The sequence below is a fragment of the Streptomyces sp. NPDC001634 genome (assembly GCF_040298185.1).
Classification (GTDB): Bacteria; Actinomycetota; Actinomycetes; order Streptomycetales; family Streptomycetaceae; genus Streptomyces.
This window is the reverse complement of sequence record NZ_JBEOZU010000058.1, coordinates 1-55,708: the sequence shown is the minus strand read 5'-3', so window position 1 is coordinate 55,708 and position 55,708 is coordinate 1. Positions and strand designations below refer to the sequence as shown.

Genomic DNA, 55,708 nt, shown 5'->3' with positions numbered 1-55,708 from the left:
GGTGGTCGGGCTGCCGAACAGCAGCGGCTCGTCGCGGCGGTTGGTGATCGCGGAGGTCCAGGTAAGTGCCCAGGACCGGGATGCGAGGTCGACGTCGTGCACCTCGATACGGCGCTCCTCGTCGGCCCACAGCTCTCCGGTGTACGGGTGCCAGGTGAGCCGCTCGGCGATGACCGCGCCCGCGCCGTCCGCGCCGATCTCGTCGAACGCGACGTGCGCCATCGAGCCGACGCGTTCCGGGATGGCGAGATACCCCTCGCCGTGCACATAGGTGTTGCCGCCCCACACGTTCTGCCCGGACAGGTGGGAGGCCGTCAGCTGCAGGCCCTTGTGCCAGCGGTGGTCGTTGGGCCGGTAGTCGGTGACGACGTCGCCGACAAGCGTCCGGACGGGGTGCAGATACGGCTTGGGGGCCTCCCAGGCCGCCTCGGGGCCGTAGACGTAGCTGAACAGTTCGAGACCGGTGGTCGGTTCGGTGAGCGTGATGCGGTCGCCGTGCGCGTGCACGATGCGCAAGGTCCCGGTCATGCGGAAGCCTCCTCGCTCTGCGCCGCCGCGGACGCCTCGGTCACCACGGGCGCCCAGCCGGGCGCCCCTCCGTGCAGGGCCGTGTAGTACGGGTCGCCGGGGCCGATCTCCCCGGCGCGGACGGTCGTGTCGGTGAACGCGGACTTGTACAGGGCGGTGATCAGCTCCAGGCTGGTGCGCCCGTCGGCGCCGCTGCTGCGCGGCCGCTCACCGGCGCGCATGCTCGCGACCAGCTCGCGCAGCTGCTCCAGGTGTGAACTGGGCACGTCCGCACCGAAGTCCCGCCAGGCCGCGACCTCGTCCTCGGGGACGCCGGGGGCGGGTGTGATGCGCCAGTTGTCGTTGCTGTGGCCGTACAGATGCGTCAGTTCGACGGTGGCGCGCTCGCAGTCGATGCGGATGCGGCTGACCTCGTCCGGACTGAGCACGCTGTTCACGACCGTGGCCAGCGCGCCGTTCTCGAACCGTACGAGTGCCGTCGAGACATCCTCGGTCTCCACGTCGTGCACCAGGCGCCCGGCCATGGCCCGCACCTCGCTCCACGGTCCCAGCAGATCCAGCAGGAGATCCATCTGGTGGATGCCGTGGCCCATGGCGGGTCCGCCGCCCTCGGTCCCCCAGCGGCCGCGCCAGGGCACGGCGTAGTAGGCGGCGTTGCGGTACCAGGTGGTCTGGCAGTGGGCCACCAGCGGACGGCCCATGGCCTGCTCGGTGAGCAGCCGCCGCACATGCCGGGAGCCGGAGCCGAAGCGGTGCTGGAAGACGATCGCCGCGTACGGGCCGCCGTCGGTGCCCTCCTCCGCCTCGACGGCGTCGAAGTCGGCCAGCGTCGGCACCGGGGGCTTCTCGCACCACACCCAGGCACCGGCCCGCAGCGCTGCGACGGTCTGCTGCCGGTGCAGGGTGGGCGGGGTGCAGATGCTGACCAGGTCCGGCCGCTGTTCCTCCAGCATGCGCTGGAGGTCGGTGTACGGGTGCGGGATGCCGGCCTCCGCGCAGTACTCCTTGACGGCGGCGGCGTCGATGTCGACGGCGGCGACGATCTCGGTCTCCCCCTCCTCGGCGAGCTGGGCGAGCGCGGGGAAATGGGAGCCGCGCGCGATGGCGCCCGTGCCCACGAGGGCGGCCCTGATACGACGGCCGGCGAACCTGGGCGCAGTGCGGTCCGGGTGCAGGGCCGGCTTCGGGGTCGTGTTCTTGCGGTCTGTGGGCATGAACGTGATCAGTGCTCCATCGGACGTGACGTCAGACGTTGGCCAACGCGTGTTGACTCCGGAGAAACCGGGGGCAGCAAGCGCTTTCCCTCTGCTGCAACGTAAGCGGCGCTCGAGGGGCCGGTCAACACCACGGACGCGGCCGTTCCACGAGGTGGACGCGGACCACGGTGCAGAGCGACACCCCCAGCCACCCCAAGCGTCGGTAAAGCCCCGGTGATGGCAACGTCAACCCGGGGCGCTACGCTGCCACCCAACACCACTGATCACCGGCTGCACCTGGCACGCCGCGGCCCGGCACGGAGCCCGCGGTGCTGATCTACTTCCGCAAGGACATCGCGAACATCCTCTCGGCCTGGTTCCGCTCCTTGTTCGACAAGAAGATGCGACAGGACCACAACGCGCAGATGGGCCGGCTGGTGATCGTCGGCTCGATACCCATCGGCGTTCCCGGCGTGACCCTGAAGAACCAGATCGAGGGGCCGTTCCGGGATCTGCGAGTCACGGCGACGACGCTGATCGTCATGGGCGTGATCCTGGGCGTCGCCGACCGGCTCGCGGCGCGCGACGAGACGGGCGGCCGGCACCGGGCACCGAAGCAGCGCAAGACGCTCCAGGACCTGAACGTGAAGGACGGCCTGATCTACGGCGTCTCCCAGGCGATGGCCCTGGTCCCCGGCGTCTCCCGCTCCGGCGCGACGATCAGCGGCGGTCTCTTCCTGGGCTACCGGCGCGAGGCCGCGGCCCGCTACTCCTTCCTGCTTGCCGTTCCGGCGGTGCTGGCCTCGGGCGCGTTCGAACTCAAGGACGCCGCCGAGACGGGGCATGTGAGCTGGGGGCCCACTCTCTGGTACCGCATCGCACTCGGAGTGGCGTTGATCGCCCTGGTCGGCGTGGGCGTTCTGAGTCCGCACGCGGGTGAATCCGGGGGCTGAAGCGGGGTGTTTACCTCCTCCTTCCGCTGTCCGGATCCAGGAGCACTCCCCTGGTTCAAGGCAGGCTTCCGCCGGTGACCGCCCCCCGGCCCGGCGTCCTCCGCCGCGTCCCAGCCAGGTACCATCACCGCGTGAACACCTACTGGCACGTCGTTCTGCCGCCGCTCGGCGCCTGACCGGGCGCAGACACCGGCAGTTTGATCCCGGCCCCGACCGACCCGCAGAGGCGGTCAGGGGTTCTTGTCGTGCGCCCGTTTCGGATCGAGTCCCAGACGCATTCGACGACGGAAGATCACGACTGTGCCTAACCGCACCTCCCCGTTGCCTCCTGCGCGCCCGGCAGCTGCCGGCTCGCACCGTTCACGCACCGCTTTCCTCAACGGCCCGGCGCCCATCCTCACCTCGGCCGTGCTGTGGGGTACGACCGGGACCGCCAGTTCCCTGGCACCCGCCGATGCACCCGCGGCGGCCATCGGCTGCGCCGGTCTCACCCTCGGCGGCATCCTGTTGTTCCTCACCTCCCGCGGCGCCCGTTCACTGCCCGCCGCCTGCACGCGCCGCGAGCGTTGGCTGCTCGTCCTGGGGGCGCCGGCGGTCGCCGGGTATCCGGTCACCTTCTACCCGGCAGTGGCTCGCACCGGTGTGGCCGTGGCCACCGTGATCGCGCTGGGCAGCGCGCCGGTCTTCGCCGGGCTGCTGGCCTGGATCACCGGACGCGCCCGGCCGACCGCCGTCTGGGTCGGCGCCACCGCGGCCGCCGTGCTGGGCTGCGCGCTTCTGGTGCTGGGCCCCGGGCTCACCGGGCATGCCACGCCGGTGGACCTGACAGGCGTCGCGCTCGCCGCGCTCGCAGGACTGTCGTACGCCGCGTACTCGCTGATCGGCGGCAGGCTCATCACGCAAGGGCACCCTTCCGACGCGGTGATGGGCGTGCTGTTCGGCGCGGCCGGACTGCTTGTCCTGCCGCTCGTGCTGTTCCTCGACATGCACTGGCTGGCCGCCGCCCGCGGCGCGGCCGTGGCTGTGTACCTGGCCCTGTTCACCGTCTGTCTGGCCTACCGGCTCTTCGGGCACGGACTGCGCCGCACCCCGGCGTCGATGGCCACGTCACTGACCCTGGCCGAGCCCGCCGTTGCAGCGGTCCTCGGGGTCACCGTCCTCGGCGAACGCCTTCCCGCCGCCTCCTGGTGCGGACTGGCCGTCCTCGCTCTGGGCCTGGTCCTGCTGACCGCCCCTGTCGGCGCCCGGAACCGGGGGCGCTAGCCACCGGGACTCCTCCGGTCCGGTAGCGGGCATCCCGGGACCGGACCCCTCTCCCCCTTGACTCGAACCGCGTCCGCGGTCGGCCGGCGGGCATCTCTCACCTCACCTTGAACATGGAAACCGGTCGGTTTACTCTGCTGGAAACCGATCGGTTTCCCCCTTCGGTCACCCCCTTCGGTCACCCTCCCCATGCCCTCCGGGCACATGAACAGAGAGGCTCCGCCATGACCAGCTCACTGCTCACCGCCGAGAACCAGCACGTCGAGGTCAACGGTGCGCAGATCGCCTACCGCGAGATCGGATCCGCCGCCGGCGTCCCGCTCGTGCTGCTGAGCCGCTTCCGCGCCAGCATCGACGACTGGGACCCGCAGGTCATCGACCGTCTCGCGGCCGAGCGGCGCGTCATCGTCTTCGACAACACCGGCATCGGGTTCAGCGGCGGCGATGTCCAGCCCACGGTCCGCAGGATGAGCGAGGTCGCCATCGGCTTCGTCGAGGCGCTGGGCCTGAGCGAGATCGACCTCCTCGGCTTCTCCATGGGCGGCTTCGTCGCCCAGCGGTTCACCCTGACCCGCCCGGACCTGGTCCGCCACCTCGTCCTGGTCGGCACCGGCGCCGGCGGCGGCGAAGGCGCCGTCGCCCCCACGTCGGACAACCTGCCCTACATGGCCGCCCCGCAGGCCTCGACGGAGGGCTTCCAGGCCCTGTTCTTCACCCCGGACGAAGTGGGGCGGAAGGCATCGCAGACCTACTGGGACAACATCCACAACACCCGCCGCCTCCCGGAGTCGGACGTCCAGCTGGAGGCCGCCAAGGTCCAGCTCGGCGCGATCGCGGCGTACGCCGGCGGTGACGACGCGACCCTGCCGGAACTGGAGCAGATCAAGCAGCCGGTACTCGTCGTCAACGGCAACGACGACACCATGGTCCCGACGCCGAACTCCTACCTCCTCGCCCAGAAGATCCCCAACGCCGAGCTGATCCTCTACCCCCACTCCGGCCACGGTTCCCTCTTCCAGTACCCCGAGACCTTCACCCGCGACGTCCTCACCTTCCTCCGTGCACAGGAGGACGGTGGCCTGCGCTGACCGACCGAGCGGTGCTCCCGCATACGGGCCGCCTCAGGCTTCGGGGAAGGCGAGGGCCCACGGTTCCGGTTCGATCGCGAGTCCGTTGGCGACGTACGCGATCGTCCGGTACCAGCCGGCCAGCACCAGCAGTTCCAGTGCCCTGACTTCGCCGAGGTGGGCACGGAGACCGGCCCAGGTCGCGTCGCTCAGCCCCGAGGTGGCATGGAGTTCGTCGACGGCCCGCAGCAGGGCCGTCTGCCGGGGTGACCAGGCCGGATCGTCGGCGGCGCCAGTAGCGGTGAGAGTGATCTGCTCCGGGGTGAGTCCGGCGTTCTCGGCGTACGTGGCCATGTGCACGCCCCACTCGTATGCGCACCCGCAGCGCGCGGTGACCCTGGCGATGACAAGTTCGCGGTCGGCGTCGTCCAGCAGACCGTGGACGAGCAGCCCCGCGCCCAATGCCCGCATACGGGAGGCCAGTTCGGGGTGACGCTGCAGCACCTTGAAGAGCATCAGGGGTTCCAGGGCGACCCCGGGCGGCATCCATCGGTGCAGTGCACGATCGGTGTCCGGGGCGTAGGGCGGCACGATGCCGTCGATGCGCTGTTTCATGGGTGGCACTCTTGCGCTTCTGAAATCGAAGCGCAAGAGTGGGAGCAGCAAGAAGTCAGGAGGAGGTACGCAAGTGACGACCGAACCGGGGACACCCGGACCCCGGACCCCGGACGGCGATCCGCCCCTACCCGGCCGCCCGGTGCGCGGTTCGGTCACGGGTCGCCCCGTCATGGCCGCGCTGGACCTCCTGGGCCGGCGCTGGACGCTGCGCGTGATCTGGGAACTCCACCGGCACGGAGCCCCGATCGGCTTCCGCGAACTCCAGCGCCGCTGCGACGACATGTCCTCGAGTGTCCTGTCCGCCCGCCTCAAGGATCTGCGCACCGCCGGCCTGGCGACGCCGACTTCCGAGTCGGCCTGGCATCTCACCGCCCTCGGCGACGACCTGGTCATGGCCCTGCGCCCGCTCCTGGACTGGTCCCAGACCTGGGCCGAGTGTCAAGGGGTCGGCGAGGAACCCGCACTCGATCGGGCGACGAAATCCTCCAACTCCCGTTCACAGAATCGACCGTGACCAACCACATACTGCGCGCGTAGCCGCGCGGTAGCGCGCTGTCAGTCCTTGCCCCTAGGCTTGTCCGCATGTCCCCCGATTCCATGAGCCCTGGTTCCGCGCGGTCTGCCGACGATTTAAACGAGCGGATTCGCGCGCTGTGGCTGCGCGCGGGCGGCTCCCTGTCGGCTCAGGAACGCGCCGAGTACGAGCTGTTGGTCGTGGAGTGGGCGGCGGCGATACGCAGCGAGGTCATCGAGGCGGCCTGATCGCGGTCCCACGACCGCCTGGCCGTCGGCCCCAAGGGCCGGTCACCACGGCCCCGTTCGCCGCCGCCCCGTTCGCCGCGGCGATCTCCTCGGCCCGACCGGCGCGGCACAACGAAATCGCGGCAGCCGCCCGCTCGGCGCGGCCCGGGCCGCCCATCGCCTCGTGAATCCCGGCGCCGATCACGCCGGGGCGACCATGTCGACGCGGCCACCGTCGAGGCCCGGTTCCTTGGCGGCAGACCGTCAGGGCGTCCACCGCCTCCTCCCGGCAGCCGGATGCGACGCGGACCGCCCGGCGGTGGTGGCCTCCACCGGCGTCAGCATGTACCTCACCAAGGACGCGAACACCGCCACGCTGCGTCGGCTCGCCTCGCTCGCCCCGGGCTCCACGCTCGCCATGACGTTCATGCCTCCGTTGGAGCTCCTCGAAGAGGAGGACCGCGCCGGACGCCAGGCCTCGGAGCAAGGCGGCCAGGCGGCCGGGACACCCTTTGTCAGCTTCTTCACCCCGTCGGACGTGCCGGCGCCGGCCCGCACCGCAGGATTCAGGAACGCCCGTGTCGGCGGCGATGCTCAACCGGCGCTACTTCGCAGGCAGGACCGATGGCCTTCGCACGTCGCACGGGGAGGAGCTTCTGATGGCGACCACCTGACGCTCCTCGCCCACCGCGCCCGGACGTCGCGGCCGCGCGAGCAACGATCCCAGCGGGCCGAAACCCCCTGCACACCTCTTGGCTGTGCAACCCCCGTCCCCAACACTGAGCCGATGACCCAGCGCGTGGAGCTCGCTACTGTGATGGACAGGCTGGCCGTCGACGGACTCGTCACCGAGTACGCGGTGGCCGTCGACGACGGCGACTGGGAGGCGTACCGACTGCTGTTCACGGCGGACGGACGCGCCGACTACCGCTCGGCGGGTGGGATCGAGGGTGATGCCGGGCAGGTCGCCGGGTGGCTGGAACAGACCATGCGGCTGTTTCCGATGCGCCAGCATCTGATCGTCAACCGGCGCGTACGCTTCGGCGCCCTGGCGCAGGACGTCGGTGACACGGCCCGGGTCCAGGCCGACTATGTCAATCCGATGCGGTTCTCGGGGCAGGACGGCGGCATGTCAGAGCCGGACTTCGTCTGCGGCGGCCGGTACGCGTTCGCGTTCCTGCGCACGGACCAGGGCTGGCGGCTGCGGGAAGTGGTCGTCCGGGAGAAGTGGCGCCGGACGCCCCACCCGCCCCGGCAGGACGCGGCCACCTGAGCGCGCTCCCTCCCCGCACGCCCCCACGCCCTCTGTCGGAGATCTTCCCCGGCGCGCACACTGGAGACATGGCAGGGGAGGGATGCGCCGTATGAGGATGCCCAGCGACTGGCTCACCTCCCGCTGGTGGCGCGGAGCCGCCGCCGTACTGGCGGGTGCGCTGCCGGTGTTCGCCTTCCCCGCTCCGTCCTGGTGGTGGTTCGCGTACATCGCGCTGGTCCCGTGGATCCTGCTGGTGCGTTCCGCCCCGACCGGAAAGCAGGCCGCGTACGACGGCTGGCTCGGCGGGTTCGGCTTCATGGTGGCCGTGCACCACTGGCTGCTGCCGAGCCTGAACGTGTTCTTGTTCGTCATCGCGGCGCTGCTCGGCGCGCTGTGGGCGCCCTGGGGCTGGCTGGTGCGGCACTTCCTGGCCGACGTGCCCTCACCGCGGCGCTTCGGCGCCGCCCTCCTCGTACTGCCCTCCGGCTGGCTGATGGTCGAACTCGTCCGCTCCTGGCAGGGACTCGGCGGCCCCTGGGCCCTGCTCGGGTCGAGCCAGTGGCAGGTGCAGCCCGCACTGCGGCTGACCTCGGTCGGCGGGGTGTGGCTGCTGAGCTTCCTGGTCGTGGGCGTGAACGTCGCCCTCGCCATGCTCGTGTCGGTGCGCGCGGTGCGCGTCCCTGCCGTGGCGGGCCTCGTCGCCACCGCCGCCGCGACCTCGGCGGCCTGGGTCTGGGCGCCGCGCCCCGACGTCGACGGGCGGGTGCGGATCGCGGTCGTCCAGCCCGGGATCGTCGACGGCACGGACAGCGGCATGAAACGCTTCGACCGCGAGGAGCAGCTGACCCGCGGGCTCGCCGGGCAGAACCTCGACCTGGTCGTCTGGGGTGAGAGCAGCATCGGCTACGACCTCGCGCAGCGGCCCGATCTGGCCGACCGGGTCGCGGCGCTGTCCCGGCTGGTGAAGGCCGACATACTCGTCAATGTCGACGCGCGCCGCTCCGACCGCCCCGGCATCTACAAGAGTTCCGTGCTCATCGGCCCGCACGGCCCGACGGGGGAGCGCTACGACAAGATGCGGCTCGTCCCGTTCGGCGAGTACATACCGGCACGGTCCGTGCTCGGCTGGGCCACCTCCGTGGGGAAGGCGGCCGGCGAGGACCGCAGGCGTGGCACCGAGCAGGTGGTCATGAACGTGGGGCACGGGCTCCGCGTCGGCCCGATGGTCTGCTTCGAGTCCGCATTCCCGGACATGAGCCGCCATCTGGCCGAGGACGGTGCCGAGGTGCTGCTCGCCCAGTCGTCGACGTCGACGTTCCAGCACAGCTGGGCGCCGGAGCAGCACGCCTCGCTGGCCGCGCTGCGTGCCGCGGAGACCGGCCGCCCGATGGTGCACGCCACGCTGACCGGTGTCTCCGCCGTCTACGGCCCGACCGGCGAGCGCATCGGCTCCTGGCTGGGGACCGACAGGAGCACGTCGGCGGTGTACGACATCCCGCTCGCCCACGGGGTCACGCCGTACGTCCGCTACGGCGACTGGCCGCTGGACGCAGCCCTGCTGATACTGGCCGGGCTGTGTGCGGCCGAGGGCTTCCGGGCCGTCAGAGTGCGACGGGGCGCTCCTGCACCGCAGCTACCACCCGCTCGCACAGTTCGTGAGTCGCCAGTGCGTCACGGGCGCTGAGCACCTTGCCCGCGCGGACCGCGTCGAGGAAGGCCATCGTAGCCTGCTCGATGCCGCGCTGCCGGGCCACCGACACCCAGTCTCCGCGCCGGCGCACGGTCGGCTGACCCTTGTGGTCGATGATCTCGGCGAGGTTGAGCACCTGCCGTTTGGTGTCCTGCCCGGAGACCTCCAGGATCTCCTCGGCCGAACCGCTCAGCCGGTTCATCACGCCGAGCGCGGTGAATCCGTCACCGGCCAGCTGGAGCACCACGTGGTGCAGCAGCCCGCCCTCGACCCGGGCCCGGACCGTCACGTCGTCGATCGGGCCGGGCACGAGGAACCGCAGAGTGTCGACTACGTGGATGAAGTCGTCGAGGATCATCGTGCGCGGTTCTTCGGGCAGTCCGATGCGGTTCTTCTGCATCAGGATGAGATCGCGCGGATGGTCGGCGCACTGTACGTACCCCGGTGCGTACCGCCGGTTGAAGCCGACCGCCAGAGAGATGTTCCGCTCCTCGGCGAGCCGCACCAGCCGTTCGGAGTCGGCGAGTTCGTAGGCCAGGGGCTTGTCGACGTACGTCGGTACACCTGCATCCAGGAGCCTGGTGACGATCTCGGGGTGGGCAGTGGTGGGCGCGTGTACGAAGGCTGCGTCGAGGTCCTGGGCGAGGAGCGCGTCCAGGCCGACATGCCGCTGCTCCCGGGAAAGGTGAAGGCTGTCGGAGACGCGGTGGAGTGTGGCGGGCGTCCGTGTCTGAAGGTGCAGTTCGATCCCCGGCTGCAGTGCGAGCACCGGCAGATAGGCCTTCTGCGCGATGTCGCCGAGTCCGATGCAGCCGACCTTCACGGGGTCTCCTAGCGGTTGCCGACGGATGCCTCATCGGAAGCATACGGCCGATGCGGCGGCCGCCAGTCGGCGATGCCGTCGAAGCCGCGCAGGAACAGCGCGGGTCCCGCCTTCGACAGAGCGGCCATCGAGGTGTTGCGTACGGCGATCCCGACGCGGTTGCTCATCATGTTGAGCCGGGCGATCCTCACGGCCTGGCGGGCGATGGCCGTCGTACGGGGCAGCCGGGCCGCCGTGTAGGCGGTGAGGTCGTCGCAATGGTGAGCGAGCACGATCGCGTCCTCGATGGCCTGGTTGCCGCCCTGGCCGAGCGTCGGCGGCATGGCGTGCGCGGCGTCGCCGACCAGGGCGACCCGGCCGCGGTGGTGGGCGGGGAGCGGTTCGGCGATGTGGTGGACGTCGTGGCGCAGGACGTCCTCGGGGCGAGCGGCGGCGAGGGCGGCAGGGATCGGTTCGTGCCAGTCGCCGAAGCGCCGTACGAGTTCGGCCTTCTCGTCGTCCGGCGCATGCTGCCCCGCGGGCACGACGGCTGCGGCGTACGCGTAGATCCGGCCGTCCTTGAGCCGGTGCGTGCCCCAGATGCGGCCCCTGCCCCAGGTCTCGTGGGCGGCGAATTCGACGCCGGGCACGGGGATCACGACCCGCCAGGTGGTGAATCCGGAGTAGACGGGCCCCGCGTGGCCGGGGAACAGCGTCCGGCGTACACCGGAGCGGATGCCGTCGGCGGCCACGACCAGATCGGCCTCCAGCTCGCCGTCCGGGGTGGTCACACGGGCCGGGCGGCGGGCGTCGCCCGGGTCGGCGAGGGTCGCGGCGGCGGTCGTACGGATGGAGTCCGACGGGATTCGGGCGGCCAGGCTGTTGATGAGGGTGGCCCGGTGCAGCAGGACGAGCGGCCCGCCGAAGCGCTCGGCCGCGGCGGCGGCGCTGGTGCGGGAGAGCCAACGGCCGGACGGGGTGCGCAGGCCGCCGTCCCCTTGCCAGGCGGCGAGGTCGCGGATCTCGTCGCCGATGCCGATGACGTCCAGGGCGCGCAGGGCGTTCGGGGCGAGGGAGATCGCCGCGCCGACCGGCTTCAGGGAGCGGGCCCGCTCGAGCACGGTGACCCGCAGGCCGCGCAGATGGAGGGCCGTGGCCGCGGTGAGGCCTCCGATGCCGCCGCCGATGACGACGGCGTGTGACGACTGTGCCATGGCTCCTCCTGGGCGCGCCGGTGCTCGACCACCAATCACTACATATGTAGTGAGGCGATGCGGCGACTGTACTACGGATGTAGTTGCACGGGTAGGTTGACCTCCATGTCCGCACGTTCCACCGGCTCCTCTCGCGCCGAACTCATCGCCGACACCGCCCTGGCCCTGCTCGCCGAGCGCGGTATGCGCGGGCTGACGCACCGGGCGGTCGACGAGGCGGCGGGGCTGCCCCAGGGCTCTACCTCGAACCTCGCACGGACACGCCTGGCGCTGCTGGAGCTCGCGGTGCGACGCCTCGCCGACCGGGAGGCACGAGTGCTTGCGCTGCACGAGATGCCCGCCCCCGAGGGCGGGCTGGGCGCACTCGTGGACGGTCTGGCCCTGGCGACCCATCGCTCCTTGACCCGCAACCGCGAACTGACCCTCGCCCGCTACGAGTTGGCTCTGGAGGCGACCCGTCGGCCCGAGCTGCGGCAGTACTTCGACGCGGCCGGCGCCCGCTTCCGGGACCAGCTCACCGCGCTGGTCACGGCCGTGGGTTCGACCGATCCGGCCCGGCATGTGCTGTCGCTGGTGGCCTGGGCCGATGGGCTGATGTTCTCGTGCGTGGCCGGCTCCTTCACCACGGAGGTGCCCACCCTGGACAAGGTGCGCAGCAGCCTGCGGGAGCTGCTCGACGGAATGCTGGGCGGCTGAGCGGTCGCCGTCGAAACCGCTGGTGGCGATGAGCGGGATGGGCCAGGATGCGGACATGACTGTCGATCGCCGTGAACCCGCCCAGAACGCCGACGAACGCGCCATGCTCGAAGGCTGGCTCGACTACCACCGACAGACGCTCGCGTGGAAGTGCCAGGGCCTCACCGACGCCCAGCTCAGGACCGCCTCGGTGGAGCCGTCCGAGCTCTCCCTGATGGGACTCGTGCGGCACATGGCGGAGGTGGAGCGGGGCTGGTTCCGCAAGGTCCTGGTCGGTGACGACCCGGGGCCGATCTACTACAGCGACGAGGACCGGGACGGTGAGTTCCACCTCACCGAGGCCGACACCTGGGAGGAGGCGTACACCACCTGGCAGGCGGAGATCGAGACGGCCCGGCGCCACTCCGCCGGCTTCGGCCTGGACGACCTCTCCCGGGGCCCGAGCAGGTTCGCCGAGGAGCCCTACAGCCTGCGCTGGATCTACACCCACATGATCGAGGAGTACGCCCGGCACAACGGCCATGCGGATCTGATCCGCGAGCGGATCGACGGGGCCACGGGAGACTGACGTCACCTGCGGCGGGCCCGCGCCCTCCGCACGGGGGCGGAGATCACCCGTGCGGGGCATCCTCCGCCTGTCCCCTCCCCAAAACGGGCCGGAGCCAGCAGAGTTGCGCGGGTGCATCGAACGACGACCGCAACGCTCCTGGTCACCGTGGCCGTCTCGGCCCTCACAGGCTGTGTGACCATCCGGCACCCGGCCGTGCCCGGACCGCCGCCCGCCCCCTCACGGCCCCCGGCACCACGAGCGGACGGCAGCAGCGAACCCCGTGTCGTCCAGGCTCCGGCGCGGGAGGCACTGGAGATGGTCCAGCCCTCCGACCGCCCGTCGCCGTCCGCCGCCGCCCGGCGGCATACCCCTCGGCCCGCCAGCACGGGGTGGCCGGCAGCCCCGCACCGCCCGCCCGCGGCCCCGCACCCGAAACCGGGTCGGCCCGCCCCGCGCATCGAGGTGCCGCCGACCGTCCCCGAGGTGTTCCCCAGGAACGCGGAGGTGTGCGCGCTCGGCCGCACATACGGAGGGTGGAAACCGGACAGCCCCGAGGCGACCATCTGCCGGAGCACCTACGGGCGGTGAGCCCGCGGCTCGTACGACCCACGGAGGCAGAACCGGAGCGTTTCCCTGAGCCGGAGCCGCTGTCCCCGCGCCCCGGCCTCCGGGGCCGCCGCCCGGCATCCGCAGACCCCCGCCGAAGCCGGCGTCCCACCGCCGCCGAGCCCCTCAGGGCCGCTGTCTTGGCGGCCCCAGTGTCTCGCCGCCCGGTCCGTCGAAGGGACCGGGCTCGGGGGCGCCGCCCATCGGGCCCTCCGCCGCGAGCCGGCGTTCCAGGCGGCCGATCGCCGCTCTGATGCCGTCGCCGTAGTCGTTGGCACCAAGGGCACCGACCGCGCCGCGTGCCCGGCCCAGATGGACGCGGGCCGCCTCGCAGCGGCCGAGCTTCACATAGTCGGCGGCCAGGCTGAGGTGCAGCGACGGGTAGAACGCGCGTACCGCGAGCGCTCCGTCGTGCTCGGTGAGGCGCTCGCCGGTGAGTTCCTCGGCGGCCGACAACGCTCTGAGGTCCCAGGCGAGTTCGTCCACCGGGTCGTCCTGTGTGTCCGCCATGTAGTGCGCCAGGGTGCAGCGGTGCAGCGGGTCGCCGTCCTCACCGATCTCCGCCCACAGCCGCAGGAAGCGGTCCCGGGCCTCCTCGCGGTCGCCGCCGTGGTGCAGCATCACGACCTGACCGATCCGGGTCATGAAGGCGTCCGGCGCCGCCTGCTCCTGTCGCTTCGCCACCGTGTCCTCCACGATCGTCGCCCTCCCCCACTCTCGGCTTCGCTCGAGCGGAGGTACCCCCATCCACGACGCTAACCGCCCCCACCGACAATCGGGCTCAGGCGGCTCCGTACGGCGCTGGGCCAAGACGGTGACGGCGCGCGGCAACCGGTGGCCGGCGGGGGTGGGGACGGACCACGGCCCGGCCCCACCCCGGATCTCACCCCAGGTTCGGAATCGTCCAGTCGATCGGCTCGTGCCCCTGCTGGGCCACGGCCTCGTTGATCTGTGTGAAGGGGCGCGATCCGAAGAACTTCTTCGCGGACAGCGGCGAGGGATGTGCGCCCTTCACGACGACGTGCCGCGACTCGTCGATCAGCGGCAGCTTCTTCTGCGCGTAGTTCCCCCAGAGCACGAACACCGCCGGGTCCGGCCGGCCGGCGACGGCCCGGATCACCGCGTCCGTGAACTTCTCCCAGCCCTTGCCCTTGTGCGAGTTCGGCTCACCCGCGCGCACCGTCAGCACCGCGTTGAGCAGCAGCACGCCCTGCTCGGCCCACGGCATCAGATAGCCGTTGTCCGGGATCGGTGTGCCCAGTTCCTCCTGCATCTCCTTGTAGATGTTCCGCAGCGAGGGCGGGGTCTTCACACCGGGCCGCACGGAGAAGCACAGGCCGTGTCCCTGGCCCTCGCCGTGGTACGGGTCCTGGCCGAGGATGAGCACCTTGACCTTCTCGTACGGCGTGGCGTCGAGGGCGGCGAAGACCTCTTCACGCGGAGGGTAGACGGGACCCTTGGCGCGCTCGTCCTCGACGAACTCCGTGAGCTCCTTGAAATAGGGCTGCTGCAGTTCGTCGCCCAGAACGCCCCGCCAGGACTCCGGCAGCATGGCGATGTCGGTCACGTCAACTTCCTCCGATGTGCGGTCACTTCCAGGTCTCAGAACCTACAGGCGACCACTGACAACCGGCTCCCGAACCCTTTCCGGCGCCGGGGCTACCAGCTGGTCTTGCGCGACAGCTGCCACAGCATCATGATCGTCGACGGGTCCAGCGCGCGCTCCCCGCCGGAGATGTCCTCGCTCGCCGCGAGGAACTGCTTGCCCTGCCACAGCGGCAGCAGCCGGGCGTCGTCGACCAGGATCTGCTGGGCCTGTTCGAACTCCTTGACCACGTTGGCGCGGTCGCTCTCACGCCGGGACTGCGGCAGCAGCACACCGGTGATCTCCGGCGACTGGTAGGGCGTGCCGAGGGCGTTCTGCTGGCCCACGAAGGGGGCGATGTAGTTGTCGGGGTCCGGGAAGTCGGGGAACCACCCACGGCCGAACACCGGGTACTCGCCCTTCTGGTAGCCCTCCACGTACGTCTTCCAGGGACGGCTCTTGAGGGTGACCCGGAAGAGGCCGGAGTCCTCGAGCTGACGCTTGAGCTCCTGGAACTCCGGGCCGGTCTCGGAGCCGTACCGGTCGGTGGTGTACCAGAGGGTCAGCGGGACGCGCTGGGTGATGCCCGCCTCGGAGAGGATCTTGCGGGCCTTGGAAGTGCTGGGGTCCCCGAAGTCGTCGAAGAAGCCCGTGGTGTGCCCGGTCAGCCCGGCCGGGACCATGGAGTAGAGCGGATCGACGGTGTCCTTGTAGACGTTGTGGGCGATCGCGGCCCGGTCCACGAGCTGGGCCACCGCCTTGCGGACGGCGGCCTTGCCGGCCCACGGGTCCTTCGGGTTGAACACCAGGTAGCTGATCTCGATGCCCGAGTTCTCGACGAGCTGGATGCCGTTGTTGGACTGGTGGCGCTGGAGCGCGACGACGTCGGACGCGCCAAGACCGCGGTAGGTGATGTCGATCTTCTTGCTCTTGAGGGCGTCCACCATGCTGGCGGAGTCCTGGAAGTAGCGGATGGTGACCGCGTCGTTCTTCCGCTTGGCGTACCCCTGATAGTGGCTGTTCCCGGAGAGCTGGGCCTCCTTGCCCTCCTGGTAGGACTGCAGCGTGTACGGCCCCGACCCGGTGATCTTGCCGTCCTTGCGCACGGTCGTCGCCGGGTAGTCGGCCGGGTCGACGATCGACATGGCCGGAGTGGCCAGGACGAACGGGAAGGTGGCATCCGCCTCCTTGAGGTGGAAGAGGACTTCGCGGTCGCCCTTCACCTCGACCTGGTCGAGGCTGCCGAGCAGGCCTGCCGGGCCGCCGGGCACATTGATCTGCCTGATCCGGTCGACCGAGTACTTCACGGCCTTGGCGTCGAGCTTGTCCCCGTTGGAGAAGGTAAGACCCGTACGCAGGACGCAGCTGTACGTCAGGTTGGTCCCGTCGGTGAACCGGCAGCTCTCGGCGGCGTCGGGCCCCGGCTCGGTCGCCCCGTCCGGGTAGTTCAGCAGGGTCTGGTAGACGTTGCGGAACAGCTCCCAGGAGCTGTCCCAGGAGGCGGCCGGATCCAGCGTGCTGGGCGAACTGGTGGTGCCGACGACGATCGGCCCCTTGTCATCGGAGGAGTTCGATGACAGGACACCACATCCGGCCACCAACGATATGGACGTAATCGCCGCAAGCTGACGCAGACTTCGGTTCCGGTTGGACACGCCTTGCTCCTAGAGCTGCCACACCAGGGGGGTCGGCAGACCATACCGCAGTGCCCCGCCGTGTTCACCGTGCTCCGGCGGGGCATGTGACCAGCGCGTTATGACGACGTTGTCATCCCCCTGTGGACCCTCGTGGCAACGACACCGGCGCGGATTCTGTCAATGAATCCCGGCGATCCGCGCCCGTGTCGTGACGTCCGTCAGCCCACCCCGGCGTTCAGGAAGATGCCGCCGTCGACGACCAGCGTCTGGCCCGTGATCCAGTCGGACTGGTCCGAGGTCAGGAACGCGGCGGCGCCGCCGATATCGGAGGGCACACCGAGCCGGCCGAGCGGGTAGGCCGCGGCGGCCTCCGCCTCCCGGCCCTCGTACAGGGCCTGTGCGAACTTGGTCTTCACCACGGCCGGCGCGATCGAGTTGACCCGCACCTTCGGCGCGAACTCGTGCGCCAGCTGCAGGGTCAGGTTGATCATGGCGGCCTTGCTGATGCCGTACGCGCCGATGAACGGCGAGGCGGAGACGCCGGCCACGGAGGCGATGTTGACGATCGCGCCGCCGTTGTCCTTCTGCCAGGCGTGCCAGGTCTTCTGGGCGAAGCCGAGCGCGGAGACCACATTGGTCTCGAACACCTTGCGCGCCACGTTCAGGTCGAGGTCGGCGATGGGACCGAACACGGGGTTGGTGCCCGCGTTGTTGACCAGGAAGTCGACCCGGCCGAAGGCCTCCATGGTGCGCTCGACGGCGACGGCCTGGTGGGCCTCGTCGTGCGCCTTGCCGGCGACGCCGATGACGCGGTCGGCGCCGAGCGTCTCGACCGCCTCCTTGAGTGCGTCCTCATTGCGTCCGGTGATGCAGACGCGGTCACCGCGGGCGATGAGCGCCTCGGCGACGCCGTAGCCGATGCCGCGGCTGGCGCCCGTGACGAGGGCGACCTTGCCGGAGAGTTCGGGCAGTGCAGTCATGATTCCTTGTTCCCCCGGCCCTAGTCGAGCGGTCCGCCGGCGACGTACAGCACCTGGCCGGAGACGAACCCGGCCGCTTCGCCCGTGAAGAAGGCGATCGCGTTGGCGATGTCGTCCGGCTCGCCGACCCGCGCCACGGGGATCTGGGTGGCCGCGGCGGCCTTGAAGTCCTCGAAGCCCATGCCGACGCGCGCGGCGGTCGCGGCGGTCATGTCCGTGGCGATGAAGCCGGGGGCGACGGCGTTGGCGGTGATGCCGAACTTGCCGAGCTCCTTGGCCAGGGTCTTGGTGAAGCCCTGCAGACCGGCCTTGGCGGCGGAGTAGTTCACCTGGCCCCGGTTGCCGAGCGCGGAGGACGAGGACAGGTTGACGATACGGCCGAAGCCGGCGTCGACCATGTGCTTCTGGCAGGCCCGCGACATGAGGAAGGCGCCCCGCAGGTGGACGTTCATGACGGTGTCCCAGTCCGAGACGCTCATCTTGAACAGCAGGTTGTCGCGGAGCACGCCCGCGTTGTTGACAAGGATCGTCGGCGCGCCCAGCTCCTCGGCGATGCGCGCGACGGCCGCCTCGACCTGCGCCTCGTCCGAGACGTCGCAGCCGACGGCGATGGCCTTGCCACCGGCGGCGGTGATCTTCTCCACGGTGTCCTTGCACGCGGCCTCGTCGAGGTCGATCACCGCGACGGCACGGCCCTCGGCGGCCAGTCGTACGGCGGTGGCGGCGCCGATGCCGCGCGCACCGCCGGTGACTACGGCGACCCGCTGCTCAGTGGTGGACATTGCTGGTTCTCCTCGCCCTTGGAAAGCCTGGAACGCCTTCGGAAAGTCTGCAGCTCCCACGGTACGCCCTACGGGTGAGCGACCGCTTAGTACCTTCAGCAGACGTGACGCTAGAAGCCCTGGCACCCGGTGTCAACGGCACACCCGGTGCGTGTGATCCATTACCTCACCAGGAGATCCAGCAACCGCTCCGTCTCGGCCGCCGGATCGGCGGTCAGCCCGGTGTGCACGGGCCCGGGCTGGACGACCGTCGAACGGGGCGCGATCAGCCAGCGGAAGCGCCGCCCGGGGTCGTCCTGCGCCGCCTGCCCGGCCGCCGCGCCGCCCGCGCACACGCCCTCGACGGCGCCGAGCGCGGCGCGCACACCGGCGACGTCCGCGCCCGGGTCCAGCGCCAGCAGCTTCCCTTCGTCGAGGTGCGTCCGGGCCGCGACGAACGACTTGGCGCGGCAGTAGACCAGTACGCCCGCGTTGATGCACTCACCGCGTTCGACCCGCGGCACGACCCGCAGCAGCGCGTACTCGAAGACGACCCGCTCGCTCACTTGTCCCCCTGACGGGTCCCGATGCCCTGGATACGTTCGTGGATGACGGCGGCGCGGGCGAGCAGCGGCTTCGCGTACGCCCGGCGCAGGGCGTCCGGCGTGTCGAAGCCGGGCTCGCCGGTCAGCCACTCGTCGGGGATCCCGGCGGTCACCTCGGCCAGCAGTTCCTCGGTGACGAGCGGCGCCAGCTCGGCGGCGGCGCCCGCCACGTCCGGTGCGAAGGGCGCAAGGGCGTGGTCGCAGGCGTCGTAGGGCCTGGTGGCGGAGGCCTCGGCGCCGGGCCAGTTGTGGTGCCAGATCATGGTGGCGCCGTGGTCGATGAGCCACAGGTCGCCGTGCCACATCAGCAGGTTGGGGTTGCGCCAGGAGCGGTCGACGTTGTTCACGAGCGCGTCGAACCAGACGATCCGCCCGGCCTCCTCGGAGCCGACCGTGAACGCGAGCGGGTCGAAACCGATCGCGCCGCTGAGGAAGTCCATGCCGAGGTTGAGTCCACCGCTCGACTTGAGCAGCTCCTGCACCTCCTGGTCGGGTTCACCGAGGCCCAGCACCGGGTCCAGACCGATCGTGACCAGTCCGGGTACGCGCAGACCCAGCCGGCGGGCGAGTTCGCCGCAGACGATCTCGGCGACGAGCGTCTTGCGGCCCTGTCCGGCGCCGGTGAACTTCATGACGTACGTCCCGAGATCGTCGGCCTCGACGAGCCCCGGCAGCGAACCGCCCTCACGCAACGGTGTGATGTAACGGGTCGCGATGACTTCCTTGAGCATCGCCCCAGGTTACTGGGGCGTTGACCGGCACCGGAGGCGACCCGTGGGGGCCGCGCGTGCGACTGACAGCGGAACGACAGCTGTGATTTACGCCCCCCTCATGTCGAAGAGGTCAAGATCTCGACACCGTCTGAACAGCCGGTGCCTGCGCACCGTACCTCTCGACAGATCACGAAACCTCCCCGAAGGGAACGTCAGCATGACCAGCGAATCGCTTCAGCCCGTCCCGGCACCGGCTCGCCGTACCGTCGTGGCGGCGGTCGGCGCGGCGGGGCTCGCCGTCGCGCTGACCGCGTGCTCCTCGTCGGACAACAACTCGTCGAGTTCCTCGGTCTCCGACGCGCCCAGCTCCCAGGCAGGCGCCGGCGCGAGCAGCGGCGGGTCGAGCGCGAGCGGCTCCTCGTCGTCCGGCTCCGGCGGCACGGTCCTCGCGAAGACCTCCGACATCCCGGAGGGCGGCGGCAAGATCTTCAAGGACCACGGCGTCGTCGTCACGCAGCCGACGGCCGGCAAGTACGTCGCGTTCTCGTCCAAGTGCACCCACCAGGGCTGTGCGGTGAGCGGCATCAGCAACGGTGTCATCACCTGCCCCTGCCACGGCAGCGAGTTCTCGGTCACCGACGGCAGCGTGAAGAAGGGCCCCGCCACCCAGGGGCTGCCCGCCGAGCAGATCACCGTGAGCGGGGACTCGATCACGATGAAGATGTCGTGATGCTCAGGTACGTCCCGTCCGCCGCGGCCGCTTGAGGCAGGCCAGCACCTCGTCCGTGGTCGCGACCGTGGCGACCAACGCGAGGGTGTTGCGGATCATCGCGGGGGTGTACTCGGGGGGCACTCCCGCGATGGCGTCCGCGGGCACGACGGCGGTGTAGCCGCGGTTGACGGCGTCGAACACCGCGTTGGGGATCGCCACATTGGCCGAGACTCCGGTGACGATCAGAGTGCGGCAGCCCAGGTTGCGCAGCAGCGCGTCGACCTCGGTGCCCGCGATCGGCGACAGGCCGTGCAGCCGGCGTACGACGAAGTCCTCCTGGGCCACCTCGATGGGCGCCGCGACGCGCACCGCCGTGGTGCCGGACAGCTGCTGCACCGGGAGCCGTTCGGCCGCCCGGAAGAGGCGGGCATTGCGGCTTGCGCCCCGGCCGTCCGGGCGGCGCTCGGCGATCGCATGGATCACCTGTACCCCGCCCTCGTGCGCGGCGGCGACCAGCCGGGCCACGTTGACGAGCGCACCCGAGGAGCGCGCCTCCTTGGCGAGTTCGGGCAGCGCGCTGTCCGGGCCCACCACGCCCTGCTGGCACTCGACGGTGAGCAGCACCGTGGTCGGGGGGTCGAGGAGTGCACTGAGTTGTTCGTACGACGGCATGGCCCCTCTTGTCGTCGGTTTCGGGACGGGCGAGAGTAACGACCATTGCGGGTGAACGGAAGACACTCCATTCTTTTCTGACGTGATGTCAGAGGATCTCTCTGGCACGACGTGGGAGAAGAAGAGGGGGACCGCATGACCGACACTCAGCGCCGGGGCCGGAAGATCATGATGACACCCGGTGAGCTGGACGATTTCCTCACCACCCAGCGGACCTGCCGGGTGGCGACGGTGTCGGCCGACGGCACCCCGCATGTCACCGCCTTGTGGTTCGCCTGGGACGGCGTCTCGCTGTGGCTGTACTCCGTCGTGCGCAGCAAACGCTTCGCCGATCTGCGCCGCGATCCTCGTATCGCCGTCATCGTCGACACGGGCGAGGAGTACGAGCAGTTGCAGGGCGCGGAGCTGTCCGGCACGGCGGAGTTCGTCGGCGAGGCTCCCCGCACGGGGGAACTGTGCGCTGAACTCGACATCCCCGAAACGCTGTTTGCGCGCAAGAACTTCGGACTGGACGAGATGCCGTACGACGGCCGCCACGCGTGGATACGGCTGACGCCGACGAAGGTCGTCTCCTGGGACTTCCGCAAGCTCGGCTCGCTGTGACTCAGCTTGCCGACACGGCCTCTCCGGCCGCCCGCAGCGCCTCCACCGCCGCCCGGATCGACGGGCGGCGGTCGGCGTCGGCCCGCCACACCACGTAGACGTGCCGGCGCACCCGCTGCCGTACCGGAACGGTCACCACCCCGGAGGGCATCGGATCGCGCCCGAGCAGCGGTGCGACGCACACGCCGAGTCCGGCGGCGACCAGCGCCAGCTGCGTGTGCGTCTCCGCGGCGCGGTGGCCGATCCGCGGCTCGATGCCCTTGGAGCGCAGGGTGAACATCAGCCATTCGTGGCAGAAGTCGCTCTCCCGCCAGGTGATCCACTCGTCGTCGGCGAACTCCCCCAGGTCCACCTCCGTCCGGTCCGCGAGCCGGTGCCCGACGGGCATGGCCACATCCGCCGGATCGTCGAGGATCGCCGCCTTCACCAGGCCCTCGGGCAGCGGCATCGGTTTGTTGTACCAGTCGAGGACGACCGCGAGATCGAGGTCCCCGCGCACCACGCCCGCGACTCCGGCCTCGGGTTCCAGCTCACACGAACGCAGCCGCAGCGCGGGGTGGCCGGCCCGTAGCTCCGCGAGCGCGGCCGGGAAGAGCCCGCGCGCGGCCGTCGGGAAGGCCGACAGACGCAGCTCGCCGACCACCTGTCCGCGCTGCGCCTCCAGGTCGGCCTGGGCGAGTTCGACCTGCGAGAGGATGCGCGCCGCGTGATCGGCGAGCAGCCGGCCGGCGTCCGTGAGCCGCACCCCACGGCCGTTCTTGGCCAGGAGCTGCTGCCCCACCTCCCGCTCCAGCTTGGCCATCTGCTGGGAGACGGCCGACGTCGTGACGTGCAGCCCCTCGGACGCGCCGCTCACCGAGCCGTGCCGGGCGAGGGCGTCCAGGGTGCGCAGGCGCTCCAGGTTCAACATATAAGCAATGCTACGAGATATCGAGCGCGAAATCTCGATTGTGCTACGAGGTTGACTGCGCCATCGTTACGGCCATGAGCACCGCCGCCACCCAACGAACCACCGCCGCCACCATCCCTGAATCACCCCGCCGCCGGGCCGCCTTCGACTGGAGGATCCGCTTCGGCGTCCTGTCGCTGATCTGGGGCTTCAGCTTTCTGCTGATCAAGGTCGGCACCGAGGCGTACGCCCCGTTCCAGGTCACGCTCGGCCGTCTGGTCTTCGGCACGGTGGTGCTTGCGGCCGCGATGGCCGTCAAGCGCGAGCGCCTGCCGCGCGGTGCCCGCACCTGGGGGCATCTCGCGGTCGCCGCATTCCTCCTCAACGCGCTGCCGTTCTCGCTCTTCGCCTACTCGGAGCTGACGATCCCGTCGACGCTCGCCGGTATCTGCAACGCGACCTCGCCGCTGTGGGGCATGGCCCTGTCCCTGGTCGCGCTCTCCGAGGACCGGCCGACCCGGCACCGGGGCGCGGGACTCGGCATCGGCTTCCTGGGCGTGCTGACGGTGCTCGGCGCCTGGCAGGGCTTCCACGGCCTGGATGTGACGGGCACGGCGATGGCCCTGCTGGCCTCGCTCAGCTACCCGGTGGGCTGGATCTACGTCCGCCGCACCCTGGCGGGCTCCGGCCACTCCCATCTGTCACTGACGGGCGCGCAGCTGATGCTGGCCACCGTCCAACTTGCCCTGGTCACCCCGCTGTTCACCACCCTGCCGAGCCGCTTCCCCCTCGTCCCGCTGCTCGCGGTCGCGGCCCTGGGCGCCCTGGGCACCGGGCTCGCCGTGCTCGTGCAGTACGGCCTGGTCGCGGAGGTCGGCCCGACGACGGCCCAGATGGTCACGTATTTCATCCCGGTCATCGCCACCGCGGCGGGCGTCGCGATCCTGGGCGAGTCGCTGGCCTGGTCGACCCCGGTCGGCGCGGTGATCGTGCTGGCGGGCGCGGCACTGACCCAGTCCAGGCCCAGGGCCGACCGCCGGAATCAGCCTGGCTAGACATAGCTGCGGGTAGGCACCGGACCGAGGGCGGAGGCGACGGCGTCCGCCAGCGGCCCGATGTCGTCCGTCGTCAGCGTGGAGACGGTGATCCGGATTCCGGGCGGTGCGCTCATGCGGAAGCGGGCGCCGGGCGCGACGGCCCAGCCCGCGTGCAGCAGACGCGCGACCGCGCCGGTCTCGTCCGGCACGGGCACCCACACGTTCATGCCGCTGCGGCCGTGGGCCGCGACACCGCGCTCCGCCAGCGCGCCGATCAGCGCGTCACGGCGCGCTCCGTACGCCGCCGCGACCTCCCGCGCATCCACCGCGCCGTCGGTCCACAGCCGCACCACGGCCCGTTGCAGGGCCCGGCTCACCCATCCGGGTCCCAGCCGCTGCCGTCCCCGGACCCGGTCGACGGTGACACTGTCCCCGGTGAACACGGCGAGGCGCAGATCGGGCCCGTAGGCCTTGGCGACCGAGCGTACGAAGGCCCAGTGCCGGGTGAACCCGGCGAGGGGGTGGAGGGGCACGTCGACGATCCCGTGGCCGTGGTCGTCCTCGATCAGCAGGGTCTCCGGATGCTCCCGGAGCACGGAACGCAGGGCACGCGCGCGCTTGGCACTCACCGCGGCACCGGTCGGGTTCTGCGCCCGGTCCGTGACGATCAGGGCGCGCGCCCCTGCTTCGAGGGCGTCGCGTACACCCTCGGGGAGCGGCCCCTCGTCGTCCACGCCGACCGGAACCGTACGCAGTCCGAGCGCCGGAACGAGGTCGAGGGTCCTGCCCCACCCCGGATCCTCGACCGCGACCGTGTCGCCGGGCTTGAGGTGGGCCGTGAGGACGCGCTCGACGGCGTCGAGCGATCCTGAGACCGCTGCGAGCGGCCCCTCCGGCACTCCGTCGGCATCCAGGTCGGCACGTGCGATGCGCGCAAGCTCCGGTTCCACAGGGACGTCTCCGTACAGCACCGGCGCGCGGTCGCCCTGCGCTGCTGCCGCCGCGAAAGCCTGCGCCAGCGGCGGCAGCAGCGCCGGATCAGGGTTCCCGCTCGACACGTCACGCACACCCTCGGGCACGTGCACGCGAATGTGGTCCCGCCCCGTGGTGGCCGGCGCGGGGCGCACCCGGCTGCCCCGGCGCCCGGCCGTCTCGATGACCCCGCGCTCGCGCAGGATGCGATAGGCGGCCGCAACGGTATTGGGATTCACACTCAGCCTGACCGCCAACTCCCGCATGGGCGGCAGCAGTTGACCAGGCTCCAGCTCTCCGGCCCCCACCGCACGCTCGACGCTCGCCGCAATCTCTGCTGCGCCCCGACCCTCGATCGGATATCCTCCTAGCACAAAGCAGATTATGCACTAGTGCAATGGAGAGCGCAAATGCAGGGGACCCAGCAGCCGATGTCGCCGCCCGCCGCCTACACGCCGACCGAGCGCACCGTCCCCACGCGCTCGGCGGATCGGGCGTCGTACGACAAGGAACTGGTGCACGCGATACTCGACGAGGGCTATGTCTGCCACCTCGGCTTCGTCCGCGACGGCGCTCCGGTCGTGCTGCCCACGCTGTACGGCCGGGTCGGTGACCGGCTCTACGTCCACGGCTCGACGGGCTCGCGCCCGCTGCGGATGACGGGCCAGGCGGACCCGGGGCTCGCGGTCTGCCTGACGGTGACGCATGTCGACGGTCTGGTCCTGGCCCGCTCGGCCTTCCACCACTCGATCAACTACCGCTCCGTGGTGGTGCACGGCATCGCCCACCAGGTCACCGACCCCGAGGAGAAGCGGGCGGCCCTGGACGCACTGGTCGACCACGTCGTGCCGGGCCGCGCGCGCGACTCCCGCCCCGCCAACAAGAAGGAACTGGCCGCCACCGCAGTGATCCGCCTCGACCTGAACGAGGTCTCCGCCAAGGCGCGCACCGGCGGTGTGAACGACGACCCCGAGGACCTGACCCTCCCCCACTGGGCCGGTGTGATCCCGGTCCGCAAGGCGTACGGCACCCCGCTCGCCGACGCCGACCTGGCCCCCGGCACCGAACTCCCCGACTACCTGGCGGTCCTGTGATGCTGATCCATCCCTGGGACGCGCCCCGCGACGACGCCGAGTGGCAGCGCCGGCTCGCCACCCACGACTTCGGGCAGCTCGCCGTGAACGGCCTGCGGGGCGAACCGCCGTACGTCCAGCCGATGCACTTCGCATAGGACGCGGAACGCGGCGAGGCACTGGGACACCCGGCTCGCCCCAACGTCCGGCGCCGCCTGTCCAGTCCGAGCACGGCGAGCCCACGAGCTTCTACGCGGCGGTGCAGCTACGGTGCACGGCCCCTGTCGTGGACGACCCGGCCGAGAAGGCGGACCTGCTGAACCGCCGGCTCTGCCACTTCCAGCCGGAAGGCGGCTCCGCCCGGGTCGCGGTGGGCGAGGGGCCGTACAGCCGCATGCTGTCCGGCATCAGGGGCCTGCGGCTGGAAGTCACGGACGTACGGGCGAAGTTCACATACGCCGGCAGGAGGGCGAGAGAGGTTCAGGACCGCATCACGGCCGAGCTGGCGGGGGCGGGGCGCGCCGCTCGACGCTGCCGCGCGCGACCATCTGCTGCGCAGGCTCGGGGCGTGATCCGGGGGTGCGGGGCCCGCCACGGCCCCCAACTCGTCACACGTGGGCGAGGTGTTCGCCCTCCGGACTCGTGCCCCGCACGATCAGTGCTTTATGCGGCCGTTTCGCGGGCCGGCACCTCCCTTTCGGCGCCGCCGCTCGCCACCGGCTCCGCAGAGCCCTTCGCGGGCGCCGAGGACTGGGCGATGAACGCGCCCACCAGGACGACCGCCCCGCCGATGATCTGCGGCGCCAAAAGGTGCTCGCCGAGCAGCACCCAGGCCAGGACGGTCGCGATGACCGCTTCCAGGCAGGCCACGACCCCCGCCACCTGGGGCGAGAGCCGGCGCACGGACAGTACGCCGGTGACGTACGCGAGCACGGTGGCGATCAGGATGATCCAGGCGAGCAGTGCGACGGCCGGGACGGCGGTGCCGTTCATACGTGCGGTGCCGGCGAGGATGGACCACTCCATGGTCCAGGGTCGGGCGACGACGGTCAGCACGGCGGCCCCGACGAGCAGGCCGTACGCGATGACGCCGAGCGGGTCCGGGGCCTCGTCGCCCGCGTCGCTGCCCTGGTCGGACAGGACGAAGTAGCCGACCTGGCAGCAGGCGGCGCCGAGCGCGAGCAGCAGCCCGAGGGCGTCGAAACTCAGTCCCGACCACACCTCGACGACACAGGCGAGTCCACCGACGGCCAGGACCACGCCGACGGCGGCGGCACGCGTCACCGGCCGCCGCTGCACGAACCGCACCCAGCCGAGCACGAGCGCGGGCGCCAGGTACTCGATGAGCAGCGCCACGCCGACGGGTATCCGGGAGAGCGCGGCGAAGTAGCAGGCCTGGACACCGGCCACGGCGAGCAGGCCGAAACCGGCGAGCAGTGCGGGGCGACTGCGCAGCAATGCCCGGTGGCGGACCGCGAGCGGCAGCATCACGAGGGCGGCGCCCGCCACCCGCAGCCACACGACATGGAGCGGGTCGAGACCTGCCTGGATCAGCGGCTTGGCCGCGACACCCGATCCGCCGAAGGCGACCGCCGACGTGAGGGCGAGCCCCAGGCCGATGCCCCTTCCACCGTTCCCCTGACTGCCCTGAGACGTATGCACCGGCACATGATGGCAGGCGTCGACATGAGCGTCACCCCCGAACGCACCTGTCTCAGGAACTGGACTTCGAGACCCCTTCGACTTGCGGGGCCAGCCGCTCAGCGACCGGTGTCGCCTGTCCCCGCGTATCCGCCCGCGTACTCCCCCACCGCGGACGCCGCCTCGATCCGGGCCGGCAGAGACCGTACGTCGACGCCCGCGTGGTCGAGGACCTCGACGGCTCGTGACTCGGGGTCGGCGACGATCACCGCGAGCAGATCGAGCCCGCGCGCACGCGCGTCGCCGCGTCGCATCGCGCGGCGGTACGCCGCCTCCAGGGCGCTCGCCGCCGTCGGCGACCAGCCCTCCGGTTCCCGCAGCACCGGCACGGCGCCGGAGTCCTCGACGCTGCTCTGCCAGCGCAGCCCGTAGCCGATGGCACGCTGGACGAGATAACCGAGCAGCCGTGCGACCTGCGGACCGTCGAAGACGGCGCGCACCTCGAAGTCCGACTCCAGCAGCGTGTGCAGCAGATGCGCGGTGTCGATCTGCCGGTCGCCGTCCCGCAGCGCCCTTCTGCGGGCGCCCGCGACCACCGCTGCCAGTTCGGCGGTGAGCCTGGCATCGGAGTCCGTGGAGTGCGTGCCGCGCTCGGCGGCCGATTGCGGGGAATAGCGGGGTGGCACACCCCTACCCCATCAGCCGCAGCGGCTCGGGTCATCCTCGGCGGGCACCATTTTCGCGTCCGACACAGGTTGGGGATGACTGACCGGCTTCTCCTCCTTACGGATGACATCGCGCCGTTTCCCCTGATGGACCGCGCGCCGCCTTGCCCGGCACCCCACACGCGAGCCGCCTGCACAATTTCTGACGGTTCATCAGTATTGAATGTTCCAGGCCCTGCGGCTACGTTCTGCGACACCGTAGCTGCGCCCGGCGCAGCAGCCGACGCCAAGGGGTGGTCGCATGGCCGAAGTCAGCGCGGAAGCACGCATCGAGGCACCTGCCGAGAAGGTGTGGGCCCAGCTCACGGACTGGCCGGCGTACGGCGAGTGGAATGCGACCCACACCAGCTTCCCGAAAGGCGGCCCCGAAACCCTGGAAGTGGGCGGGACCTTCGAGGAGAACATGAAGCTCATGGGTTTCCCGGCCGAGGTCGTCTGGACGATCGACGAACTGCAGCCGGGGCGCGTCCTGGCCATCCGCGGCAAGGGCCCGATGGCCGTGAACGTCGCCACCCGCTACACGCTGACACCGGACGGCGAGGCGACCTCGGTCCGCATCGACGGCGAGTTCACCGGTGCGGCGGTGTCCCTCATGGCGGGCAAGCTGAAGGACTCGGCGACGGCCGCCCTCAACGAGTCGCTGCGCAAGCTGGGGGCGCTGGTGTCCTGAACAGTGAGCAGACGCACCGGCGCCCCGCGGAGGTGATTCCGCGGGGCGCCGTCACGTACCACGCCCTGCCGTCAGTTCTCGTCGGCGAGGATCAGGTACAGCTTCTTGCGGGCTTCGTTGATGACCGCCAGGGCCTTGTCGCGCTGGTCCTTGTCGCCGGTCTTCCAGACCTGGCCGAACGCCTCCATCAGACCGAAGCCGGCCTGCTGGATCTCGTGCAGCGCCTCCCAGTCGACACCGCGCGAGGCCTCTTCCCAAGGGGCGTCGGGGCCCTCGTCGGCCGCGGCGCGGCCCGACTCGGTGAGTGAGAAGAGCTTCTTGCCGCCCTCGCTCTCACTGGTGATCAGACCCTCGTCCTCCAGTAGTTGGAGGGTGGGGTAGACCGAGCCCGGGCTGGGCTTCCACGTGCCGCCGCTGCGCTCGGCGATCTCCTGGATCATCTCGTAGCCGTGCATCGGCCGGTCCTTGAGCAGGGCCAGGATCGAGGCGCGTACGTCACCGCGCCGCGCCCTTCCCCTGGGCCCGCCCCGGCCGCGCCCGCCCCACGGGCCGCCCGGCCCGAAGAAACCAGGCCCGAAGAAGCCCGGTCCACCGAAGCCGGGGCCGCCCGGACCACCGGGACCGCCCGGCCCGAAGGGCCCGAAGGCTCCGCGCCGGCCCTCGAAGCCGCCCCAGCCGCGACGGCCGGGACCGCCGGGACCGCCGGGACCGCCATGGTGTCCGTGTCGTTCGAATCCGAAGTCCTGTCCATGGGAACGCATCGCAATCACTCCATTCCATCGTTGATCTGTCGCGATGCGTCAACGATATATCGGAAACTTCGGCGTGGCAAGCCTCTGTCTCAGCTGTCCCACTCGCGCGGGCGGTAGCCGTTGCGGTGGTTGACTCTCTCTTCGCTGACCTGCCCGTACTCGGCGTTGCAGACGGCGTCGGCCTCGGCGGACATGAGCGCGTCTGCGAAGGTCTTGACCATCGCGCGCAGCAGATCGGGACTCGCCGCGGCGAGGTTGTCCTCCGCGAGTCCGAAGCCGCGGCTGTGACCTGGGGCGACCAGAACGGTTGAGACACCTGGGTCGCCGAAAATCTCAGTTGATCTGGACCCTGGCGTATGAATACTGGCTGTCGTCTCAGTTGATCTGGTCTGCTTCCGGCGTTTCGAATTGGACTAGTGGAAGAGCCTGCGAGAGATGACCATGCACGATGACCAAGTGGACGTGACCACCGAAATCGTTGCGGCCTTGATCCAAGAACAGTTTCCTCAGTGGAGCGGCAAGGCGATCCAACTCCTGTCGTCGACCGGGACGGTCAACGCCATCTTCCGCATCGGGAACGACCTCTCAGCGCGTTTCCCACTGCGTCTGGCCGATGCTGCCGAGGCGCTGGCGGTTCTGGAACAGGAAGCCCAGGCGAGCGCGGAGCTGGCACAGGTGTCTCGGTTCCCCGCCCCGGAACCCGTCGCCTTGGGAAAGCCTGGAGCGGGTTACCCCATGCCGTGGTCGGTCCAGACATGGCTGCCGGGAACGGTCGCCTCTGATGCCGACCCGAGTGGGTCGGACGCTTTCGCCGAGGACCTTGCGGCCTTCATCGCAGCCCTCCGGGACGCCGAGACGCGGGGGCGGCTTTTCAGCGGCGAAAATCGTGGCGGCGTTCTCGCTCACCACGACGATTGGATGGCGAAGTGCTTCGAGGAGAGTAAGGGGCTGCTCGACGTGCCCCGGCTGCGCCAGGTGTGGAGCCATTTTCGGGAGTTGCCACGCACGGGTGCCGACGTGATGAGCCATGGTGACTTGATTCCCGGCAATGTACTGGTCGCGGGAGACCGGCTCAGCGGCGTACTCGACACCGGCGGCTTCGGCCCGGCCGACCCCGCGCTGGATCTGGTCAGTGCCTGGCACCTGTTGCAGCCAGGCCCGCGGGAAGTGCTCCGGCGGACACTGGTCTGTGACGATCTGGAGTGGGAACGCGGCAAGGCATGGGCGTTCGAACAGGCGATGGGTCTTGTCTGGTACTACGTCGAGAGTAATCCGACGATGAGCAGAATGGGGCGCCGGACACTCGACCGCATTCTGGAGTCGATGGAGTGATGTCGCCCCGGTCGTAGGCCGTGATAGAGACGATCGCTTGCCGCCCCCACCGACAGCAGCACCAACGGGAACAGATCGGCTGAGACGGGACAGGATCGACTGAGATCACATGACACGGACAGATGCAGTCCGTCTCAACGAACCAAGTCCACGCGTCTCACCCAATCCAGTCCACGCAGGTCAGCGCAACGCAGACGACTAACTTCAATGAGACAGGACATCAGCGAACCTGATCGCGCGACTGAGGGCGCTGGGGGTGCTGGATGGCTGTACCGGCTGGGGTGGATCAGGCAGGGCCGCGCACTGCTGACCCAGCCAGTCATCAATGACCGCAAGGTCCGTACCAGTAAGGTCGCCGATCATGGAATCGAAGATCGCCGCCCTTCATGATGATCTTCGCGTGGGGCGGGAGATCTGAGGGGATCCCGCGAGCTGCGATGAGTCCTGCGGCGTCCGGCGGTCGTACTGTCGAACCCGTTACCGAGGAGGACTTCTGATGCGCAGCGTGACGTATTCGATGAGCGTCTCACTCGACGGCTACATCGTCGGGCCGGACGGCAGCTTCGACTGGACGGCGCCCGACGAGGAGGTCTTTCGCTTCTGGATCGACGAGATTCGAGGGGTCGGCATCCACCTGTTGGGACGACGGCTGTACGAGATGATGCTGTACTGGGAGACCGTCGACCAGGATCCATCGCTCGACGACTCAATGCTTGAGTGGGCCGCGATCTGGAAGCCGCTCCCAAAGGTGGTGTTTTCCACCACGCTGTCGGCGGTGCAGGGCAATGCCCGCCTGGCCTCCGGTGGCCTGGCGGAGGAGATCGAGCGGTTGCGAGCCGAGCCGGGGGAGGGCGACATCGCGATCGGCGGCGCGACGCTCGCCGCCGAGGCGGCCGCATCGGGTCTGATCGACGAGTACCGGGCCATGGTCTACCCAGTGCTGGTCGGCGGTGGCATTCCGTTCTTTCCCCAACGCGAGCGCCGGGTGGATCTCGAACTCGTCGAGACCCGCACCTTCAGCTCAGGAGTCGTCTACCTCCGCTACCGCGTGGCGAGCTAGGCCGTGCCGTGGAACGCTGCCGCCTCAGCTTGTTGGCCTGGGGTGGCTCCGGCCCTTGAGCCACGAGACGATCTCGTGTGCTGTGGCTGTACGAGAACAGGCGCCCGCTATGCCCGGGGGGACGCACGAAGTGGCCGGCTGAAGCCCTCACTGACCAACTGAAGCTCAGTCACACTTCGCCCGGGCCGGCAGATGCGCTTTCATGCAGCCTGTTCCGGCCCCGAAACCGTGACTCTGTCTCGACGAACCCAGTCCACGCCTCTCACTCAATCCAGTCCGCGCAGGTCAGCGGAATACGGGCGACCAACTTCGTTGAGACAGGCCAAATGTGTGATGGTGAGCTTCGCTGGCGGAGCTGCCTGGTGCATCGAACACCGGCGCCGGCGCCGGCAGCGGGATGGACCGGTCGGGCCGGCGGAGGGCCGGTCGGCCCCGTCGCTGCTTGGCCGACCGGCCGTGCAAGGGCAGGCCCCCGGCCAGGTACGACCGGCCGAGGTGGAAGCCGTGCGACAGGCCATCGCCCGGACCGCCGACGCGTCGTCGAGGACTATCGGCTTCATCATCCGCCGGACCGGACTCGGTCCGGTCCGGCGTTACGCGTCTCGGTCGGCCTCCTGCGCCGCACGCTCCAGCCGGTTTCGGTGGTTCTCCCACCACGCCGAATCACCGGGCGCCATGCTGTCGTTGCCCTTGTTCATCCCAACGGCACCGTCCATGAGTTCCCGGATGATGTCGGCGTGTCCGGCGTGCCGGTGCGTATCGGCGATCACGCGCACTACGGCATGATGCAGCGTCACCTCGTCCCTGCCGTCGGGCCACCACGGCACCCTGCCGATCGTGTCCAGCGCCAGCGCGTCGATCGTCGCGTCCGCATGCGCCCACGCCCGGCGGTAAAGCTCCACGATGTCCTCGCGTGACTCGTCGGCGGTGGCCCACATGTCCCCGTTGGGTTCAGCACCGTCGTCGAGCCAGGGCAGCGGCTCGCCGGACGGCCGTCCGAAGGTGTCGCCGAGGTAGCCCAGCTCCACGCCGGCCGCGTGTTTCACCAGGCCCAGGAGGTTGGTGCCGGTCGGAGTCATCGGGCGGCGGATGTCGTACTCCGAGAGCCCTTCGATCTTCCACAGCAGGGCATCGCGGGCGGACTGCAGGTAGAACTGGAGGTCAGCCTTGGGATCCGATTGGTTCATGGGGCAAGTCTGCCGTCGAGATACGCGCCTGGCTGTTACGAGCCTGGCTGTCATGCGAAGTGGACCGGGAGCGGGGAGAGGCAGGTCCAGGTGACATCGTCACCCAGCGCCCGGTAGGCCTCGGGGCCTGGATCGGGCCGATCGCGTACGGCTTGAACTCCTCCGGGAAACCGGGGGCGTCGAAGAACCGCACGTCGTCCTCGCGTGGCCTCGGGCCCGCCCACGGCACCGACCGTCTGATCAAGGAGTGGTACGGACCCGTCTGCCGGCAGCTGGGCGCCGGTCGCGACTGCGCCGCACTGTCCACCCTGCTGGCACAGCTACGGGACGAGTACACCGGGCCGGACGGCGCGGTGTCGCGGGAGATCCTCCAACTCCTGCTCTCCACATTGCTGTTGGAGATCGACCGGCTTCCCGGGGACAGCGAGAACGGCGACCCCCACGCCGGCAGTGAGATCTACGCCCTCCTCCGCACCGAGCTGGAACGCTCCTACGCCACCACCCGCCGTGCCGAGGACTACGCCGGGCGCCTGGGCTGCACAGTCAAAACCCTCACCCGCGCCTGCCTGGCGGCCACCGGGCAGTCGGTCAAGCAGGTCATCGACGCCCGGGTGGCCCTGGAGGCCCAGCGGCTGCTCGCACACACCGACGAACCCGTCGCGGTCATCGGCCGCCGGCTCGGCTTCTGCGAACCCACCAACTTCGGCAAGTTCTTCACCCGTCACACCGGCACCACCCCCGGCGACTTCCGCCGCACCCACCACGGCCCTCAGTGAACCCGGCTTACGGGTCAGGCCGGGCGCCGGGCCCGCGCTCCCCTCCGGCACCGGTCCAGCCACCCCGAATTGGCCTTGGCCCGCCCCGCCCTCCGGCGTCTAGCGTCGGCCCATGAGGATTCGTATCGTCGACGCCTTCACCGACCGCCCCTTCGCCGGCAACCCGGCCGGGGTCCTGCTCCTCGACGCCTTCCCCGACGACGGATGGCTCCAGGACGTGGCCCGCGAGGTCAACCACGCCGAGACCGCGTTCGCCCACCGCCTGCCCGAGGGCGGCGAGGCCGACTGGGCGCTGCGCTGGTTCACGCCCGCCACCGAGGTCGCCATGTGCGGCCACGCCACCCTGGCCACCGCCCATGTCCTGCACAGCACGGGCGCCCACGAGGGCCCCGTACGGTTCGCCACCCGCAGCGGCGTCCTGAGCGCCACGCCGCGCGAGGACGGCTCCATCACCCTGGACTTCCCCACCGCACCGCTCACCCGTGTCGAGATCCCCGAGGGCGTGGCCAAGGCCCTCGGCGCGGAGCCGCTCAGCGCCTTCGACACCGGCCCGAACGTCGGCGACCTGGTCCTCGAACTCGCCGACGAGAAGACGGTCCTCGGTCTCGCCCCCGACCACAAGGCGCTCGGCGGCCACTCACAGCGCGGCATCATCGCCACGGCCCGCGCCGAGGACCCCACCCGCGGGTACGACTTCGTCTCTCGCTGCTTCTTCCCGAACGTCGGCATCGACGAGGACCCGGTCACCGGCAGCGCCCACACCGCCCTGGCCCCCTTCTGGTCCGAGCGCCTCGGCCGCCCCGACCTCACGGGTCTGCAGGCCTCTCCGCGCTCCGGCCGTGTCCGCACCGAGCTCCGCGGCGAGCGCACCCACCTCACCGGCCGCGCGGTCACCGTGATCGAGGGCGAACTGCTCGCCTGACATCGCAAAAGGGGCGTACGACGACCTCGTACGCCCCTCTCCGCACGCCTCACGCCGTCGGCAGCCAGCCCACCTTCCCCGCCAGCAGCGCGTATCCCACGAACGCCCCGATGTCGAGCAGCGAGTGGGCCACCACCAGGGGGCCGACCCGGCCCCAGCGCCGGTAGAGGTAGACGAAGACCACGCCCATCACCATGTTGCCCAGGAACCCGCCGACGCCCTGGTAGAGGTGGTACGAGCCGCGGAGCACCGAGCTGGCCACCAGGGCCGTGCCGGGCGTCCAGCCCAACCGGCCGAGCCGGCGCAGCAGATAGCCGACGACGATGACCTCTTCGAGGACGGCGTTCTGCACCGCCGACAGGACCAGCACGGGGTACTTCCACCACACGTCGGGCAGTGCCTCCGGCACCACCGTGAGATTGGCGCCGAGCCCTCGGGCGGCCAGGTAGAACGCGATGCCCGTGGAGCCGATCACGGCGGCGATCCCCGCCCCGCGACCGAGGTCCGGCCAGGGCCGCGTCCGGTCGAAGCCGAGCGTGCGCAGGGACGCGCCCTCCCGCAGCAGGAAGTGCGCGACGAGCGCGACCGGCACCAGAGCCGTCGTGATCCCGAAGAGCTGCCAGGCAAGATCAAGCCAGGGACGGCCGGGGGCGGCCGAGGCGTTGAGCGTGGCCGCCTGCTCCTTGAGACCCCCCGGTTTGGTGACCGACCCGACAAAGCTGATCAGCGCGGAAACCCCGCTCGCACCGAGCGAAAGCCCCAGAACCAGCAGCGTCTCGTCCCGGAAAATCCGTCGCGTCGCCCGCTCCGTAGGAAAAGATTCGGCCACCGACCCTGCCTCCACCTGCACTCCCGCCTCCAGTTGAGCAATCCCGCCTCATCCCCATCTTCGCCCCGCTAGGGTCTCGAAAGAAGTTACGAAGATCGTGCGCGACAGGCCGTTGGGGGGACGGACGCCGTACGGGGCGTACCTCCCCCTTTGTTCTGCCATACGGCTGTTTCACGGCACGGGCTCAACAGGGAGGGGCACCACCGTCATGGGACGTCACAGCTTGCCCGATGAGTACGGGGCGAGTGCCGTCGACCCCCGTCCACGGGCGCGCCGTCGCACCGTGGCCGTCGCGACGGTCCTCGTCCTCACCGTCGCCGCGGGCACCGCGGCCGCCGTCAGAAGCGGGCTGCTCTCCTTCGGCACGTCGTGCCGGGACAACGCGATACGCCTCAAGGTCGCCGCCTCCCCGGACATGGCCCCCGCGCTCAAGGCCGCGGCCGAGGCGGCCCGCAAGCAGAACATCACCTCCGACGGCCGCTGCCTCGACATCGGCGTGACCGCCAGTGACGCGTACAAGGTCACCGACACCCTGCGCTCGGGCAAAAAGCCCGACGCACAGGTGTGGGTGCCGGACTCCGGCCTGTGGGTGCAGCGGGTGACCGCGGACAGCAAGGCGACCCCGGTCACCCCGGCGGGCAACGTCGCCTACTCCCCCGTCGGCATCGCCATGGTCCCCTCGGCCGCGAAGTCGCTGGGGTGGCCCGACAAGACCTACACCTGGACCGAGCTGGCCGGCGCGACCATGCAGGACGACCGGCTCGAGCTCGGCGGCGCCGACCCCTCGCGCAGCGCCACCGGTCTGCTCGCGCTGACCCAGCTGACCACCGAATCCGCCAAGGTCAAGGACGGCGACACCCAGGCGGCGGCCATGGCGAAGGTGCTCTCCCAGCGCACCGTGGACAGCGACAGCCAGGTCCTGGACACCCTCCCGCGCGACTCGTCCGGCACCGAGAAGGGCAATCCCAAGCGCAACCAGGCGGTGATCCTCTCCGAGCAGTCGGCGTTCGCGTACAACTCATCGTCGGACACTCACGAGGGGCTCGACCTGTTCTATCCCAAGGACGGATCGCCCGCCCTCGACTATCCGTTCGCCCTCGTCGACCAGCCGCAGCTGACCACCGACCAGAGCCGTGCCGCGCTGCGGTTCATGACCCTGCTCGGGGAGAAGGAGGGACGTGGGATCCTCGCCGGGCACGGCTTCCGCACCGAGGACACGAACGCCTCCACCGCGCTGGTCACCCGGGCGGGCGGCCGCTCCCCGCAGCCGTACGCGGAGCCCACGCTGGACCCGGCCTCCGACAAGGCGGTGGAGGAGGCGCTCGGCATGTGGACGATCACCGTGCAGAGCGCCCGGATCACCACGGTCGTCGACGCGTCCTCCTCCATGGCGGAGCCGGTACCGGGCACCGGCCAGTCCCGGATGGACGTCACCAAGGCGTCGCTGCTGCAGGCCCTGGCCACGTTCACGCCGGAGGACGAGATCGGGCTGTGGGAGTTCTCCACGAAGCTCGACGGCGACAAGGACTACCGCGTTCTGGTGCCGACCGAACGCCTGGGCGACCGCAAGGGCAACGGCACCCAGCGCGACACGCTCTCGGCCGCCTTCAGCGCGCTGCAGCCGGTGACGAACGGCGCGACGGGGCTCTACGACACCACCCTCGCCGCGTACAAGGCGGCCACCTCGTCCTATGTGAAGGGGAAGTTCAACGCACTCGTCGTGCTGACCGACGGCGTGAACCAGGATCCCGGCAGTATCTCCCGCTCGACCCTGATCAGCGATCTGCAGAAGCTGACCGACCCGGAGCGGCCGGTGCCGCTGATCGTGATCGCGGTGGGCCCCGAGGCCTCCAAGGAGGAGGCCGAGCAGATCGCGAAGGCGACCGGCGGCTCGGGCCATCAGGTCAATGACCCCTCGCAGATCCACTCGGTGATCCTCAAGGCGATCGTGGAGGCGGGCAGCCGGAGCTAGGCCCTCTCGTCCGGTCGCTCACCCCAGCGGCACCGGTGTCCGTAACCCGACCGGCCAGGTGTGCACGGGCTCGCCGACGTGCATCAGCTCGCTGTACTGACGTGTCGTCTCGGCCAGTGCGGTGTGCCGGTCCAGGCCCCGTTCCAGGGCCCGGTGGAAGGTGGCGGCCTGCCAGCTCGCGCCGTTGACCCTGAGCCGGCACCGCTCTTCGATCACTCCCAGGTAGAAGTCCCGGTCGGCGGGCTCTACACCCCATGCGTCGAGCCCCGCCTCGGCGAGCGGCAGCAGTTCGTCGCGCACCAGGTCCACGGCCTCCACCTCGGTGGTCCCGCCGTAGCGCCCGCGCTTCGGCCATCGCAGGCGGGCCTCGATGCCATGACGGCACGCGGTGTCGAAGTTGGCGGCCGCGGCCTCGAACGGCAGCCGTGTCCACACCGGCCGCGCGTCCTCGGCCAGGGCGCGGACGACACCGTAGTAGAAGGCCGCGTTGGCGATCACGTCGGTGACGGTGGGTCCGGCGGGCAGCACCCGGTTCTCGACCCGCAGATGCGGGACGCCGTCGGCGATGCCGTACACGGGCCTGTTCCAGCGGTACACCGTGCCGTTGTGCAGGACGAGTTCGGCGAGCTTGGGTGTGCCGCCCTCGTCGATGACGCGCAGGGGGTCCTCGTCGTCGCAGATCGGCAGCAGCGCCGGGAAGTAGCGCAGGTTCTCCTCGAACAGCTCGTACGCGGAGGTGATCCAGCGCTCCCCGAACCAGGTGCGCGGGCGCACGCCCTGCGCCTGCAGTTCGGGCGGCCGGGTGTCGGTGGACTGCTGGAACAGTGGCGGCCTCGACTCGCGCCACAGCTCGCGCCCGAACAGGAACGGCGAGTTGGCGCCAAGGGCGACCTGCGCCGCCGCGACCGCCTGGGCCGCGTTCCACACGTCGGCGAAGCGCGCAGGGGTGACCTGCAGGTGCAACTGGACGGAGGTGCAGGCGGCTTCGGGCGCGATCGACCGCGAGGTGCACTCGAGCCGCTCGACCCCGTCGATGTCGAGCGCGAAGTCCTCGCCGCGCGCGGCCACGATCTGATCGTTGAGCAGGGTGTAGCGGTCGACGGCGGAGAGGTTGGAGGAGACCAGGTCGTCGCGGTCGAGAGTCGGCAGAATGCCGATCATCACGATTCCGGCGTCGACCTCACCCGCTTTGCGATCGGCATATGCGAGCGAGGTGCGCAGCTCCTCGGCGAGCCGGTCGAATACCCGGCCGCCCAGCCGGTGTGGGGCTATGTTGACTTCGAGATTGAACATGGCGAGTTCTGTTTGGAAATCTCGGCTTGCAATCCTTTCCAGTACTTGTGCATTCATCATTCTGGGCATCCCGTCGGGCCCGGCGAGATTCAATTCGATCTCCAGACCCATCAGGTTCTTGGCGCGATCGAACCGCTTCTCCTCCAGGAGCCGCGCCAGCCCCGCCAGACACTGCCTGAGCTTGCCGCGGTAGCGCTGGCGATCGGACAGGTCGAACGACCCTGCCACGACCTTCTCCCCCATCGAAGCGTCCCTCCTCGGATGGGCAGGCCGACGAACCGGCCCCTGCTGTCCCGGGTCACGGGTGATGATGCCCAGACAACGCGATCGATAACGCCTCCACGGGCGGTCGCCGCCCGCTACGCTGGAGACGTCCCCGTGCGGCACATTCACGGGGCATGGAGCCGTATGCAGTTTCAACGCGCAACGATGTCGTGAAAAATGCCGACGAGAATCGGCCGACCGTTACGGACAAGTATTCCGAGGTCGCCGCCGGGGCGCGCGCGCAGTACCGGGACGAACGTCGCCTTTCGCCGACCGAATATCCCCTTGTCCTTCATACTGGGGACGGCTAGACGAAACACCATCTGAACACGTGTCGTATAAACTCCGCCCACGAGGCAGAGAGTTGGCGCCCGCGGTTCTGAGCCCTGTCGTCAAGTGCCGCCATTCGTCCGGGCACAGTCCCCCCGCCCCTCTGGCCCCCAGAGCTGACAGCGCCGTCCGCCCGCCCCGCCCCCGCGCCACATTGCCTGTCGAACGAGAGGCGACCCACCATGCCGCTGCATGTCCCCCCGGCTCCCGCGCCCGCTCTCCGCTCCGTCCTCACGGCACTCGGTTCCCCCACCGCAGTGCGCGAGGCCCGCACCCCGTCCCTGCGAGCCGCTCAGGGACCCGCCACACCTGAACTCCCGCTGCCGGTGCATGTACTGGACCGGATCACTCCGGCGGGCGCGTCGGCCACCCGGCTCGCCGGATGGCGTTTCCTCATCCGCTGCGGCGATCGCGCCGTGGCCGCCGCCGAGACCATGCTGACCCCCGACGGCTGGGCGTTCTCACACTTCTTCGAAGGTCCGTACGTCGCCGCCACCGAGCGCGCGCTGCGTCAGGCAGAGACCATGAAACAGCCCTACCAGGCCCGGCTCCTGTCCGTACCCGAGCTGTACATGCTCACCCTGTGGCTGCACGGCGACTGCACCGCAGACGGCGCGACGGGTCACCCGGCCGCGACCGACCTCCTGGTGCCGCTCGCGCCCGCGCCGCCCGGCATCGCGTCCCACCGCCCGCACCGCGTCGCCGAACTACTTCCGGTGCTCACCCTCCGTGTCACCCCTGCCCCGCTGCTCGGCTCGCCCGCCCCCGCGTAGCCCCGCCGCCCCACCGTGCCCCGCCGCCGGAAACGGCCGCGGGGCACGTCTCGTGTCCGGGCCGTCGAACACCTCCGCAACCCGCCGCTCGTTCGCGCCCCACCATGCTCGTTCGAGAGAGAAAGCGCTGGTCGGACCACATGGGCTAGCCCCTTCCGGCCATTGCGAACCACCCGAAGTGACAGTGGAGTTGGAATGAACCGTCCGCGCGGGTGATGCGTCATGAACCTGTGAGGAGCGGTGCAGCGAAATCCCTGCGGATTGACGCCCGTGGGGCAACACTGGGTTCCAGCACGACGTATCGCCAACGGGGGGCGGCCATGAAGGAATCGACGAGCCGCAGGACAGACGCAACAGCCATTCCACACATCACGCCAGAGCGAAAGATCCCATCCACCATGTGCCAGCACCAGCCACCGTGCCCGACCGCCGAATCCGCCGACCGGGAGTCCGCCCGTCTCGTGGCGCATCACCCGGAGCAGGGATGGAGCCTGCTGTGCAACGGCGTTCTGCTCTTCGAGGACACCGGTGAGCTTCTGCCCGACGGCCAGATCATCGCCCCGCACCGCCCGATGGGCACCGACCAGGTGATGACCGCCGCCTGAGGCGCGCGCACAAGGGGCACCCGATGCCCCGGCATACGAGGGGCCGGCCCGGAGACATACGCTCCGAACCGGCCCCGACGCATATCCGAGGGTGATTACTCGGCGTAAGCGTCCAGCGGCGGGCAGGAACAGACCAGGTTCCGGTCACCGAAGGCCTGGTCGATACGGCGCACCGGCGGCCAGTACTTGTCCGCGGCCGTGACGCCGGCCGGGAAGAGGGCTTCCTCGCGCGAGTAGGCGTGCTGCCACTCCCCGCCGAGCGCCGCGGCGGTGTGCGGTGCGTTCCCCAGCGGGTTGTCGTCGGCGGGCCACGCGCCCGAACCGACCTTCTCGATCTCGGCGCGGATGGCGATCATCGCGTCGCAGAACCGGTCGAGTTCGGTGAGGTCCTCGGACTCGGTCGGCTCGATCATCAGCGTGCCGGCCACCGGGAACGACATCGTCGGCGCGTGGAAGCCGTAGTCGATCAGCCGCTTGGCGACGTCGTCGACGCTCACGCCGGTCGCCTTGGTCAGCGGCCGCAGGTCGATGATGCACTCGTGCGCGACCAGGCCGCCCGGGCCGGTGTAGAGCACCGGGTAGTGCGGCTCCAGACGCTTGGCGACGTAGTTGGCGGACAGCACGGCCACCTGCGTGGCGCGCTTGAGGCCCTCGCCGCCCATGAGCCGGACGTACGCCCACGAGATCGGCAGGATGCCCGCCGAGCCCCACGGAGCGGCCGAGATCGGGCCCACGCCCGTCTCCGGGCCCGCCGCGGGCTGCAGCGGGTGGTTCGGCAGGTACGGCGCCAGGTGCGCGCGCACACCGACCGGGCCGACACCCGGACCGCCGCCGCCGTGCGGGATGCAGAACGTCTTGTGCAGGTTGAGGTGCGAGACGTCTCCGCCGAAGTGACCCGGCTTGGCGAGGCCGACCAGCGCGTTGAGGTTGGCGCCGTCGACGTAGACCTGGCCGCCCGCCTCGTGCACCTGGGCGCAGATGTCGGCGACGTGCTCCTCGAACACGCCGTGCGTGGACGGGTACGTGATCATCAGCACCGACAGCTCGTCGCGGTACTGCTCGATCTTTGCCCGCAGGTCCTCGACGTCGATCTCTCCGTCGTCGGCGGTCTTCACCACGACGACCTTCATACCGGCCATGACGGCGCTGGCGGCGTTGGTGCCGTGCGCGGAGGACGGGATGAGACAGACGGTGCGCTGGTCGTCGCCGTTGGCGCGGTGGTAGCCACGGACGGCGAGCAGACCAGCCAGCTCACCCTGGGAGCCGGCGTTGGGCTGGAGGGAGACCTTGTCGTAGCCGGTGACCTCGGCGAGACGTTCCTCCAGCTCGCGGATGAGCGTGAGATAGCCCTGGGCCTGCTCGGCGGGCGCGAAGGGGTGCAGCTGCCCGAACTCGGGCCAGGTGACCGGCTCCATCTCCGTGGTCGCGTTGAGCTTCATCGTGCAGGAGCCCAGCGGGATCATGCCGCGGTCGAGCGCGTAGTCACGGTCGGCCAGCCTGCGCAGATAGCGCAGCATCGCGGTCTCGGAGCGGTGCGCGTGGAAGACGGGGTGCGTGAGGTAGTCGTCGGTGCGCAGCAGGGCGTCCGGGAGCGCGTCCTCGGTGCTGGCGTCCAGCGCCTCCACGTCGCCCTCGACGCCGAACGCGGTCCAGACGGCGCCCAGCTGGGCCCGCCTGGTCGTCTCGTCGCAGGCGATCGACACATGGTCGGCGTCGACGAAGCGCAGATTGACCCCGCGCTCGCGCGCCGCGGCGACGACCGTGTCGGCCCGGCCCGGCACCCGCACGGTCAGCGTGTCGAAGTAGTCGCCGTGGACGACCTCGACCCCGCCCGCCGTGAGACCCGCGGCCAGGATCGCGGCGTACCGGTGCGTACGCCGCGCGATGGTCCGCAGACCCTCGGGGCCGTGGTAGACGGCGTACATTCCGGCCATCACGGCGAGCAGCACCTGGGCGGTGCAGATGTTGCTCGTCGCCTTCTCGCGGCGGATGTGCTGCTCCCGCGTCTGCAGGGCGAGCCGGTACGCCTTGTGGCCGTCCGCGTCCACGGAGACGCCGACGAGCCGACCGGGCAGGCTGCGTGCGAACTTCTCGTGCACCGCCATGTATCCGGCGTGCGGCCCGCCGAAGCCCATCGGCACACCGAAGCGCTGTGTCGTGCCCACGGCGATGTCCGCGCCCAGCTCGCCGGGCGAGGTGAGCAGCGTGAGGGCGAGCAGGTCGGCGGCGACGGTGACGAGCGCGCCCAGCTCATGGGCCTGCTCGATCACGGGCTTGATGTCGCGTACGGCACCGGAGGCGCCCGGGTACTGGATCAGTACGCCGTTGATCTCCCGCTCGGCCACCTCGGCCGGGATGCCGTCGCTGAGGTCGGCGACGACGACCTCGACGCCGGTCGGCTCGGCACGGGTCTCGATCACTGCGATGGTCTGCGGCAGCGTGTCCGCGTCGACCAGGAACAGGCCCTTCTTGTTCTTGCCCATGCGCCGGGACAGCGCCATGGCCTCGGCGGCGGCCGTGCCCTCGTCGAGCAGCGAGGCACCGGAGGTCGGCAGGCCGGTGAGGTCGGCGACCATGGTCTGGAAGTTCAGCAGGGCTTCGAGCCGGCCCTGGGAGATCTCCGGCTGGTACGGCGTGTAGGCCGTGTACCAGGCGGGGTTCTCCATGACGTTGCGCAGAATGACGGGCGGCGTGAAGGTGCCGTAGTACCCGAGCCCGATCATCGAATCGAGGACCTGGTTGCGGTCGGCGAGGGAGCGCAGCTCGGCAAGCACCTCGGCCTCGGTGCGCGCGCCCGGCAGGTCCAGGGCGTCGGCGTTCTTGATCACATCCGGGACGGCGGCGGCCGTGAGCTCGTCGAGCGAGCCATAGCCGACCTGCGCGAGCATCTTGGCCCGCGCCTCCGGGTCGGGCCCGATGTGGCGCTGCTCGAAGGGCGTGCCCTGTTCGAGATCGGAGAGCGGAATGCGGTGGGCGGTCATTGCGGAGGCCTCCTGGTCTGACGCGACCTTCCAGGGGCACCACGGCGCGGGTACCCCGACGGCCTCCCCCTCTGTCATCTCAACCTGAGAGCTTCACCGGTCCGTCCGAAGGCGGTCCGGCTTTCACCGTCGGTGAGAGCGGAAGCCGTCGACACCCGCCCTGCTTTCCAGAGTGACCTCGTCCGTGCGGTACGTGTGCCTGAGAGATTCCGGGGAGGGTTTGCTCCTTCGGCGCCTCCGGATCGCTCCGGAGGACTCTCCCGCACGGGGTCTACAGCCGCTTGCCAGACTACCAGCGGGGACAACACCGCAACCTTGGAGTGGACCTTCGAGTGGCCACATGCCTGAATGTGCTCTTTTGTAGTGCTTACGGATGAGTTGCGACCAGTTGGAGGGACCGTGAAGACCGATATCGATCCGCGGAATCTGATCGGCCGCAAGGCGTTCGACCGCAATGGCAACAAGATCGGCACGGTCGACGAGGTCTACCTCGACGATGCGACCGGTGTGCCGGAGTGGGCGGCCATACGAACGGGCCTGTTCAGCAGGGACGCGTTTGTTCCGCTGGAGCCCAGCGAGCTGGTCGAGGGCGCGCTGTACGTCCCATTCGAACGCACCCTGATCAAGGACGCCCCCGACTTCGGTGTCGGACGCCATCTCTCCCCCGAACAGGAACTGCAGCTCTACCACCACTACGGCCTCGACGTGGCCGCCCCGCCCGCACCACCGGACCGGGACTTCGGCCATCTCGCGGGGTCGGACGAGACCTGAGCCCGCCTCTACCCGCCCCGGCCCGGCACCCGGCTCGGCACCGGGGAGACGCCTCGGACCGAGCCGGAGAGTCCGGGAGCCCCGGGCCTGAGCTCCCGGTTCCGGCCCTTCGGACTTCGGGGCAGCGCGCATGGCGGGGCGGGCCGTCAAGCTGCGGGGTTCCTGGCCACGCCACTGGCCTGCCTTTCGTTTCGCCGGGCGACCAAGGTGCGGGTTCCGGGCTCGCGCAACCCGGCTCACAGCCCGAGACTGCCGAGCTTCGCAGCTACGGGCTCTCCCCGGCTCCGGACCACCGGCGGCGCCCGCAGGCCCCGGCGGCCGTCGGCGGTCGCCCACGACCCCGCGGCCTCGCGCCTTCGGACTTCCAACGGGCAGATCCAGGCTCGCACCGCCCGGCTCGCAGCCCGAGACCGCAAGCTTCCGCAGCTCGGGCTCCCGCCTCGACACCACTTGCGGCACAAGCACACCCCAGCGCCCGCACTTCCGCAGCTCGGGCTCCCGCCTCGACACCACTTGCGGTACAAGCAGACCCCAGCGCCCGCCGACGGCCGCACACGACCGCCGCATGGGCCGCCGACACACAGATCCAGGCCCACACCGCCCGCTCACCACCCGAGACCGACGAGCCTCCACAGCACCGGGCTCCCCCGCTCCAGACCACCAGCCGCACCAGCAGACCCCGGCCCGTCCGCGGCCGCCCGCAACCCCGCGACACCGGGCCTTCGGACCGCCGACACACAGATCCAGGCCCACACCGCCCGCTCACCACCCGAAACCGACGAGCCTCCACAGCACCAGGCTCCCCCGCTCCGGACCACCGGCGGCGCTGTCACGTCCGGGTGGCCGTCGGAGTCGGCCGCGGGTCCGTGGCCTCGGGTCTTCGGGGTACCAGGGGCAGGGGATCCGCCGGCTCCAGATGGGAGTCGTCGATGCGGAACGTGCGGACCCGCCCCGGCTCCGAGTCGGGTGTCTCGAACCGTACCGTCACCCTGCCAAGCCCGCTGCCCTGCACCCATCCGTGCCCGTACTCGGTGTGCCGGACGTCGTGCCCCGCACGCCAGACCCGCTCGGCCGGCACCCCCGCCTTGTCCTCGCCGGGCTCGTCCGCCGCGTCCGCCTCCGGATGCTCCTCCGCCACGCCCTCCCCTGCGGCCAGGTGCGCCTGGGCGAAGAGGTCCTCCTGTGTGTAGTCGGCGAGTCCGCTGACGCCGACGCCGAGCAGCCGTACCCCACCCGTGGTGTCCACGGCCTCCAGCAGCCGCGCCGCGGCCTCCCGCACCACCGCCGGGTCGTCCGTGGGCCCACGCAGCGTCTCGGACCGGGTCAGCGTCGAGAAGTCGTACCTCCGTACCTTCAGCACGATGGTCCGCCCCGACAGCCCCGCCTCCCGCAGCCGCCGCACACACCGGTCCGCGAGCCGCTGCACCTCCAGGCCGACCCGGACCCGGTCATGGATGTCCACGTCGTACGTGTCCTCGACCGACACCGACTTGGCTTCCCGCTCGGCGACCACCGGCCGCTCGTCGTGGGCCAGCGCCATGGCGTACAGCGCATGCCCGTGGGCCTTGCCCAGCAGCCGTACGAGCTCGTCCTCGCCCGCTTCGGCGATCTCGTCGACCGTGGTGATCCCGGCCCGCCGCAGATGGTCCCCCGTGGCGGGGCCGACCCCCGGAAGCGTGCGCACGGACATCGGCCCGAGCATCGCGCGCTCGGTGCCCGGCCGTATCAGCACCAGCCCGTCCGGCTTGGCCTGCTCGGAGGCGATCTTCGCGAGCATCTTGGAGGCGGCGAGCCCCACCGAGCCCGTCAGCCCGGTGACGGCCCGGATGTCCGCGCGCAGCTTCACCCCGGTCAGCCGCGCCGACTCCTCGTCCCAGGCCGTTCCCCCTGCCTCCAGGTCCACGAACGCCTCGTCCAGGCTCAGCGGCTCCACGAGCGGCGACAGGGCCCTCAGCAGCCCCATCACCTGCTCGCTGATCTCCCGGTAGAACCCGAAGCGCGGCACCAGATACGCGGCGTTCGGCGCGAGCCGGCGCGCCTGCGCCATGGGCATCGCCGAGTGCACCCCGAAGACCCGTGCCTCGTACGACGCCGTGGCCACCACCCCGCGCGGTCCGAGCCCGCCCACGATGACGGCCTTTCCGCGCAAGCTCGGCTTGGATGCCTGCTCCGCCGAGGCGTAGAAGGCATCCATGTCGAGATGCAGGATGGTGGGCGCGGTTCTCACATCTCCGATGCTGCCCTACGCCACTGACAATGCAGCCCGGACACGGACAGCAACCTCAGACGCTCAGACGGCCCGGTTGCGCCGCCGCGCCAGTTCGTCCGCCGGATTGTGGCCGACGATGGTCTCACCCGTGTCGACGCGCTCCCCGTGCAGCTGCGACAGCGCGTTCTCCACGTCCCGCCACACCACGCCCACGGCGATACCGAAGATGCCCTGCCCGCCCTGCAGCAGCGCATGGACCTCGTCCGGCGACGTGCACTCGTAGACCGTCGCACCGTCGCTCATCAGCGTCATCCGCTCCAGATCGCAGAATCCGCGCTCCCTGAGGTGCTGGACGGCGCTACGGATGTTCTGCAGCGACACACCGGTGTCGAGGAACCGTTTGACGATCTTCAGGACGACGACGTCCCGGAAGCTGTACAGCCGCTGCGTTCCCGACCCGTAGGCGGGACGCACGCTCGGTTCGACGAGACCCGTCCTGGCCCAGTAGTCCAGCTGCCGGTAGGTGATTCCCGCGGCGGCACACGCCGTGGGACCGCGATAGCCGATGTGCTCGGAAGCCGCCCCTCCGTCGCCCGGCACGGCCATCGGCCGCTGAGTGGCGGAGCCGGCCGCGCTGCCGGGATGGGGGTACCCCCTGCTCGAGCGAAGCCGAGAGCTTGGGGAAGGGTACGGGCCATTCTCTCCCAGACTGTGTCCGGGAGCACCCCCAGCCGTACCGCCGCCGCTGCTTCTCACGCCGACCTCCGTCCTTGACCTGCCTTCTCGACGGTAGGCAGTCACCAGGGGTGCGTCAACGATCGCCACACTCGGCACGCCGAGTGATAATCACCCTAGGAGTGGTTTCCCGTGCCCTCCCGCGGGGAAAGGCTAGCCGAATGCTCTAGCCATGGATCGCGGGATGCGTCACCGACGCCCACCCTCGCCGCGCCGAGCGGAGCCGCTCGCTCCGCTCTGACCTGCCGGGATCCGCAGCCCGCCGGACCTCTTCCCAGCAGGACCGCCGCCCCGGTTCCGGTCTCCGTGCCGAACCAGCCGGAGCGGCCCGCACCTGGCAACGACATGCCCTTGAGACCCGACACTCCTTACTTGGTCGGTTCCGCCCCGCAGTCCGCTAGGGGCACAAGCCTCCCGCGCCCCGGGCCACGCCCGTCGGCTCACGCCCGACGGGCCCGCACACGCGCGGCATCACCGAGGCGTCGGCGCAGCCCGCCCGGCTCAGGCCCCGAAGGGACCGCACGGGGGCCGATCACTGGCTGCTGGTGCCGAAGTCCTCCGGCGAGATCTGGTCGAGGAACTCGCGGAACTTCTCGACCTCGTCCTCCTGCTCGTCCGGGATGGCGATTCCCGCGTCGTCGAGCACCCCGTCACTGCCGTAGATCGGCGTTCCGGTGCGCAGCGCCAGCGCTATGGCGTCGGACGGCCGGGCGCTCACCTCGACGCCGCTGGCGAAGACCAGCTCCGCGTAGAAGACGCCTTCACGCAGATCCGTGATGCGTACTTCCGTGAGCTCCTGGCCGACAGCCTCCAGCACGTCCTTGAACAGGTCGTGGGTCAGCGGTCGCGCGGGGGCCATGCCCTGCTGGGCGAACGCAATCGCCGTCGCCTCCCCGGGGCCGATCCAGATGGGGAGGTAACGGTCGCCTCCCACTTCACGCAGGAGCACGATCGGTTGGTTGGAGGGCATCTCGACCCGGACACCTACGACATCGAGCTCGTTCACACAGCAACCCTAGGCCGTGCCCGGGATGTTTGGGTAGTCGGGCACAGAACGGCCGACCGATCCGCCCAGGGCGAACGCCCGGCTCAGGGCAGCCGCACGCCCAGCGCGGACTGCACCAGCGCGGCATGCAGCTTCACCGCGAGCCCGGCCAGCTCCTTCGTACGCGCCTCGGCGTGCGCCCTGGTCTGCGGATTGCGGTGGAGCCGCAACGGGGCCACCACCTGGTCCACCAGGCCCGCCTCGCGGTCCGCGGCGGCCTTCATCACCCGCAGATGGCGCGGCTCGATCCCGTACCGGCCCAGTTCGGCCACCAGAGTGGCCACGGTGACCGCCTCGGCGTCGTACATTCCGTCCGGCAGCGGTACGACGAGCCCGTACGACTCCCACTCCTCGAGCTGCTCCATACAGATCTCGGCCGCCGACAGCAGCTCGTCGCGGCCGATCCGCGCGGCCGTGGGAGTGTCGGACTCGCCCAGAAGATCTCCGAGCAGCTCTCCGTCACCCATGTCGCGCGGACGGCCCAGGGAGGGCAGACGCACCTCCTCGCCCCGCTCCAGGGCGTCCAGGTGCTCACGGATGACCTTCAGCGGCAGATAGTGGTCCCGCTGCATCCTCAGCACCTGGCCGAGGCGCTCGACGTCGCGCACGCTGAACTTGCGGTAGCCGGAAGGGGTGCGCTGCGGCTCGATGAGCCCCTCGGACTCCAGGAAACGGATCTTGGAGATGGTGACTTCGGGGAATTCCTCGCGCAGCATGTTCAGCACCGTGCCGATGCTCATCAGCCGACCGTCGGCGGCGGTGCCGCTGTCGGCACCGCCGCTCGGTGTGTGAAGCATGGCCCCTTCCCTGGCGGGTCAGATGCCCCGCTGACTCGCGTAGAAGACCAGCCGGTACTTGCCGATCTGCACCTCGTCGCCGTTGTTGAGCGCGACCTGGTCGATGCGCTCACGGTTGACGTAGGTGCCGTTGAGGCTGCCGACGTCGGCGACCGTGAACCTGCCGTCCGGACTGCGGCGGAACTCCACATGGCGGCGCGACACCGTCACATCGTCCAGGAAGATGTCGCTCTGCGGATGGCGCCCCGCCGTGGTCAGGTCGCTGTCCAACAGGAAGCGGCTACCGGAGTTGGGGCCGCGGCGCACCACCAGGAGCGCCGAGCCGAGCGGCAGCGCGTCGACGGCCGCCTGCGCCTCCGGGGAGAGCGTCGGCACCGGTGTCTGGCCGGTGGCCTCCGCGTCGTACGCCTCCAGCCCGGAGATCGAGATCGTGGACGTCGTCTCCGACGCACGCTCCGGAACCGCCCCCGCTCGAAGCGGCGCACCGCAGTTGGAACAGAAGCGGCTGTTTTCCGCGTTGCGGTGACCGCACCTTGTACACACCAGGGCCGACATGTCCCCGAAACCTATGCGGCCGGACGCGCCAGGGTCAACAGACGGCGCGCCCTGACCTCCGGAAATGTCACCACCCGGACCAGCGACCTGGTCCCGGAAGAGGGGGCGCTGGCCCTCCGCTTCTCCCGGTTCTGCGCGATGGCGGGCAGTCGCGTTGTCGCTGCCCTCTCGCGCGCTCTTGCCGAACAACTTCGCAAACAACTTCACGGGCGATTCCCCTTGACCGAAACAGACCCGCCCGTGGGGCAGGACGAACCCTGACTGCATACACCGGCCGACCCGGACATCCTCACAACGTCCGTATCCACCAGACAGTTTCCACCACGCACCACCCATTCGGTGCGCCGACCCCCCGCAACCTCATGCCCCTGCCGGACTGCCTCCATGCACCCCCGGTTCACTGGGAGGACGACCGAGCGTAGTCAGGCCGCTTCGCCCCTCGCAAGGCGTCGACGACGATCTTCGCCGAACGCTCCACGGTGACCGTGGCCTGCTCCTTCTCAAGAGTCTGCACCACGCCTCCAGGGATGTTGAGCGCCGGCTCCAGGTCCTGCGGCTTACCGATCACTTTGAAAACGTAGGGCTTGGTGATCTTGTTCCCGTCCACGCTCACACTCTTGCCGGAGTCCGACAGATAGGTGCTGGCCACGACCCGTACGCCGTTCACCTGGATCGCCTCCGCGCCGGCCGCGCGCAGCTCCTGGATCGCGTCGAGCAGCATGTCCGCCTGGACCGTTCCCTTCGTGTCCTCGACCGTCATCGTGATGCCGGGTCCCTGGGCCGCCACCGTGCCTGCAAGGATGCCGAGTTGTTTCTCCCTCTCGGCGGTCTGCTTGCGTGCCTCCTCGGCCTGGTTCGAGCTGTTCTCCAGCTCGGCCCGCTGATCCACAAGACCCTGCTTCTCGTCCTGAAGACGCTGTGTACGGTCGTCCAGTTCATCGAGGATGCGCACAAGATCCTCCTGGCGCGCACCGCGCAGGGCGCTGCTGCCGTCACTGTTGGAGGCGACCTGGACGGCCAGGCCGAAGCCGAGGCCGAACAGCAGCAGCGCGACAATGAGTTGGGCCCGCGTCACGCGCGGCGGCCACAGACCCTTCACCAGGCGCTGCCGGCCGGTCAGAGCGGCCCCGGAGCCCTCCGGCCCGTCCGGATCTCCTGAGGCGTCGGCGGCCTCTGCCGGGACCTCCTGCGGAAGTTCCCTGCGCAGCCGGTGCTCGGGGGTCCCCGGCGGGGTGGGTGTCTCGTCCTCGTTGCTCATCGGCCTCACGCCCGGAACACATGCCGGCGGATCGCCGCGGCGTTGGAGAAGATCCGGATGCCGAGGACGACCACGACACCGGTGGACAGCTGAGCGCCGACACCCAACTTGTCACCCAGGAACACGATCAGCGCCGCCACCACCACGTTCGACAGGAACGACACCACGAAGACCTTGTCGTCGAAGATCCCGTCGAGCATGGCCCGCAATCCGCCGAACACGGCGTCGAGCGCCGCCACGACAGCGATCGGAAGATAAGGCTCGACGACCACCGGAACCTCGGGACGGACCAACAGGCCGACCACGACTCCGACGACGAGGCCCAGTACGGCGATCACGATGTGCCCTTCTCTGTGCTCGGTTGTGCTGTACGTACGATCACACTCGGCGCCGCGGGCAGCCGAACGTCACCCTCGACGGAAATGCCGGTCCGGATCCCGTAGTTCTCCTGCAGCGCATGCAGATACAGCCCGTCGGCGCTGTTCTGGAACCTCGTGCTGAGCCGTTCCCCGTCCCCCACCGCGAGCACCGTGTACGGCGGCACCAGCGGTCTGTTGTCGACCAGTATCGCGTCACCCGCGGCCCTGATCGCCGAGAGTGCCGTCAGCCGCTGTCCGTTGATCGCGATCGCCTCGGCGCCCGATTCCCACATCCCGTTGACCACGCGCTGCATATCGCGGTCACGGACACGTCCGGTGTCGGAGAAGTCGGAGGTCTCACGCGGATTGCCGTTCCCGCCCGTCGTGGCTTCCTTGGCGTCGTTCACGACGAGCTTCACACCCGGGCCGTGCACCGGGACGGCGCCCGACAGGAGCCCGGCCAGATCGGCCGTGCCACTGTCCCCGTCCGTCTTCAGGGCCTCACGCTGGCGAGCGCTCACATCGTCGCGGAGCTTGTCGACCGTGCCTTCCAGCTTGTCCGCGGCCGCCGTCTCACGCTGGATACGGTCGATCAGTTCCTGGCGCTCCTTGGCGACCGTCGGAGCCGCTACACGCGCCTGCGCGGCGCCCAGGGTGACCACGAGCGCGGCGAGCACGAGGCCGGCCGCAAGACCGAGCTTGGCCCGCACCGTCCTGGGCATGCCACCGGCGCCCTCGGACTTCTTCCGGGCGGCAGCCTCTGCGTACCCGTCGTCCAGGCTGTGATCCATGACGTTGGTGAGCAACGACATGGAGGCGTCCGGACGCGAGGATCGGGTGGCTGTGCTCCGAACGGGGGGCGGCTGCGGCATGCCGCACATCGTCGCACGTCGCGAGCGATACCTCCGAATGGCCCCACCCGCGTGCCGGACAGGCCCCCTAGGGGACACATGTCCGACACGCGCGCGTGCTGCGTGTTTATCGACCAGCGCTGTCCACGACCGCCGACCACTCGTCGAGGAGGGCCTGCGCCGAGGCGTCGTCGGGCCCTTCGGCCCACAGATGGGTGACGGCTTCTGCGGGGTCGGGCAGCACCAGCACCCACCGCCCGTCGGTCTCCACGACGCGGACGCCATCCGTCGTGTCGACAAAGCGATCCCCGGCCGCCTCCACGACCCGGCGCATCACAAGTCCCTTGACGGCCCAGGGAGTCGCGAGATCACGCTTGAGGACGTGCGCCCGCGGAATCCGCGCATCGATCTGGCTGAGGGTGAGCTGTGTCCTCGCCACCAGACCGATCAGCCGTACGAAGGCCGCCGTGCCGTCGAAGACACTGCTGAACTCCGGCACGATGAACCCACCACGGCCGTCGCCACCGAAGATCGTCGACTCGTCCCGGCCCACGCGCGTGAGGTCGTCCGGCGAGGTGGTCGTCCACTCGACCTGCGTCCCGTGATAGGCCGCCACCTGCTCGGCGATCCTCGTCGTGGTCACCGGCAGTGCCACCCGCCCGCTGCGCCGCTCGGCGGCCACCAGGTCGAGCATCACCAACAGCGCCCGGTCGTCCTCGACGATCCGTCCCTTCTCGTCGACCAGTGACAGCCGCTCGCCGACGGGGTCGAACCGCACGCCGAATGCAGCCCTCGACGACGCGACGATCTCACCGAGCCGCATGAGCCCCGAACGCCGCGCGTCGGCGCTCTCCGTGGGCCGCGACTCGTCGAGACCGGGATTGATCGTCAGCGAGTCCACGCCGAGCTTGCCGAGCAGGCTCGGCAGCACGAGCCCGGCACTGCCGTTCGAGGCGTCCACGACGACCTTGAGGCCCGACTCGGCGATCCCCGAGGTGTCGACGCTCCGCAGCAGCGACCCGGTGTACGAGTCGAAGACGCTGGACGGGAAGTACAGGTCGCCGATCTCACCGGGGAAGGCTCGCCGGTACTCCTGCCGCGCGAACACCCGGTCCAGCTTCCGCTGACCGGCCTGCGACAGATCCGCGCCCCGTCCGTCGAAGAACATGATGTCGACGGAGTCCGGTACACCGGGCGACGTCCGGATCATGATCCCGCCGGCGCTGCCCCGCGCGGTCTGCTGCCGGGCGACGGGCAGCGGTACGTTCTCCAGGTCGCGTACGTCGATGGCGCTGGCCTGGAGCGCCGAGATCACCGCACGCTTCAGCGCACGCGCGCCTCGGGAGTGGTCGCGGGCCGTGGTGACCGTGGAGCCCTTCTTGAGCGTGGTGGCGTACGCGCCGGCCAGCCGTACGGCCAACTCGGGAGTGATCTCCACGTTCAGGATCCCGGACACACCGCGGGCGCCGAAGAGATGCGCCTGGCTTCGCGACTCCCAGATGACCGAGGTGTTGACGAAGGCACCGGCCTCGATGGTCTTGAACGGGTAGACCCGCACATTGCCCTGCACGATCGATTCTTCGCCGATGAGGCATTCGTCGCCGATGACGGCGCCGTCCTCGATCCGGGCAGCGCGCATGATGTCGGTGTTCTTTCCGATGACACAGCCGCGCAGATTGCTGTGCTGTCCGATATACACGTTGTCGTGCACAACGGCCTTGTGCAGAAACGCCCCGCTCTTCACAACGACGTTCGAACCCACGACGGTGTGTTCACGGATTTCGGTACCGGCCTCGACCTTGGCGTAGTCACCGACGTAGAGCGGACCGCGCAGCACGGCATCGGGGTGCACCTCCGCGCCCTCCGCCACCCACACTCCTGGGGAGATCTCGAAGCCGTCGATCTCGACGTCGACCTTGCCCTCCAGGACATCCGCCTGCGCCTTCACGTAGCTCTCGTGCGTGCCGACATCCTCCCAGTAGCCCTCGGCGACATAGCCGTAGATCGGCTTGCCGTCCTTCATCAGCTGCGGGAAAACATCGCCGGACCAGTCCACGGGAACGTCGGGTTCGACGTAGTCGAAGACTTCGGGCTCCATGACATAGATGCCCGTGTTGACAGTGTCCGAGAAAACCTGGCCCCAGGTCGGCTTCTCCAGGAAGCGTTCGACCTTTCCCTCTTCGTCGACGATGGTGATGCCGAATTCCAGCGGATTGGGCACGCGCGTCAGACAGACGGTGACCAGGGCGCCCTTTTCCTTGTGGAAATTGATCAGATCAGTGAGATCGAAGTCGGTCAGGGCATCGCCGGAGATGACGAGGAACGCGTCGTCCTTGAGTGCTTCCTCCGCGTTCTTGACGCTCCCGGCGGTACCGAGTGGCTTCTCCTCGTTGGCATATGTGAGCTCCATCCCGAGCTCCTCGCCGTCACCGAAGTAGTTCTTGACCAGCGAGGCCAGGAACTGGACAGTCACGACGGTCTCGTTGAGCCCATGCCTTTTGAGCAGCCGCAGCACGTGCTCCATGATCGGACGGTTGACCACCGGCAGGAGTGGCTTGGGCATGCTTGAGGTCATGGGGCGAAGGCGCGTGCCTTCGCCTCCCGCCATTACGACGGCCTTCATGTCGGAAGCGTCCTCCTCTAAGAGACGACGGTCTAGCCGACTTCACCCGTCTAGATTGTCCCGCAGTTTCCCCGCGCGGGCCATCGAGCCACTACGGCCGCCCAATCGGCGGGCTCAATCGGCCATGGCGTCCGCCCTGACAAGTCGGCGGACCTGAACCACGTAGAGGACTCCTGCCCACCAGTACAGCGTTGTACCCCATCCGGCGAACGCCCATCCGAAAATAGCAGCGAGTGACGCGATCCATCCGCTTGCGTCACTGAGAAGCAGCAGCGGGAAGGCGTACATCAAGTTGAACGTGGCGGCCTTCCCCAGGAAGTTCACCTGGGGCGGCGGATAGCCGTGACGCCTGAGGATGCCCACCATCACCAGCAGAACCAGCTCTCGCGCCACAAGTACACCGGTGAGCCACAGGGGCAGAATCCCGCGCCAGGTGAGACCGACCAGGGTCGACGCGATGTAGAGCCGGTCGGCCGCGGGATCGAGGAGCCGGCCCAGGCTGCTGATCTGGTTCCACCGTCGGGCGAGCTTGCCGTCCAGATAGTCGCTGACGCCGCTCAGCACGAGCACGAGCAGCGCCCAGCCGTCGCTCTTCGGCCCGCCGAACTCGGGCCTGAGGATGAGCCACAGGAAGACGGGCACGCCTACGAGCCGAGCCATGCTGAGGATGTTCGGGATGGTGAGGACCCGATCCGTCTGGACGCGGGTCTCCTGGACCTCCACCCGGGGGCCTCCTGCGGGAAACGAACCAACGATGCTCCCCGACCCTACCTGCAGGGTTCACACCGTGGTGCGCAGGGGGTTGCACCGAGGCCAATCCCGGGCAACAAAAAACTCCGGCTCCCGGGCGGTGTGCCCAAGAACCGGAGTTCCAAAGGGAGTTCGGCGGTGTCCTACTCTCCCACAGGGTCCCCCCTGCAGTACCATCGGCGCTGTGAGGCTTAGCTTCCGGGTTCGGAATGTAACCGGGCGTTT

Annotated in this window: 53 protein-coding genes, 1 rRNA gene, 5 pseudogenes and 1 riboswitch (1 of these 60 cut by a window edge); of the genes and pseudogenes, 25 read left to right on the top strand and 34 right to left on the bottom strand. The window is 69.9% G+C overall.

Annotation, left to right across the window (positions count from 1 at the left end):
• Positions 1–528: the 5' portion of a DUF6807 domain-containing protein gene (locus ABT186_RS31565; RefSeq protein ID WP_351927951.1), read on the bottom strand. 402 nt of this gene lie to the left of the window's left edge; only the first 528 of its 930 coding nucleotides appear in the window; it begins with the start codon at positions 526–528; the stop codon falls past the left edge of the window.
• A complete protein-coding gene (locus ABT186_RS31560; RefSeq protein ID WP_351927949.1) occupies positions 525–1,742 on the bottom strand; it encodes a Gfo/Idh/MocA family protein in 1,218 nt (405 codons plus the stop codon). The genes ABT186_RS31565 and ABT186_RS31560 overlap by 4 nt, the downstream gene beginning before the upstream one ends.
• Before the next feature lie 296 nt (positions 1,743–2,038).
• On the opposite strand from ABT186_RS31560, the pseudogene ABT186_RS31555 reads away from it, so the two are divergent.
• From ABT186_RS31555 to ABT186_RS31545, 3 genes and pseudogenes are all read left to right on the top strand, one after another.
• A pseudogene (locus tag ABT186_RS31555) lies at positions 2,039–2,677 on the top strand (undecaprenyl-diphosphate phosphatase); the annotation flags it as partial.
• A gap of 300 nt (positions 2,678–2,977) precedes the next feature.
• On the top strand, positions 2,978–3,940 hold the full coding sequence (locus tag ABT186_RS31550; protein ID WP_351229844.1) for a DMT family transporter: 963 nt from the start codon (positions 2,978–2,980) through the stop codon (positions 3,938–3,940).
• A 224-nt stretch (positions 3,941–4,164) separates the two neighbouring features.
• Positions 4,165–5,028, top strand: a complete 864-nt coding sequence (locus tag ABT186_RS31545) for an alpha/beta fold hydrolase (RefSeq protein ID WP_351229842.1) — start codon at positions 4,165–4,167, stop codon at positions 5,026–5,028.
• A gap of 33 nt (positions 5,029–5,061) precedes the next feature.
• Here the strand turns inward: ABT186_RS31545 and ABT186_RS31540 are convergent, their stop codons facing one another.
• Complete coding sequence (locus ABT186_RS31540) at positions 5,062–5,622, bottom strand: carboxymuconolactone decarboxylase family protein (RefSeq protein WP_351927947.1); 561 nt, start codon at positions 5,620–5,622, stop codon at positions 5,062–5,064.
• Between the two features lie 73 nt (positions 5,623–5,695).
• On the opposite strand from ABT186_RS31540, the gene ABT186_RS31535 reads away from it, so the two are divergent.
• From ABT186_RS31535 to lnt, 5 genes and pseudogenes are all read left to right on the top strand, one after another.
• The gene (locus tag ABT186_RS31535; protein WP_502973378.1) at positions 5,696–6,139 is read left to right on the top strand and encodes a winged helix-turn-helix transcriptional regulator; all 444 of its coding nucleotides are present in this window, start codon (positions 5,696–5,698) and stop codon (positions 6,137–6,139) included.
• Positions 6,140–6,207: 68 nt separating this feature from the next.
• Positions 6,208–6,387 carry a hypothetical protein gene (locus ABT186_RS31530; protein WP_310773643.1) on the top strand — a complete coding sequence of 60 codons (180 nt, stop codon included), beginning with the start codon at positions 6,208–6,210 and terminating at the stop codon, positions 6,385–6,387.
• 262 nt (positions 6,388–6,649) lie between these two features.
• A pseudogene (locus tag ABT186_RS31525) lies at positions 6,650–7,040 on the top strand (class I SAM-dependent methyltransferase); the annotation flags it as partial.
• Positions 7,041–7,153: 113 nt separating this feature from the next.
• Complete coding sequence (locus ABT186_RS31520; protein WP_351927945.1) at positions 7,154–7,639, top strand: nuclear transport factor 2 family protein; 486 nt, start codon at positions 7,154–7,156, stop codon at positions 7,637–7,639.
• Between the two features lie 91 nt (positions 7,640–7,730).
• Positions 7,731–9,305 carry an apolipoprotein N-acyltransferase gene (gene lnt, locus ABT186_RS31515; RefSeq protein ID WP_351927943.1) on the top strand — a complete coding sequence of 525 codons (1,575 nt, stop codon included), beginning with the start codon at positions 7,731–7,733 and terminating at the stop codon, positions 9,303–9,305.
• On the opposite strand, the gene ABT186_RS31510 is transcribed toward lnt, so the two are convergent.
• Together ABT186_RS31510 and ABT186_RS31505 are read right to left on the bottom strand one after the other, a co-directional pair.
• Positions 9,223–10,134 (bottom strand): Gfo/Idh/MocA family protein, encoded by a 912-nt coding sequence (locus ABT186_RS31510; protein ID WP_351229834.1) that lies wholly within the window; start codon positions 10,132–10,134, stop codon positions 9,223–9,225. The two genes, lnt and ABT186_RS31510, sit on opposite strands and share 83 nt — an antisense overlap.
• Before the next feature lie 8 nt (positions 10,135–10,142).
• A complete protein-coding gene (locus tag ABT186_RS31505; protein ID WP_351927941.1) occupies positions 10,143–11,327 on the bottom strand; it encodes an FAD-dependent monooxygenase in 1,185 nt (394 codons plus the stop codon).
• Positions 11,328–11,432: 105 nt separating this feature from the next.
• On the opposite strand from ABT186_RS31505, the gene ABT186_RS31500 reads away from it, so the two are divergent.
• From ABT186_RS31500 to ABT186_RS31490, 3 genes are all read left to right on the top strand, one after another.
• Positions 11,433–12,023, top strand: coding sequence for a TetR/AcrR family transcriptional regulator (locus ABT186_RS31500; protein ID WP_351229830.1), 591 nt, complete (start codon positions 11,433–11,435; stop codon positions 12,021–12,023).
• Positions 12,024–12,078: 55 nt separating this feature from the next.
• Positions 12,079–12,591 (top strand): DinB family protein, encoded by a 513-nt coding sequence (locus ABT186_RS31495; protein WP_351229828.1) that lies wholly within the window; start codon positions 12,079–12,081, stop codon positions 12,589–12,591.
• A gap of 111 nt (positions 12,592–12,702) precedes the next feature.
• Positions 12,703–13,161 (top strand): hypothetical protein, encoded by a 459-nt coding sequence (locus ABT186_RS31490; protein ID WP_351229826.1) that lies wholly within the window; start codon positions 12,703–12,705, stop codon positions 13,159–13,161.
• Positions 13,162–13,305: 144 nt separating this feature from the next.
• Here ABT186_RS31490 and ABT186_RS31485 read toward each other — a convergent pair whose 3' ends face one another.
• The 7 genes from ABT186_RS31485 to ABT186_RS31455 all read right to left on the bottom strand — a co-directional run bounded on the left by ABT186_RS31485 (position 13,306) and on the right by ABT186_RS31455 (position 19,478).
• Entirely contained in the window at positions 13,306–13,863 is a 558-nt protein-coding gene (locus ABT186_RS31485) for a hypothetical protein (protein WP_351229824.1), read from the bottom strand.
• Positions 13,864–14,062: 199 nt separating this feature from the next.
• The gene (locus ABT186_RS31480) at positions 14,063–14,746 is read right to left on the bottom strand and encodes a uracil-DNA glycosylase (RefSeq protein ID WP_351229822.1); all 684 of its coding nucleotides are present in this window, start codon (positions 14,744–14,746) and stop codon (positions 14,063–14,065) included.
• A gap of 92 nt (positions 14,747–14,838) precedes the next feature.
• On the bottom strand, positions 14,839–16,419 hold the full coding sequence (locus tag ABT186_RS31475) for an ABC transporter substrate-binding protein (RefSeq protein WP_351229820.1): 1,581 nt from the start codon (positions 16,417–16,419) through the stop codon (positions 14,839–14,841).
• A gap of 200 nt (positions 16,420–16,619) precedes the next feature.
• Positions 16,620–17,381, bottom strand: coding sequence for an SDR family oxidoreductase (locus ABT186_RS31470; RefSeq protein WP_351229818.1), 762 nt, complete (start codon positions 17,379–17,381; stop codon positions 16,620–16,622).
• A 20-nt stretch (positions 17,382–17,401) separates the two neighbouring features.
• Positions 17,402–18,163, bottom strand: coding sequence for a 3-oxoacyl-ACP reductase FabG (fabG, locus tag ABT186_RS31465; RefSeq protein ID WP_351927939.1), 762 nt, complete (start codon positions 18,161–18,163; stop codon positions 17,402–17,404).
• Between the two features lie 161 nt (positions 18,164–18,324).
• The gene (locus ABT186_RS31460; RefSeq protein WP_351927937.1) at positions 18,325–18,708 is read right to left on the bottom strand and encodes a DUF3037 domain-containing protein; all 384 of its coding nucleotides are present in this window, start codon (positions 18,706–18,708) and stop codon (positions 18,325–18,327) included.
• On the bottom strand, positions 18,705–19,478 hold the full coding sequence (locus ABT186_RS31455) for a HipA family kinase (RefSeq protein ID WP_351229813.1): 774 nt from the start codon (positions 19,476–19,478) through the stop codon (positions 18,705–18,707). Before ABT186_RS31455 ends, ABT186_RS31460 begins: the two co-directional genes overlap by 4 nt.
• A gap of 199 nt (positions 19,479–19,677) precedes the next feature.
• Here ABT186_RS31455 and ABT186_RS31450 point away from each other — a divergent pair, with 199 nt between their 5' ends.
• Positions 19,678–20,190 (top strand): Rieske (2Fe-2S) protein, encoded by a 513-nt coding sequence (locus ABT186_RS31450; RefSeq protein ID WP_351229811.1) that lies wholly within the window; start codon positions 19,678–19,680, stop codon positions 20,188–20,190.
• 3 nt (positions 20,191–20,193) lie between these two features.
• Here the strand turns inward: ABT186_RS31450 and ABT186_RS31445 are convergent, their stop codons facing one another.
• Positions 20,194–20,844 (bottom strand): cysteine hydrolase family protein, encoded by a 651-nt coding sequence (locus ABT186_RS31445; protein ID WP_351229809.1) that lies wholly within the window; start codon positions 20,842–20,844, stop codon positions 20,194–20,196.
• Positions 20,845–20,979: 135 nt separating this feature from the next.
• On the opposite strand from ABT186_RS31445, the gene ABT186_RS31440 reads away from it, so the two are divergent.
• Positions 20,980–21,447 carry a pyridoxamine 5'-phosphate oxidase family protein gene (locus ABT186_RS31440; RefSeq protein WP_351229807.1) on the top strand — a complete coding sequence of 156 codons (468 nt, stop codon included), beginning with the start codon at positions 20,980–20,982 and terminating at the stop codon, positions 21,445–21,447.
• Between the two features lies 1 nt (position 21,448).
• On the opposite strand, the gene ABT186_RS31435 is transcribed toward ABT186_RS31440, so the two are convergent.
• Positions 21,449–22,357, bottom strand: a complete 909-nt coding sequence (locus ABT186_RS31435) for a LysR family transcriptional regulator (RefSeq protein WP_351927935.1) — start codon at positions 22,355–22,357, stop codon at positions 21,449–21,451.
• A 74-nt stretch (positions 22,358–22,431) separates the two neighbouring features.
• Here ABT186_RS31435 and ABT186_RS31430 point away from each other — a divergent pair, with 74 nt between their 5' ends.
• Positions 22,432–23,391, top strand: coding sequence for a DMT family transporter (locus ABT186_RS31430; protein WP_502973377.1), 960 nt, complete (start codon positions 22,432–22,434; stop codon positions 23,389–23,391).
• Here ABT186_RS31430 and ABT186_RS31425 read toward each other — a convergent pair.
• Positions 23,388–24,719 carry an aminotransferase class I/II-fold pyridoxal phosphate-dependent enzyme gene (locus ABT186_RS31425; protein ID WP_351927931.1) on the bottom strand — a complete coding sequence of 444 codons (1,332 nt, stop codon included), beginning with the start codon at positions 24,717–24,719 and terminating at the stop codon, positions 23,388–23,390. The genes ABT186_RS31430 and ABT186_RS31425 overlap by 4 nt on opposite strands.
• A gap of 36 nt (positions 24,720–24,755) precedes the next feature.
• Between ABT186_RS31425 and ABT186_RS31420 the strand changes: the two genes are divergently transcribed.
• The gene (locus ABT186_RS31420; protein ID WP_351229800.1) at positions 24,756–25,439 is read left to right on the top strand and encodes a pyridoxamine 5'-phosphate oxidase family protein; all 684 of its coding nucleotides are present in this window, start codon (positions 24,756–24,758) and stop codon (positions 25,437–25,439) included.
• Positions 25,439–25,990: pseudogene (locus tag ABT186_RS31415) on the top strand (FMN-binding negative transcriptional regulator). The gene ABT186_RS31420 and the pseudogene ABT186_RS31415 overlap by 1 nt, the downstream one beginning before the upstream one ends.
• Before the next feature lie 91 nt (positions 25,991–26,081).
• On the opposite strand, the gene ABT186_RS31410 reads toward ABT186_RS31415, so the two are convergent.
• Together ABT186_RS31410 and ABT186_RS31405 are read right to left on the bottom strand one after the other, a co-directional pair.
• Positions 26,082–27,086 carry an EamA family transporter gene (locus ABT186_RS31410; protein WP_351927929.1) on the bottom strand — a complete coding sequence of 335 codons (1,005 nt, stop codon included), beginning with the start codon at positions 27,084–27,086 and terminating at the stop codon, positions 26,082–26,084.
• 92 nt (positions 27,087–27,178) lie between these two features.
• Positions 27,179–27,745, bottom strand: a complete 567-nt coding sequence (locus tag ABT186_RS31405) for a Clp protease N-terminal domain-containing protein (protein ID WP_351229796.1) — start codon at positions 27,743–27,745, stop codon at positions 27,179–27,181.
• Between the two features lie 280 nt (positions 27,746–28,025).
• Between ABT186_RS31405 and ABT186_RS31400 the strand changes: the two genes are divergently transcribed.
• The gene (locus ABT186_RS31400; protein ID WP_351229794.1) at positions 28,026–28,454 is read left to right on the top strand and encodes a type II toxin-antitoxin system Rv0910 family toxin; all 429 of its coding nucleotides are present in this window, start codon (positions 28,026–28,028) and stop codon (positions 28,452–28,454) included.
• Between the two features lie 71 nt (positions 28,455–28,525).
• On the opposite strand, the gene ABT186_RS31395 is transcribed toward ABT186_RS31400, so the two are convergent.
• Together ABT186_RS31395 and ABT186_RS31390 are read right to left on the bottom strand one after the other, a co-directional pair.
• Positions 28,526–29,215, bottom strand: coding sequence for a PadR family transcriptional regulator (locus ABT186_RS31395; RefSeq protein ID WP_351231890.1), 690 nt, complete (start codon positions 29,213–29,215; stop codon positions 28,526–28,528).
• 83 nt (positions 29,216–29,298) lie between these two features.
• Positions 29,299–29,508: pseudogene (locus ABT186_RS31390) on the bottom strand (transposase); the annotation flags it as partial.
• Positions 29,509–29,641: 133 nt separating this feature from the next.
• On the opposite strand from ABT186_RS31390, the gene ABT186_RS31385 reads away from it, so the two are divergent.
• Complete coding sequence (locus ABT186_RS31385; RefSeq protein WP_351927927.1) at positions 29,642–30,538, top strand: aminoglycoside phosphotransferase family protein; 897 nt, start codon at positions 29,642–29,644, stop codon at positions 30,536–30,538.
• A 496-nt stretch (positions 30,539–31,034) separates the two neighbouring features.
• Positions 31,035–31,598: a dihydrofolate reductase family protein gene (locus ABT186_RS31380; protein ID WP_351927925.1), complete on the top strand. Its 564-nt coding sequence runs from the start codon at positions 31,035–31,037 to the stop codon at positions 31,596–31,598.
• 593 nt (positions 31,599–32,191) lie between these two features.
• On the opposite strand, the gene ABT186_RS31375 is transcribed toward ABT186_RS31380, so the two are convergent.
• A complete protein-coding gene (locus tag ABT186_RS31375) occupies positions 32,192–32,785 on the bottom strand; it encodes a DinB family protein (protein WP_351231896.1) in 594 nt (197 codons plus the stop codon).
• 224 nt (positions 32,786–33,009) lie between these two features.
• Between ABT186_RS31375 and ABT186_RS31370 the strand changes: the two are divergent.
• Positions 33,010–33,561: pseudogene (locus tag ABT186_RS31370) on the top strand (helix-turn-helix domain-containing protein); the annotation flags it as partial.
• Positions 33,562–33,673: 112 nt separating this feature from the next.
• Positions 33,674–34,483, top strand: a complete 810-nt coding sequence (locus tag ABT186_RS31365; RefSeq protein ID WP_351927923.1) for a PhzF family phenazine biosynthesis protein — start codon at positions 33,674–33,676, stop codon at positions 34,481–34,483.
• A 49-nt stretch (positions 34,484–34,532) separates the two neighbouring features.
• On the opposite strand, the gene ABT186_RS31360 is transcribed toward ABT186_RS31365, so the two are convergent.
• A complete protein-coding gene (locus tag ABT186_RS31360; RefSeq protein ID WP_351231900.1) occupies positions 34,533–35,333 on the bottom strand; it encodes a CPBP family intramembrane glutamic endopeptidase in 801 nt (266 codons plus the stop codon).
• Between the two features lie 187 nt (positions 35,334–35,520).
• On the opposite strand from ABT186_RS31360, the gene ABT186_RS31355 reads away from it, so the two are divergent.
• Entirely contained in the window at positions 35,521–37,284 is a 1,764-nt protein-coding gene (locus tag ABT186_RS31355) for a substrate-binding and VWA domain-containing protein (RefSeq protein ID WP_351927921.1), read from the top strand.
• Positions 37,285–37,302: 18 nt separating this feature from the next.
• On the opposite strand, the gene ABT186_RS31350 is transcribed toward ABT186_RS31355, so the two are convergent.
• The gene (locus tag ABT186_RS31350) at positions 37,303–38,820 is read right to left on the bottom strand and encodes a glutamate-cysteine ligase family protein (protein WP_351231904.1); all 1,518 of its coding nucleotides are present in this window, start codon (positions 38,818–38,820) and stop codon (positions 37,303–37,305) included.
• Positions 38,821–39,353: 533 nt separating this feature from the next.
• Between ABT186_RS31350 and ABT186_RS31345 the strand changes: the two genes are divergently transcribed.
• Positions 39,354–39,944 carry a hypothetical protein gene (locus ABT186_RS31345; RefSeq protein WP_351231906.1) on the top strand — a complete coding sequence of 197 codons (591 nt, stop codon included), beginning with the start codon at positions 39,354–39,356 and terminating at the stop codon, positions 39,942–39,944.
• A gap of 398 nt (positions 39,945–40,342) precedes the next feature.
• Positions 40,343–40,549 (top strand): DUF5999 family protein, encoded by a 207-nt coding sequence (locus ABT186_RS31340; RefSeq protein WP_351231908.1) that lies wholly within the window; start codon positions 40,343–40,345, stop codon positions 40,547–40,549.
• Between the two features lie 95 nt (positions 40,550–40,644).
• Here the strand turns inward: ABT186_RS31340 and gcvP are convergent, their stop codons facing one another.
• On the bottom strand, positions 40,645–43,530 hold the full coding sequence (gene gcvP, locus ABT186_RS31335) for an aminomethyl-transferring glycine dehydrogenase (RefSeq protein WP_351927919.1): 2,886 nt from the start codon (positions 43,528–43,530) through the stop codon (positions 40,645–40,647).
• A 177-nt stretch (positions 43,531–43,707) separates the two neighbouring features.
• A riboswitch (glycine riboswitch) is annotated at positions 43,708–43,803 on the bottom strand.
• 126 nt (positions 43,804–43,929) lie between these two features.
• Here gcvP and ABT186_RS31330 point away from each other — a divergent pair.
• Positions 43,930–44,301: a PRC-barrel domain-containing protein gene (locus ABT186_RS31330; protein WP_351231912.1), complete on the top strand. Its 372-nt coding sequence runs from the start codon at positions 43,930–43,932 to the stop codon at positions 44,299–44,301.
• A gap of 829 nt (positions 44,302–45,130) precedes the next feature.
• Here the strand turns inward: ABT186_RS31330 and ABT186_RS31325 are convergent.
• The 11 genes from ABT186_RS31325 to rrf all read right to left on the bottom strand — a co-directional run.
• Positions 45,131–46,528: a DNA polymerase IV gene (locus ABT186_RS31325; RefSeq protein ID WP_351231914.1), complete on the bottom strand. Its 1,398-nt coding sequence runs from the start codon at positions 46,526–46,528 to the stop codon at positions 45,131–45,133.
• Positions 46,529–46,591: 63 nt separating this feature from the next.
• Entirely contained in the window at positions 46,592–47,266 is a 675-nt protein-coding gene (locus tag ABT186_RS31320) for a MerR family transcriptional regulator (protein WP_351231916.1), read from the bottom strand.
• Positions 47,267–47,777: 511 nt separating this feature from the next.
• Positions 47,778–48,251 (bottom strand): bifunctional nuclease family protein, encoded by a 474-nt coding sequence (locus ABT186_RS31315; RefSeq protein WP_004002801.1) that lies wholly within the window; start codon positions 48,249–48,251, stop codon positions 47,778–47,780.
• A gap of 83 nt (positions 48,252–48,334) precedes the next feature.
• Complete coding sequence (ftsR, locus tag ABT186_RS31310; RefSeq protein ID WP_351231918.1) at positions 48,335–49,087, bottom strand: transcriptional regulator FtsR; 753 nt, start codon at positions 49,085–49,087, stop codon at positions 48,335–48,337.
• Between the two features lie 18 nt (positions 49,088–49,105).
• The gene (locus ABT186_RS31305; RefSeq protein WP_351231920.1) at positions 49,106–49,978 is read right to left on the bottom strand and encodes a zinc-ribbon and FHA domain-containing protein; all 873 of its coding nucleotides are present in this window, start codon (positions 49,976–49,978) and stop codon (positions 49,106–49,108) included.
• Between the two features lie 61 nt (positions 49,979–50,039).
• The gene (locus tag ABT186_RS31300; RefSeq protein ID WP_351231922.1) at positions 50,040–50,900 is read right to left on the bottom strand and encodes a DUF881 domain-containing protein; all 861 of its coding nucleotides are present in this window, start codon (positions 50,898–50,900) and stop codon (positions 50,040–50,042) included.
• A 5-nt stretch (positions 50,901–50,905) separates the two neighbouring features.
• Positions 50,906–51,238, bottom strand: coding sequence for a small basic family protein (locus tag ABT186_RS31295; RefSeq protein WP_351231924.1), 333 nt, complete (start codon positions 51,236–51,238; stop codon positions 50,906–50,908).
• A complete protein-coding gene (locus ABT186_RS31290) occupies positions 51,235–52,071 on the bottom strand; it encodes a DUF881 domain-containing protein (protein ID WP_351231926.1) in 837 nt (278 codons plus the stop codon). The genes ABT186_RS31295 and ABT186_RS31290 overlap by 4 nt, the downstream gene beginning before the upstream one ends.
• 166 nt (positions 52,072–52,237) lie before the next feature.
• Positions 52,238–54,733: a sugar phosphate nucleotidyltransferase gene (locus ABT186_RS31285; protein WP_351927917.1), complete on the bottom strand. Its 2,496-nt coding sequence runs from the start codon at positions 54,731–54,733 to the stop codon at positions 52,238–52,240.
• Between the two features lie 114 nt (positions 54,734–54,847).
• Positions 54,848–55,456, bottom strand: a complete 609-nt coding sequence (gene clsA / locus ABT186_RS31280; protein WP_351231930.1) for a cardiolipin synthase ClsA — start codon at positions 55,454–55,456, stop codon at positions 54,848–54,850.
• A 157-nt stretch (positions 55,457–55,613) separates the two neighbouring features.
• Positions 55,614–55,708 (bottom strand): 5S ribosomal RNA (gene rrf / locus ABT186_RS31275); the annotation flags it as partial.

What these genes read in the sequence shown, in the direction of transcription:
- ABT186_RS31520 (WP_351927945.1), top strand. Translation starts at nt 7,154, where the DNA reads ATGACCCAGCGCGTGGAGCTCGCTACTGTGATGGACAGGCTGGCCGTC.
- gcvP (WP_351927919.1), bottom strand. Translation starts at nt 43,530, where the DNA reads ATGACCGCCCACCGCATTCCGCTCTCCGATCTCGAACAGGGCACGCCC.
- ABT186_RS31355 (WP_351927921.1), top strand. Translation starts at nt 35,521, where the DNA reads ATGGGACGTCACAGCTTGCCCGATGAGTACGGGGCGAGTGCCGTCGAC.
- ABT186_RS31435 (WP_351927935.1), bottom strand. Translation starts at nt 22,357, where the DNA reads ATGTTGAACCTGGAGCGCCTGCGCACCCTGGACGCCCTCGCCCGGCAC.
- ABT186_RS31305 (WP_351231920.1), bottom strand. Translation starts at nt 49,978, where the DNA reads ATGGGTGGTGCGTGGTGGAAACTGTCTGGTGGATACGGACGTTGTGAG.
- ABT186_RS31385 (WP_351927927.1), top strand. Translation starts at nt 29,642, where the DNA reads ATGACCATGCACGATGACCAAGTGGACGTGACCACCGAAATCGTTGCG.
- fabG (WP_351927939.1), bottom strand. Translation starts at nt 18,163, where the DNA reads ATGTCCACCACTGAGCAGCGGGTCGCCGTAGTCACCGGCGGTGCGCGC.
- ABT186_RS31450 (WP_351229811.1), top strand. Translation starts at nt 19,678, where the DNA reads ATGACCAGCGAATCGCTTCAGCCCGTCCCGGCACCGGCTCGCCGTACC.
- ABT186_RS31545 (WP_351229842.1), top strand. Translation starts at nt 4,165, where the DNA reads ATGACCAGCTCACTGCTCACCGCCGAGAACCAGCACGTCGAGGTCAAC.
- ABT186_RS31285 (WP_351927917.1), bottom strand. Translation starts at nt 54,733, where the DNA reads ATGAAGGCCGTCGTAATGGCGGGAGGCGAAGGCACGCGCCTTCGCCCC.
- lnt (WP_351927943.1), top strand. Translation starts at nt 7,731, where the DNA reads ATGAGGATGCCCAGCGACTGGCTCACCTCCCGCTGGTGGCGCGGAGCC.
- ABT186_RS31395 (WP_351231890.1), bottom strand. Translation starts at nt 29,215, where the DNA reads ATGCGTTCCCATGGACAGGACTTCGGATTCGAACGACACGGACACCAT.
- ABT186_RS31375 (WP_351231896.1), bottom strand. Translation starts at nt 32,785, where the DNA reads ATGAACCAATCGGATCCCAAGGCTGACCTCCAGTTCTACCTGCAGTCC.
- ABT186_RS31445 (WP_351229809.1), bottom strand. Translation starts at nt 20,844, where the DNA reads ATGCCGTCGTACGAACAACTCAGTGCACTCCTCGACCCCCCGACCACG.
- ABT186_RS31430 (WP_502973377.1), top strand. Translation starts at nt 22,432, where the DNA reads ATGAGCACCGCCGCCACCCAACGAACCACCGCCGCCACCATCCCTGAA.
- ABT186_RS31350 (WP_351231904.1), bottom strand. Translation starts at nt 38,820, where the DNA reads ATGGGGGAGAAGGTCGTGGCAGGGTCGTTCGACCTGTCCGATCGCCAG.
- ABT186_RS31505 (WP_351927941.1), bottom strand. Translation starts at nt 11,327, where the DNA reads ATGGCACAGTCGTCACACGCCGTCGTCATCGGCGGCGGCATCGGAGGC.
- ABT186_RS31440 (WP_351229807.1), top strand. Translation starts at nt 20,980, where the DNA reads ATGACCGACACTCAGCGCCGGGGCCGGAAGATCATGATGACACCCGGT.
- ABT186_RS31540 (WP_351927947.1), bottom strand. Translation starts at nt 5,622, where the DNA reads ATGAAACAGCGCATCGACGGCATCGTGCCGCCCTACGCCCCGGACACC.
- ABT186_RS31340 (WP_351231908.1), top strand. Translation starts at nt 40,343, where the DNA reads ATGTGCCAGCACCAGCCACCGTGCCCGACCGCCGAATCCGCCGACCGG.
- ABT186_RS31530 (WP_310773643.1), top strand. Translation starts at nt 6,208, where the DNA reads ATGTCCCCCGATTCCATGAGCCCTGGTTCCGCGCGGTCTGCCGACGAT.
- ABT186_RS31420 (WP_351229800.1), top strand. Translation starts at nt 24,756, where the DNA reads ATGCAGGGGACCCAGCAGCCGATGTCGCCGCCCGCCGCCTACACGCCG.
- ABT186_RS31455 (WP_351229813.1), bottom strand. Translation starts at nt 19,478, where the DNA reads ATGCTCAAGGAAGTCATCGCGACCCGTTACATCACACCGTTGCGTGAG.
- ftsR (WP_351231918.1), bottom strand. Translation starts at nt 49,087, where the DNA reads ATGCTTCACACACCGAGCGGCGGTGCCGACAGCGGCACCGCCGCCGAC.
- ABT186_RS31365 (WP_351927923.1), top strand. Translation starts at nt 33,674, where the DNA reads ATGAGGATTCGTATCGTCGACGCCTTCACCGACCGCCCCTTCGCCGGC.
- ABT186_RS31345 (WP_351231906.1), top strand. Translation starts at nt 39,354, where the DNA reads ATGCCGCTGCATGTCCCCCCGGCTCCCGCGCCCGCTCTCCGCTCCGTC.
- ABT186_RS31500 (WP_351229830.1), top strand. Translation starts at nt 11,433, where the DNA reads ATGTCCGCACGTTCCACCGGCTCCTCTCGCGCCGAACTCATCGCCGAC.
- ABT186_RS31300 (WP_351231922.1), bottom strand. Translation starts at nt 50,900, where the DNA reads ATGAGCAACGAGGACGAGACACCCACCCCGCCGGGGACCCCCGAGCAC.
- ABT186_RS31560 (WP_351927949.1), bottom strand. Translation starts at nt 1,742, where the DNA reads ATGCCCACAGACCGCAAGAACACGACCCCGAAGCCGGCCCTGCACCCG.
- ABT186_RS31400 (WP_351229794.1), top strand. Translation starts at nt 28,026, where the DNA reads ATGGCCGAAGTCAGCGCGGAAGCACGCATCGAGGCACCTGCCGAGAAG.
- ABT186_RS31470 (WP_351229818.1), bottom strand. Translation starts at nt 17,381, where the DNA reads ATGACTGCACTGCCCGAACTCTCCGGCAAGGTCGCCCTCGTCACGGGC.
- ABT186_RS31380 (WP_351927925.1), top strand. Translation starts at nt 31,035, where the DNA reads ATGCGCAGCGTGACGTATTCGATGAGCGTCTCACTCGACGGCTACATC.
- ABT186_RS31290 (WP_351231926.1), bottom strand. Translation starts at nt 52,071, where the DNA reads ATGTCGTTGCTCACCAACGTCATGGATCACAGCCTGGACGACGGGTAC.
- ABT186_RS31495 (WP_351229828.1), top strand. Translation starts at nt 12,079, where the DNA reads ATGACTGTCGATCGCCGTGAACCCGCCCAGAACGCCGACGAACGCGCC.